General features: G+C 74.6%; 56 protein-coding genes (1 of these 56 cut by a window edge). 36 read left to right on the top strand and 20 right to left on the bottom strand.

Features of this window, described 5'->3' with window-relative positions:
* Positions 1-1,684 carry the 3' portion of a hypothetical protein gene (locus ACIBK9_RS15100; protein ID WP_397158457.1) on the top strand. 386 nt of this gene lie to the left of the window's left edge, so 1,684 of the gene's 2,070 nt are visible here — the last part of the coding sequence; its start codon lies beyond the left edge, outside the window; the stop codon is at positions 1,682-1,684.
* Positions 1,685-1,699: 15 nt separating this feature from the next.
* Here ACIBK9_RS15100 and ACIBK9_RS15095 read toward each other — a convergent pair whose 3' ends face one another.
* From ACIBK9_RS15095 to ACIBK9_RS15085, 3 genes are all read right to left on the bottom strand, one after another.
* On the bottom strand, positions 1,700-3,115 hold the full coding sequence (locus ACIBK9_RS15095) for an amino acid permease (protein ID WP_397158455.1): 1,416 nt from the start codon (positions 3,113-3,115) through the stop codon (positions 1,700-1,702).
* Between the two features lie 89 nt (positions 3,116-3,204).
* Positions 3,205-6,408: an OmpL47-type beta-barrel domain-containing protein gene (locus ACIBK9_RS15090; RefSeq protein ID WP_397158453.1), complete on the bottom strand. Its 3,204-nt coding sequence runs from the start codon at positions 6,406-6,408 to the stop codon at positions 3,205-3,207.
* Positions 6,409-6,874: 466 nt separating this feature from the next.
* A complete protein-coding gene (locus ACIBK9_RS15085) occupies positions 6,875-7,300 on the bottom strand; it encodes a hypothetical protein (protein WP_397158451.1) in 426 nt (141 codons plus the stop codon).
* 159 nt (positions 7,301-7,459) lie between these two features.
* Here ACIBK9_RS15085 and ACIBK9_RS15080 point away from each other — a divergent pair, with 159 nt between their 5' ends.
* The 6 genes from ACIBK9_RS15080 (at position 7,460) to ACIBK9_RS15055 (ending at position 12,817) form a co-directional block, all read left to right on the top strand.
* On the top strand, positions 7,460-8,122 hold the full coding sequence (locus tag ACIBK9_RS15080; RefSeq protein WP_397158449.1) for a DUF998 domain-containing protein: 663 nt from the start codon (positions 7,460-7,462) through the stop codon (positions 8,120-8,122).
* A 40-nt stretch (positions 8,123-8,162) separates the two neighbouring features.
* Positions 8,163-8,534: a YciI family protein gene (locus ACIBK9_RS15075; protein WP_397158447.1), complete on the top strand. Its 372-nt coding sequence runs from the start codon at positions 8,163-8,165 to the stop codon at positions 8,532-8,534.
* Positions 8,531-9,769, top strand: coding sequence for an RNA polymerase sigma factor (locus tag ACIBK9_RS15070; protein ID WP_397158445.1), 1,239 nt, complete (start codon positions 8,531-8,533; stop codon positions 9,767-9,769). The genes ACIBK9_RS15075 and ACIBK9_RS15070 overlap by 4 nt, the downstream gene beginning before the upstream one ends.
* Positions 9,770-9,882: 113 nt before the next feature.
* The gene (locus ACIBK9_RS15065; RefSeq protein ID WP_397158443.1) at positions 9,883-11,007 is read left to right on the top strand and encodes a winged helix DNA-binding domain-containing protein; all 1,125 of its coding nucleotides are present in this window, start codon (positions 9,883-9,885) and stop codon (positions 11,005-11,007) included.
* A 56-nt stretch (positions 11,008-11,063) separates the two neighbouring features.
* Positions 11,064-11,690: a transcriptional regulator gene (locus ACIBK9_RS15060; RefSeq protein ID WP_397158441.1), complete on the top strand. Its 627-nt coding sequence runs from the start codon at positions 11,064-11,066 to the stop codon at positions 11,688-11,690.
* A complete protein-coding gene (locus ACIBK9_RS15055; RefSeq protein WP_397158439.1) occupies positions 11,687-12,817 on the top strand; it encodes an aminotransferase class I/II-fold pyridoxal phosphate-dependent enzyme in 1,131 nt (376 codons plus the stop codon). Before ACIBK9_RS15060 ends, ACIBK9_RS15055 begins: the two co-directional genes overlap by 4 nt.
* Here the strand turns inward: ACIBK9_RS15055 and ACIBK9_RS15050 are convergent.
* The 4 genes from ACIBK9_RS15050 to ACIBK9_RS15035 all read right to left on the bottom strand — a co-directional run bounded on the left by ACIBK9_RS15050 (position 12,804) and on the right by ACIBK9_RS15035 (position 15,364).
* A complete protein-coding gene (locus tag ACIBK9_RS15050; RefSeq protein ID WP_397158437.1) occupies positions 12,804-13,613 on the bottom strand; it encodes a TetR/AcrR family transcriptional regulator C-terminal domain-containing protein in 810 nt (269 codons plus the stop codon). The genes ACIBK9_RS15055 and ACIBK9_RS15050 overlap by 14 nt on opposite strands.
* Positions 13,614-13,737: 124 nt before the next feature.
* Positions 13,738-14,091, bottom strand: coding sequence for a hypothetical protein (locus ACIBK9_RS15045; protein ID WP_397158435.1), 354 nt, complete (start codon positions 14,089-14,091; stop codon positions 13,738-13,740).
* 210 nt (positions 14,092-14,301) lie between these two features.
* Entirely contained in the window at positions 14,302-14,937 is a 636-nt protein-coding gene (locus tag ACIBK9_RS15040; RefSeq protein ID WP_397158433.1) for a GNAT family N-acetyltransferase, read from the bottom strand.
* Between the two features lie 37 nt (positions 14,938-14,974).
* Positions 14,975-15,364 carry a MerR family transcriptional regulator gene (locus tag ACIBK9_RS15035; protein ID WP_397158431.1) on the bottom strand — a complete coding sequence of 130 codons (390 nt, stop codon included), beginning with the start codon at positions 15,362-15,364 and terminating at the stop codon, positions 14,975-14,977.
* A gap of 55 nt (positions 15,365-15,419) precedes the next feature.
* Here ACIBK9_RS15035 and ACIBK9_RS15030 point away from each other — a divergent pair, with 55 nt between their 5' ends.
* Positions 15,420-16,709 (top strand): MFS transporter, encoded by a 1,290-nt coding sequence (locus ACIBK9_RS15030; protein ID WP_397158429.1) that lies wholly within the window; start codon positions 15,420-15,422, stop codon positions 16,707-16,709.
* Here ACIBK9_RS15030 and ACIBK9_RS15025 read toward each other — a convergent pair.
* Positions 16,633-18,069: an LLM class flavin-dependent oxidoreductase gene (locus ACIBK9_RS15025; RefSeq protein WP_397158427.1), complete on the bottom strand. Its 1,437-nt coding sequence runs from the start codon at positions 18,067-18,069 to the stop codon at positions 16,633-16,635. The genes ACIBK9_RS15030 and ACIBK9_RS15025 overlap by 77 nt on opposite strands.
* A 91-nt stretch (positions 18,070-18,160) precedes the next feature.
* Between ACIBK9_RS15025 and ACIBK9_RS15020 the strand changes: the two genes are divergently transcribed.
* The gene (locus ACIBK9_RS15020; protein ID WP_397158425.1) at positions 18,161-18,631 is read left to right on the top strand and encodes a MarR family winged helix-turn-helix transcriptional regulator; all 471 of its coding nucleotides are present in this window, start codon (positions 18,161-18,163) and stop codon (positions 18,629-18,631) included.
* Positions 18,632-18,653: 22 nt separating this feature from the next.
* On the opposite strand, the gene ACIBK9_RS15015 is transcribed toward ACIBK9_RS15020, so the two are convergent.
* Both ACIBK9_RS15015 and ACIBK9_RS15010 read right to left on the bottom strand, forming a co-directional pair.
* Positions 18,654-19,499 carry an alpha/beta fold hydrolase gene (locus ACIBK9_RS15015; protein ID WP_397158423.1) on the bottom strand — a complete coding sequence of 282 codons (846 nt, stop codon included), beginning with the start codon at positions 19,497-19,499 and terminating at the stop codon, positions 18,654-18,656.
* Positions 19,500-19,558: 59 nt separating this feature from the next.
* Complete coding sequence (locus ACIBK9_RS15010; protein ID WP_397158421.1) at positions 19,559-20,518, bottom strand: DsbA family protein; 960 nt, start codon at positions 20,516-20,518, stop codon at positions 19,559-19,561.
* Between the two features lie 57 nt (positions 20,519-20,575).
* Between ACIBK9_RS15010 and ACIBK9_RS15005 the strand changes: the two genes are divergently transcribed.
* The 6 genes from ACIBK9_RS15005 (at position 20,576) to ACIBK9_RS14980 (ending at position 25,815) form a co-directional block, all read left to right on the top strand.
* Complete coding sequence (locus ACIBK9_RS15005; RefSeq protein WP_397158419.1) at positions 20,576-21,139, top strand: TetR/AcrR family transcriptional regulator; 564 nt, start codon at positions 20,576-20,578, stop codon at positions 21,137-21,139.
* 195 nt (positions 21,140-21,334) lie between these two features.
* A complete protein-coding gene (locus tag ACIBK9_RS15000) occupies positions 21,335-22,309 on the top strand; it encodes a small ribosomal subunit Rsm22 family protein (RefSeq protein ID WP_397158417.1) in 975 nt (324 codons plus the stop codon).
* A 26-nt stretch (positions 22,310-22,335) separates the two neighbouring features.
* Positions 22,336-23,103 carry a GNAT family N-acetyltransferase gene (locus ACIBK9_RS14995; RefSeq protein ID WP_397158415.1) on the top strand — a complete coding sequence of 256 codons (768 nt, stop codon included), beginning with the start codon at positions 22,336-22,338 and terminating at the stop codon, positions 23,101-23,103.
* Positions 23,104-23,147: 44 nt separating this feature from the next.
* Positions 23,148-24,020 (top strand): pentapeptide repeat-containing protein, encoded by an 873-nt coding sequence (locus ACIBK9_RS14990; protein ID WP_397158413.1) that lies wholly within the window; start codon positions 23,148-23,150, stop codon positions 24,018-24,020.
* 23 nt (positions 24,021-24,043) lie between these two features.
* The gene (locus tag ACIBK9_RS14985) at positions 24,044-24,523 is read left to right on the top strand and encodes an RrF2 family transcriptional regulator (protein WP_397158411.1); all 480 of its coding nucleotides are present in this window, start codon (positions 24,044-24,046) and stop codon (positions 24,521-24,523) included.
* Between the two features lie 44 nt (positions 24,524-24,567).
* Positions 24,568-25,815 carry an MFS transporter gene (locus tag ACIBK9_RS14980; protein ID WP_397158409.1) on the top strand — a complete coding sequence of 416 codons (1,248 nt, stop codon included), beginning with the start codon at positions 24,568-24,570 and terminating at the stop codon, positions 25,813-25,815.
* A gap of 78 nt (positions 25,816-25,893) precedes the next feature.
* Here ACIBK9_RS14980 and ACIBK9_RS14975 read toward each other — a convergent pair whose 3' ends face one another.
* Positions 25,894-26,391 (bottom strand): MarR family winged helix-turn-helix transcriptional regulator, encoded by a 498-nt coding sequence (locus ACIBK9_RS14975; RefSeq protein WP_387674047.1) that lies wholly within the window; start codon positions 26,389-26,391, stop codon positions 25,894-25,896.
* A 76-nt stretch (positions 26,392-26,467) separates the two neighbouring features.
* Here ACIBK9_RS14975 and ACIBK9_RS14970 point away from each other — a divergent pair, with 76 nt between their 5' ends.
* Together ACIBK9_RS14970 and ACIBK9_RS14965 are read left to right on the top strand one after the other, a co-directional pair.
* A complete protein-coding gene (locus tag ACIBK9_RS14970) occupies positions 26,468-27,379 on the top strand; it encodes an EamA family transporter (protein WP_357981480.1) in 912 nt (303 codons plus the stop codon).
* Positions 27,380-27,416: 37 nt separating this feature from the next.
* Positions 27,417-28,280 carry an SMP-30/gluconolactonase/LRE family protein gene (locus ACIBK9_RS14965; protein ID WP_397158406.1) on the top strand — a complete coding sequence of 288 codons (864 nt, stop codon included), beginning with the start codon at positions 27,417-27,419 and terminating at the stop codon, positions 28,278-28,280.
* Between the two features lie 16 nt (positions 28,281-28,296).
* Here the strand turns inward: ACIBK9_RS14965 and ACIBK9_RS14960 are convergent, their stop codons facing one another.
* Complete coding sequence (locus ACIBK9_RS14960) at positions 28,297-28,785, bottom strand: DinB family protein (protein WP_397158404.1); 489 nt, start codon at positions 28,783-28,785, stop codon at positions 28,297-28,299.
* 67 nt (positions 28,786-28,852) lie between these two features.
* On the opposite strand from ACIBK9_RS14960, the gene ACIBK9_RS14955 reads away from it, so the two are divergent.
* From ACIBK9_RS14955 to egtE, 8 genes are all read left to right on the top strand, one after another.
* On the top strand, positions 28,853-29,251 hold the full coding sequence (locus tag ACIBK9_RS14955) for a VOC family protein (RefSeq protein ID WP_387674040.1): 399 nt from the start codon (positions 28,853-28,855) through the stop codon (positions 29,249-29,251).
* Between the two features lie 116 nt (positions 29,252-29,367).
* Positions 29,368-30,075: a sigma-70 family RNA polymerase sigma factor gene (locus ACIBK9_RS14950; protein WP_358299560.1), complete on the top strand. Its 708-nt coding sequence runs from the start codon at positions 29,368-29,370 to the stop codon at positions 30,073-30,075.
* Between the two features lie 40 nt (positions 30,076-30,115).
* Complete coding sequence (locus tag ACIBK9_RS14945) at positions 30,116-30,361, top strand: zf-HC2 domain-containing protein (RefSeq protein ID WP_358299563.1); 246 nt, start codon at positions 30,116-30,118, stop codon at positions 30,359-30,361.
* Positions 30,362-30,459: 98 nt separating this feature from the next.
* Positions 30,460-31,725, top strand: a complete 1,266-nt coding sequence (gene egtA / locus ACIBK9_RS14940; RefSeq protein ID WP_397158401.1) for an ergothioneine biosynthesis glutamate--cysteine ligase EgtA — start codon at positions 30,460-30,462, stop codon at positions 31,723-31,725.
* On the top strand, positions 31,722-33,017 hold the full coding sequence (gene egtB / locus ACIBK9_RS14935; RefSeq protein WP_397158399.1) for an ergothioneine biosynthesis protein EgtB: 1,296 nt from the start codon (positions 31,722-31,724) through the stop codon (positions 33,015-33,017). The genes egtA and egtB overlap by 4 nt, the downstream gene beginning before the upstream one ends.
* Positions 33,018-33,728, top strand: coding sequence for an ergothioneine biosynthesis protein EgtC (gene egtC / locus ACIBK9_RS14930; protein ID WP_387674025.1), 711 nt, complete (start codon positions 33,018-33,020; stop codon positions 33,726-33,728). It abuts the gene before it with no gap.
* 17 nt (positions 33,729-33,745) lie between these two features.
* On the top strand, positions 33,746-34,726 hold the full coding sequence (gene egtD / locus ACIBK9_RS14925; protein ID WP_397158397.1) for an L-histidine N(alpha)-methyltransferase: 981 nt from the start codon (positions 33,746-33,748) through the stop codon (positions 34,724-34,726).
* A complete protein-coding gene (gene egtE, locus ACIBK9_RS14920) occupies positions 34,723-35,859 on the top strand; it encodes an ergothioneine biosynthesis PLP-dependent enzyme EgtE (RefSeq protein WP_397158395.1) in 1,137 nt (378 codons plus the stop codon). Before egtD ends, egtE begins: the two co-directional genes overlap by 4 nt.
* A gap of 27 nt (positions 35,860-35,886) precedes the next feature.
* Here the strand turns inward: egtE and ACIBK9_RS14915 are convergent, their stop codons facing one another.
* From ACIBK9_RS14915 to ACIBK9_RS14905, 3 genes are read right to left on the bottom strand one after another with little or no spacing between them, the layout of a single operon-like run.
* Positions 35,887-37,134, bottom strand: coding sequence for a cytochrome P450 (locus tag ACIBK9_RS14915; RefSeq protein WP_397158394.1), 1,248 nt, complete (start codon positions 37,132-37,134; stop codon positions 35,887-35,889).
* Positions 37,135-37,150: 16 nt separating this feature from the next.
* Positions 37,151-38,527: an NAD(P)/FAD-dependent oxidoreductase gene (locus ACIBK9_RS14910; RefSeq protein WP_397158392.1), complete on the bottom strand. Its 1,377-nt coding sequence runs from the start codon at positions 38,525-38,527 to the stop codon at positions 37,151-37,153.
* On the bottom strand, positions 38,520-38,720 hold the full coding sequence (locus tag ACIBK9_RS14905) for a ferredoxin (RefSeq protein ID WP_352355003.1): 201 nt from the start codon (positions 38,718-38,720) through the stop codon (positions 38,520-38,522). Before ACIBK9_RS14905 ends, ACIBK9_RS14910 begins: the two co-directional genes overlap by 8 nt.
* 131 nt (positions 38,721-38,851) lie before the next feature.
* Here ACIBK9_RS14905 and ACIBK9_RS14900 point away from each other — a divergent pair, with 131 nt between their 5' ends.
* The 9 genes from ACIBK9_RS14900 (at position 38,852) to ACIBK9_RS14860 (ending at position 45,632) form a co-directional block, all read left to right on the top strand.
* Complete coding sequence (locus ACIBK9_RS14900) at positions 38,852-39,424, top strand: TetR/AcrR family transcriptional regulator (RefSeq protein ID WP_397158987.1); 573 nt, start codon at positions 38,852-38,854, stop codon at positions 39,422-39,424.
* Positions 39,421-40,782 (top strand): DHA2 family efflux MFS transporter permease subunit, encoded by a 1,362-nt coding sequence (locus ACIBK9_RS14895; protein ID WP_397158390.1) that lies wholly within the window; start codon positions 39,421-39,423, stop codon positions 40,780-40,782. Before ACIBK9_RS14900 ends, ACIBK9_RS14895 begins: the two co-directional genes overlap by 4 nt.
* Positions 40,779-41,285, top strand: a complete 507-nt coding sequence (locus ACIBK9_RS14890) for an FBP domain-containing protein (protein ID WP_352354999.1) — start codon at positions 40,779-40,781, stop codon at positions 41,283-41,285. The genes ACIBK9_RS14895 and ACIBK9_RS14890 overlap by 4 nt, the downstream gene beginning before the upstream one ends.
* Positions 41,286-41,392: 107 nt before the next feature.
* Positions 41,393-41,782 carry a hypothetical protein gene (locus ACIBK9_RS14885; RefSeq protein ID WP_387674007.1) on the top strand — a complete coding sequence of 130 codons (390 nt, stop codon included), beginning with the start codon at positions 41,393-41,395 and terminating at the stop codon, positions 41,780-41,782.
* 71 nt (positions 41,783-41,853) lie between these two features.
* Positions 41,854-42,408 (top strand): toxin-antitoxin system HicB family antitoxin, encoded by a 555-nt coding sequence (locus ACIBK9_RS14880; protein WP_397158388.1) that lies wholly within the window; start codon positions 41,854-41,856, stop codon positions 42,406-42,408.
* Positions 42,409-42,413: 5 nt separating this feature from the next.
* A complete protein-coding gene (locus tag ACIBK9_RS14875) occupies positions 42,414-43,346 on the top strand; it encodes a DUF4097 family beta strand repeat-containing protein (protein ID WP_397158386.1) in 933 nt (310 codons plus the stop codon).
* A 17-nt stretch (positions 43,347-43,363) separates the two neighbouring features.
* Entirely contained in the window at positions 43,364-44,329 is a 966-nt protein-coding gene (locus tag ACIBK9_RS14870; RefSeq protein WP_358299598.1) for an ATP-binding cassette domain-containing protein, read from the top strand.
* Positions 44,326-45,129 carry an ABC transporter permease gene (locus tag ACIBK9_RS14865; protein ID WP_397158384.1) on the top strand — a complete coding sequence of 268 codons (804 nt, stop codon included), beginning with the start codon at positions 44,326-44,328 and terminating at the stop codon, positions 45,127-45,129. Before ACIBK9_RS14870 ends, ACIBK9_RS14865 begins: the two co-directional genes overlap by 4 nt.
* On the top strand, positions 45,126-45,632 hold the full coding sequence (locus ACIBK9_RS14860; protein ID WP_397158382.1) for a DUF1707 domain-containing protein: 507 nt from the start codon (positions 45,126-45,128) through the stop codon (positions 45,630-45,632). The genes ACIBK9_RS14865 and ACIBK9_RS14860 overlap by 4 nt, the downstream gene beginning before the upstream one ends.
* Before the next feature lie 15 nt (positions 45,633-45,647).
* Here the strand turns inward: ACIBK9_RS14860 and ACIBK9_RS14855 are convergent, their stop codons facing one another.
* Positions 45,648-47,744, bottom strand: coding sequence for a prolyl oligopeptidase family serine peptidase (locus ACIBK9_RS14855; protein ID WP_397158380.1), 2,097 nt, complete (start codon positions 47,742-47,744; stop codon positions 45,648-45,650).
* 402 nt (positions 47,745-48,146) lie between these two features.
* On the opposite strand from ACIBK9_RS14855, the gene ACIBK9_RS14850 reads away from it, so the two are divergent.
* On the top strand, positions 48,147-48,938 hold the full coding sequence (locus tag ACIBK9_RS14850; protein ID WP_397158378.1) for a putative protein N(5)-glutamine methyltransferase: 792 nt from the start codon (positions 48,147-48,149) through the stop codon (positions 48,936-48,938).
* A gap of 111 nt (positions 48,939-49,049) precedes the next feature.
* On the opposite strand, the gene ACIBK9_RS14845 is transcribed toward ACIBK9_RS14850, so the two are convergent.
* The 3 genes from ACIBK9_RS14845 to ACIBK9_RS14835 form a co-directional block, all read right to left on the bottom strand.
* The gene (locus ACIBK9_RS14845) at positions 49,050-49,394 is read right to left on the bottom strand and encodes a WGxxGxxG family protein (RefSeq protein ID WP_397158376.1); all 345 of its coding nucleotides are present in this window, start codon (positions 49,392-49,394) and stop codon (positions 49,050-49,052) included.
* Positions 49,395-49,578: 184 nt separating this feature from the next.
* Complete coding sequence (locus ACIBK9_RS14840; RefSeq protein WP_358299616.1) at positions 49,579-50,949, bottom strand: diaminopimelate decarboxylase; 1,371 nt, start codon at positions 50,947-50,949, stop codon at positions 49,579-49,581.
* Positions 50,950-51,099: 150 nt separating this feature from the next.
* Positions 51,100-52,710, bottom strand: coding sequence for a PucR family transcriptional regulator (locus ACIBK9_RS14835; RefSeq protein ID WP_397158374.1), 1,611 nt, complete (start codon positions 52,708-52,710; stop codon positions 51,100-51,102).
* A gap of 45 nt (positions 52,711-52,755) precedes the next feature.
* On the opposite strand from ACIBK9_RS14835, the gene ACIBK9_RS14830 reads away from it, so the two are divergent.
* Complete coding sequence (locus tag ACIBK9_RS14830; protein ID WP_397158373.1) at positions 52,756-53,289, top strand: hypothetical protein; 534 nt, start codon at positions 52,756-52,758, stop codon at positions 53,287-53,289.
* A 73-nt stretch (positions 53,290-53,362) separates the two neighbouring features.
* Here ACIBK9_RS14830 and ACIBK9_RS14825 read toward each other — a convergent pair whose 3' ends face one another.
* Positions 53,363-54,127 carry a PP2C family protein-serine/threonine phosphatase gene (locus ACIBK9_RS14825; RefSeq protein ID WP_397158371.1) on the bottom strand — a complete coding sequence of 255 codons (765 nt, stop codon included), beginning with the start codon at positions 54,125-54,127 and terminating at the stop codon, positions 53,363-53,365.
* Between the last annotated feature and the right edge of the window lie 190 nt (positions 54,128-54,317).

The following is a 54,317-nucleotide window of genomic DNA, read 5'->3' as shown; positions in this document are numbered from 1 at the left end:
GCGCCGCCCGGCCACGATGGAGCTCCTTCTCGACGACGACGCCCACGACCCTGCCCACGTCGGCGCTCACGACCCCGCCCACGACCCCGCCCACGACCCCGCCCACGACCCCGCCCACGACCCCGCCCATGACGGCGTCCATGGCGGCGGCATCGGCCGGCGGGTCGGCGATCGTGACCGTCTGCTGCTGCTGGCCGACCTGGCCGACACGCTCGCCCGTCTGCACACGATGGACATCGTCGTCGGCGGCCTGTCGCCCGAGCACCTGCTGTTCGCCGCTGAGGGCTCCCCGGAGTGCTTCCTCATCGGCTGCGACGCGATGCGGCTCGCCGGGGCGGCGGCGTTACCCCAGGTGGAGACGTCCGGGTGGGAGATCTCCGCCGACGAGCCCGAGGGCACGCCGCAGGGTGACGCCTACAGGTTCGCGCTGCTGGCCGTACGGCTCCTGGCCCGCGACCGGACCTCAACGGACCCCGGCAGGCTGGCCGCGGTCGCCCCCGCGGCGGCCGACCTCGCGGCGGCGGCGCTCCACGGGCCCGCGGACGAGCTGCCGCGTCCGGAGCGGTGGGCGCAGGAGCTGCGGCAGGCCGCCTCGTCGGCCACGACCGCGCCCACCCACGCACCGCCGCCACCTCCGCTCCTGCCACCACCTCCGCCGTCACCTCCACTGGCGCCATCGCCATCACCCCCGCCGACGTCACCTTCGCTGCTGCCACCGGCACCGCCGCAGGGACCACCGCTCCTGCAACCGCCCTCACCCTCACTCCTGTCACCGCCGCCGCAGGGGCCACCGCCGCAGGGGCCTTCGAGGCCGCCTTTTCCCGGGGCCGGGGGGCCGCGCCCGTCCGGCGGTGGGCTCAGTACGGGGATGAAGGTCGGTCTGGGGGCCGGCGTGGGAGTGGTCGGTGTGGTGCTCGCCGTGGCGGCCGCGGTGTTCGTGGTCTCGGTGGTGAAGGATCTCGGCCCGGAGCGCGGGGACAGCAGGCTGACCGCGGCGTCCTCCGGCTCGCCGGACGCGGTCGTCCCCACGCCGTCGCCGTCCTCGGCCACCCCGTGGCCCAGCGAACAGCCCACCGAGACGCCCACCGAGACGCCCACGCTCGAACCGCCCACCGAGGAGCCGTTCGACCCGGGTGATCTCGACCGCCAGGACACCGACCCGATCCCGCTCACGCCGAGCGCCCTGCTTCCCAGCTCCTTCACCACGGCCAAGGGCGTGCGCTACACGCTCCGGTCGAGCGGCGTGGACAAGTGCCCGGACGCCTACCACGCGGCCAACGTCCGCTCGGCCCTGCGCAAGGCGCGCTGCTCCAAGATGGTCAAGGGCTCGTACGTGAACCCCGGGGCCCCCGGGAACAAGCGCATCATGGTCTCGGTGTGGGTCGTGCCGCTGAAGAACGACGGCCGGGCCGACACCGCGTACGCGCGGCTCGACGACGCCTACGCCGACGCCTGGGGGATCGTCTGCCCCAGGAAGGGCCCCGGCTCCGGGCTGTGCCACTCGACGAGCTGGAGCAGGGCCCAGACCTGGGGATGGGTCGGGTACACCCACCGCTACCTGCTGCACACCATGGCCCTGTACACCAACCGCGCCAACTCCACCAGCACCCGGCCGTGGCTCAAGGACGCCTCCAAGGCCGCGTACAAGGCGATCGGCCCCAAGGTCTACCAGGACACGAACTGAATCCGCCGCCGGACGTCAGTCGCGGCGGTTCAGCGCCGAGTGGCGGCGCCCGTAGGCGAAGTAGATCACCAGCCCGATCAGGAACCACACGACGAACCTGAGCCAGGTCAGCGGCTCCAGGAACGTGATCAGCCAGAGGGAGAAGAGCACCCCGATCGCCGGCACCACCGGCATGCCCGGCATGCGGAAGCCGCGCGGCAAGTCGGGACGCCGGTAGCGGAGCACGATCACCGCCGCGCAGACCACCACGAAGGCCAGCAGGATGCCGATGTTGGTCAGCTCCGCCGCCTCCCTGATCGGCAGGAACCCGGCGATGAGCGCGGAGCCGGCGCCGACGATCCAGGTCACCCTGGACGGCACGTGCCGTACGGGGTGAAGCTTGGCGAACCAGGAGGGCAGCAGCCCGTCCCGGCTCATCGCGAACCACACGCGGGTGACGCCCAGCATGAACGTGAACATGACGGTCAGGATGCCGACGATGGCGCCGACCGCGATGACGCTGGCCAGCCCGGACAGCCCGACGGAGGCGAACGCCGAGGAGAAGCCGCTCTCGGGGTCGATGTCCTGGTAGTTCTGCATGCCGGTGAGCACGAGGCAGGCCAGCACGTACAGGACCATCGAGATGGCCAGGGAGTAGAGGATGGCCTTGGGCATGTGCCGCTGGGCGTCCTTCGACTCCTCGGCCGCCGTGCTCATGGCGTCGTAGCCGAAGACGGCGAAGAACACGGTCGCCGCGCCGGTCACCGCCCCGCCGAACCCGTAGGGGAAGAACGGCGTGTAGTTGGCGGTGTTGACGTAGAAGAAGCCGACCACGATCACCAGCAGCACCACCGCGACCTTGATCGCGACGACGAACGTCTCGAACCGGGCGGCCGACCGCATGCCGAGGTTGAGCAGGAACGCGATGAACAGGCACAGGATCGCCGCGAACAGGTCCACGACGTGTCCGGGCCCGGTGCCCGGCGCGCCGAGCATCCAGGCGGGCAGGTCGATGCCGAACTGGCCGAGGAGGAAGCCGAAGTAGCCCGAGATGCCGATCGCCACGACCGCGACGATGGCGGTGTACTCCAGCAGCAGGTCCCAGCCGATGAACCAGCCGACGATCTCGCCGAGCACCGCGTAGCCGTACGTGTACGCCGATCCGGCCTTCGGGATCATGCCGGTGAACTCCGCGTAGGAGAACGCGGCGGCGGCGCTGGCGATGCCGGCGATCAGGAAGGAGATCACCACGGCGGGCCCGGCGGTCTGGTTGGCGACGGCGCCGGCCAGCGCGAAGATGCCGGCGCCGATGATGCCGCCCACCCCGATCGCGGTGAGCTGCCAGAGCCCGAGCACGCGGTTGAGCTCGCCCTCGTGCTCGGTGGCGATCTGTTCTACCGGTTTGCGGCGGAATATCCCGGACCCGCCGCCGAAGCCTCGCGCAGACGTCATGGCGGGGTCCTGCCCTGACAGGAAGCCCGCCATGCGCATGACGGCGGAAGTCGGACGAACCGGCTCGAAGGAGCCGGTCCGTCCGCTTGCTAACCGGCGCGTCCCACGGTGACCTGGGCGCGGGTCTCGGTGGCGTTGCCCGCGCGGTCCACCGCCCGGTACGTGATCGTGTAGACCCGGTCCTGGCCGCCGTCCCGCTCGGCGCGCAGGGCGAAGGACGTGTCGGCGGTGCCGGTGGCGGCCTCGCGCACGTCGTCCCGGGCGTTGCCCTGGGAGCTGGTGATCGAGACCAGGGTGACGGTGACGGGCCCGGCGTCGGACGCCTTCAGCGCCACCTCCACCGGCACCAGCCTGCGGTTCGGCGGCCACAGCCGGGCGGGGTCCGGCGTGACGGTCAGGGCAGGGGCCGTCGCGTCGATCCGGACGGTGACCGACTTCGGCTCCTCGACGTTGCCGGCCTGGTCGGCGCTGCGGAAGGCCAGCGCGCTCTCCCCTTCGCGGTCCACCCGGACGGGGGCCGTGTAGAGCTGCCATGAGCCGTCGCCGAGCCGGTACTCGGTGCGCGCCACGCCGGAGCCCGCGTCGGCGGCGGTCAGGACCACGTCCACGGGCCCGTCCGACCAGCCGGCGGGCACCCCGGACGCGGTGGTCACCGGCGGCTCGCCGTCCTCGTTCGCGGGGGCGGAGTGGATCTTGAAGCCGTCCACGATGAAGTACGAGCCGTCCTTCTTGACGCCCTTGAGCGTGTGCGGGCCGGGCGCCAGGCCGGTCCTGGTGTAGACGACCTTCTGGTACTCGCGGGTCGGGTTGCTGTTGTCGATGGTGGCGTCGAGCTTGCCGTCCAGGTAGAGGTCGACCTTGCCCTCGTCGGAGTTGACCTGGGCGATGTACTCCACGCCGGTGCCGTGGAAGGCCAGCTCGAAGGAGTCGCCGTCGGTCTGGGTGGCGTGCAGGTCGTCGAGGGTCGAGCCGCCGCCGCCGCGCCGGTCGTTCTTCCAGTCCCAGCCCTCGCCGGTGTAGGTGACGCCGGAGACGTTGTCGATGGTCTCCACCCCGTACGCCTTGGTCAGGCTCAGCTCGGTCAGCGCCTGCGCGCGCCAGACCTTCAGCGGCACCGGACGCCCGGCGGGCGTGCGGTTGTAGACCTTCCAGAAGCTGTCGCGGCCGGTGACCTTGGTCCCGGCGATCTCCCTGATCACGTCGCCGGTGCGCAGGCCCTGCCCGTGGGCGTGGGACCCGGCCGGGACGGCGGCCAGGAACAGGCCGTCGTAGTCGGTGAGCCCGACCGAGGACTTCACCTCGTCGCTGTGGACCTCGGTGGCCGTCGCGCCCATGAGCGGCTCGGCCAGGTTGCCGATCGTCATGCCGGTCTCGGGCTCACGCCAGGTGAGCGGCGGCGGCGTGGGCGAGCCGGGCTTGCCGAACCCGGTCATCGGGAACGGCTGGAAGCCCAGCGCGAGGGCGGGGGAGCCGGCCTTGAGCGTGTAGTCGAGCTTGGCCGGGTCGGCGTACGGGCTCTGCCCCTCGAACAGCGGGTCGGCGACCACCGAGCGGGTGTCCAGCCCGCGGGCCCGCCAGGCGGCGGTGATGTCGGCGACCGGCTTGCCGTTGTTCCAGAACAGGTTGTCGTCGTAGACGGTCCCGGAGGTGGACGGGTCGCTCTGGATGAAGTCGTAGGGGTCGTCGGTGACGAAGATGTTCTTCTCGACGACGTCGCCGTTGCTCGCGTAGGAGACGTGGAAGTGGCCGCCGCCGTTGACGAAGATGTTGCCGCGCACGGTCCTGAAGAAGCCCTCGCGCAGCTTCACCCCGCCGTTGAGCAGCAGGTTCCCGGTGACCTCGTAGTTGGAGGAGCCGTCGTCGAGGTCGACGTCCCAGTGGGAGGAGTGCCGGATCCGGTTGTGCCGGATCTTCGTCGTCTCCATCGCGTCGAGCTTGGCGTACGCCTTCTTCTGGGCGTCCCCGGCGGTCAGCGGCCAGAAGCGGTCGCGGCCCCAGCTGTTGATCGGCCCGTGGTCGGAGGTCTCCTTCACGCAGTCGAAGATGTCGTTGTCCTCGATGACGTGGCCGCCCCACGTGCCGTCGTTGATGTCGACGCAGGCGCGCGGGCCGTCGTGCACGGTGTTGCCGGACACCGTCACCCGGCGGCTCATCGAGATCTGCACGCCCGAGCTCTGCTTCTCGAACCGGCCGTTGCGGGTCATGTGGTTGCCGCTGATGGTGATGTCGCGCGGGTAGTCCTCGGTCTTCGGGCCCGGCGTGGTGTCGGTGATCGTGCGCCGCATGTCGTTCCAGGTGGACGGCTCGCGGACGGCCGCCGGAGAGCCGATGACCGCGACGTCGCTGGCCCCCGACTCGCGGAACTCGCCGCCGGAGACGACGTTGCCTTCGGCGTACCCGTCCATGAAGACGGCGTTGCCGCCGACCTGGTCGAACCGGGCGTCGCGGATGGCGACCCGCTGGGTGTCGCGCAGGTAGACCGCGCCGGCGCGGACGATGGCCCAGTCGCCGAGCTGCAGTTTCTCGTACGGGCGGCTGAACAGCGTGCGATGGGTCTGGGTGAAGGTGAACCCGGTGAAGGTGAGGTCGCGCACCGGCGCGGAGGGCGAGTCGCCGACCACCCGCACGAGCTCCTCGCGCTCGGCGGTCTCGACGCGGGCCCTGGCCGGGTCGAGACCCGCGGGCGGCTGGAGGTAGAGGCGGCCGGCGTCCTTGTCGTAGAACCACTCGCCGGGGGCGTCCAGCTCCTCCAGGACGTTCTCGACCATGCGCTTCTGCGGATGCAGGCCGTCGCCCCGGTTGTTGTCGCCGACCCACTTCAGGATCGGGACGCCGCCGTCGCCGACGCCGGTCACCCTGAAGGAGTTCCCGCCCCATTCGCCCTGGTGCAGCCCGCGGACCAGCGCGGTCGTGGGGTTCTTCCAGCGGGCCACCCGTTCGGGCGAGATCGCGTCGGCGGCGTACCCGTCGAGCACGGCCTCCTTGGGATCGACGTTGGGGTAGCGGGCCAGGACCTGCCGGGTGCCGTCGAGGAAGAGCTCGTCGAAGTCGAGGCCCGCGCCGATGTCGGCCACCAGGGTCGCGCCCTGGTACGGGGTCCAGGCGGGGGTCAGCCGGCGTCCGCCGCTGAGCACGACCTGCTCGCCGGCGGCCGCCTCGTAGACGGCCCCGGAGTCGGCGGGGGTGAAGGTGAGGGGCTCGGCGAGGTGGTAGACGCCGCCGCGGACCCGTACCCGGGGCGGCTCGGGCGCGGTGGGCAGGACCGCGCGCACCGCGCACCGCGCGCTGGGCACGCTCGATCGTACGGAACGGCGCCGCCTCGGTGCCGGCGGCGCTGTCGTCGCCGTCGGGGGAGACGTGGAAGACGGTGCCGGCCGCCTGGGCGGAGGCGGGGGAGAGAGCGGTCAGTCCGGTCGCGGCGAGAGTCGCCGCGAGGAGCAGCCGCCAGGGCTTGCCATGGCGCACAAGGGCCTCCAGTCGGGGGATGGCCCTCATTGTGACCAAGCCCTCAGACGAAGGCGATCACGCCAAGGTCACGTTTCATCCGACCAATCCACTTCAGAAGGCTCGTAGTGCGCCAAAAATCACGTTTTATCCGCTAGATGATCGGATCTCTCCGTCGTACCTGAGCAGGTCGCCGGGGCGTCCGAGGCGCTGGCCGCGCCAGCGCCCGCGATGGCCGACGAGCAGCCACGCCGGCGGAAGGCGGCGGGCCGTTCAGGACGGCTCGCCGCCACCGTGGGTTTCCCCGGCCGGGCGTCAGACTCGCGTCGAGGTGGAGGCGTACCCGCCGCCGCCGGGGTAGACCCACTCGCCGGTGAGCGTGGTGCCCTCGGCGTCGAAGGTGCCCGCGTAGTAGGCCGGGCCGCCCTTGGCCCCGGCCCAGATGGTCAGCCGGTCGCCGTCCAGCTCGTAGACGTAGTCGAAGGTGTTGCCCGCCGAGTCGTAGTAGCGGGACACCACGTCCGCCCCGGCCGGCTCGCCGAACGGGCGCAGGTTGCCGATCACCTCGATGCCGGTGACCGGCTCGCCGAACTGGGCGAGCTCGACGTGCTGGACGAGGAAGAACCGGCCGGGCAGCCACTCGTAGCGCACGGTCCCCTCGGCGCCGCCGGTGACCTTCCAGGTGCCGACCAGCCGGTCCAGGGCCTTCAGCTCGGGGCTGGGCTGCGGGGTCTCGATCATGTCGTCCTCCTCTGCGGGTTGTCTCACCGGTACCTCGGAGCCCCCTGCCGGGCTTTGACACGAGATCGCTGTGACGTGAATCACCCTCGATCGGCGTCAAGAAGGCCGGTCCGGGTCCGAGGTAGCGAGCGGGAAACCCACCGACAAAGGAGGACGTTCATGACCACCACCACCGCCACCGGCGTCCCCGTCCGCAGGAGCGCCCGGACGTCCGGACGCCTGCTGCTGGCCGGGGCGCTGGCCGGGCCGATCTTCTTCGCCTCGGCCACCACGCAGATGCTCACCCGTGAGGGCTTCGACCTCACCCGGCACCCCATCAGCCAGCTGTCCACCGGCGACCTGGGGTGGATCCAGATCCTCACCTTCGTCCTCGCCGGGACGGGGGCGCTGGCGCTGGCCGTCGGCATCAGGCGCACGCTCACCGAAGGGATCGGGCGGCGGGCGCTGCCGATCCTGGTGGGCGTGTTCGGCGCGGGGCTGGTGGCGGCCGGGGTCTTCACCATGGACCCCGAGAAGGGCTTCCCGGCGGGGACCCCTGAGGGGCCGGTCGCGCAGGTGTCCTGGCACGGCGTCGCGCACTCGGCCGCCGCCGCCGTGGCCTTCACCGCGCTGGCCGTCGCGGCCGTCGTGATGAGCGTCCGGTGCGCCCGCCGCCGGCCGGCGCCGCCCGCCGTGCCGGGCGCCGTGCTGAGCGCCGTCGCCGCGCTGGTGCTCCTCGTGCCGATGTCGCCCGACCGCATGAGCGTCCAGATCGCCGTGAACGGCCTGGTCGCCTTCACCTGGACGACCGTCCTCGCGGTGTCGCTGCGGCGCGCCGTCTGAGGCGAACGTAGAATCGGCTGCCACGATCGAGGGATTCACCATGAAATACCTGCTGCTCGGCTACACCCCGGCCGCCGCGTGGGACGCCGCCACCGCCGATGTCCCCTCCGAGGAGGCGCTGGCCGCCTTCGCGACCTACCAGAAGCTGGAGCAGGAGCTGATCGCCTCCGGCGAGTTCGTCGGCAGCGAGGGCCTGGGACACCCGGCGGTCAGCACCACCGTCCACCGCGACGGTGACGAGGTGGTCGCCACCGACGGTCCCTTCGCCGAGCTCAAGGAGGTCCTGGCCAGCTTCGCCGTGATCGACGTGACCGGCAAGGAGCGGGCCGTCGAGATCGCCGCGCGCATCGTCGAGGCGCTCGGCGAACCGATCGAGATCCGCCCGATCATGGGTGCGGACTTCGGGGCGTGAACCGCGAGCTGGAGCACCTGCTGCGCACGGAGGCGCCGCAGGTGCTCGGCGCGCTGGTCCGCCGCTTCGGCCGGTTCGACATCGCCGAGGACGCGGTGCAGGAGGCGCTGCTGACCGCCGGGCGTACCTGGCCGGTCGAGGGCGTGCCGGAGAACCCACGCAGCTGGCTGATCCGCGTCGGATACCGGCGCATGGTGGACCTGCTCCGCTCCGACCAGGCCCGCCACCGCCGCGAGCTGCGGGCCGGCGTGGCCGACCTGGCCATGCGGGAACCCGGGCGCCGGGCGAACCCCGCGGCCGAGAGCGACGACAGCCTGACCCTGCTGCTGCTGTGCTGCCATCCCGCGCTCGACCCCACCTCCCAGGTGGCGCTCACGCTGCGCGCGGTCGGCGGCCTGACCACCGCCGAGATCGCGCACGCCCACGGCACGACCGAGCCCACCATGGGCGCCCGGATCAGCCGCGCCAAACAACGGCTGGCCCGCGCCGGAGCCCGCTTCACACCGCCCACCGACGCCGACCGCGACAGCCGCATGAGCGCTGTGATGCGGGTGCTCTATCTGATCTTCAACGAGGGCTACACCGCCACCGCCGGCGACCGGCTCGCTCGGGTCGACCTGACCCGCGAGGCCATCCGGCTGACCCGCATGCTGCACGCCACGCTCGGCGACGACGCCGAGGTGACCGGCCTGCTGGCGCTGATGCTGCTCACCGAGTCCAGGCGCGCGGCCCGTACGGACGGCGGCGACCTGGTCCCCCTGGACGAGCAGGACCGCACCCGGTGGGACCGCGACGCGATCGACGAGGGCACCGCGCTCATCGACGGCGTCTGGAACCGCGGCCGGACGGGCCCCTACCAGCTCCAGGCCGCGATCGCCGCCGTGCACTCCGCGGCCGCCGCGCCCGACCGGACCGACTGGGCCCAGATCGCCATGCTGTACCTGTGGCTGGAACGGCTCACCCCCACCGCGCCGGTCCAGCTCAGCCGGGTGGTGGCGGTGGCCCACGCCTACGGACCGGCCCGCGGCCTGGCGCTCCTGGACGACCTCAACCGCCGCCACCACCTGGACCGGCACCCGCTCACCAGGCAACGGGAGCACGCCGTCCGCGCCCACCTGCTCCAGATGACCGGCGACACCACGCGGGCCGCCGCGCTCTACCGGCAGGCCGCCGGCCTGACGGCGAACCAGGTCGAGCAGCGCTACCTGCTCGGCAAGGCCGGCGATCTCAGCTGACCGGCCCCGGTACCGACGCCATGGGCGGATCGCCGGGGTGACACCCGCCGTAGCGGAACGAACCTTTCCGCCTGTCCCTCTACGGTGAGGGCGAACGCACCGAGGAGGAATTCGTGATCGAACTGTCGTGGCCGCAGGTCAGCGCGCGCCGTCTGGAGCGGGCGCACCTGGCCGCTCCCGCCGCCGACAAGGGCCAGGCCGCCGTCGTGGCCGCCATGTGCGGGGCGCACGCCCAGGTCATGTCGGCGGCCGAGCTCTCGATCGGCCTGCGGCTCGACGGCGTCACCCGCGCCCACGTACGCGAGGCGTTGTGGGACGAGGGGACCCTGGTCAAGACGCACGGGCCGCGCGGAACCGTGCACCTGCTGCCGGCGGACGACCTGCCCATGTGGCTGGGCGCCCTGTCGTCGCTGCCCCCGGGGCCCGGCGGGGCCGAGGGGGTCCGGCTGACGGCGGAGCAGACCGACCAGGTCGTCCAGGCCGTCCGCGACGTGCTGGCCGGGGCCGACATGACGATCGACGAGCTGAGCGACGCGGTCGTGGCGGCCACCGGGCCGTGGGCGGGCGACCTGGTCATGCCCGCGTTCCAGGGCATGTGGCCGCGCTGGCGGCAGGCGATGCACACCGCGGCGCACCGCGGGGCGTTCGTGTTCGGGCCGGTCAGAGGGCGCAAGGTCACCTATCGCGCCGCGCCGGCCGCGCCCGTGCCGCCGGACGCTCGGGCGGGCCTGGTCAGGGCCTATCTGGCCGCGTACGGGCCGGCCACTCCGGCGCAGTTCGCCCAGTGGGTCGGCGCGACGGTGCGGTGGGCGGCCGAGGCGTTCGCGACGGTGGAGACCGAGGAGGTGTCGTTCGACGGGCGTCCGGCCCGGGTGCTGGCGGGGGACACGACGGTGCCGGACGGGCCGCCGCGCGGCGTGCGCCTGCTGCCGTACTTCGACGCCTACCTGATCGCGGGCCGGCCGCGCGAGCTGCTCTACCCCGGCCCGGCCTGGCAGCGGGCGTTGTCCGGCGGGCAGGCGGGCACCTTCCCCGTGCTGCTGGTGGACGGCGAGGTGCGCGGGGTCTGGCACCAGCGGCGCTCCGGCAGCCGGATCGACGTCACGGTCGAACTGCTGTCCGGCCTGACCGCCGCCCAGCGCGGCGAGCTCGACGAGCAGGTGGAACGGGTGGGGGAGATCCTGGAGGGCAGGCCGCGCCTGACCCTCGGCCCGGTCACGGTGGGCGCGCACGCCTGAGTTCGGGGAACGCACCTGGCTGGACAAAGCGTCCGAATTGGACATAACATCCGGGCGTGACGAACACGGATGAGCGCGTGCGGCTGTGGTCGCCGGTGTGCGAGGCGGTGGCCGCGCTGCTGGCCCCGTACGCCGAGGTGGTCCTGCACGACGTCCGCGGCGACCGGGTCCTGGGCGTGTGGAACCCGATGTCCGGGCGCGGCCCCGGCGCCCCGTCGCTGCTCGGCGAGCTCGACCGGCTCGACCCCTCGCCCAACGGCGTCTACGGGCCCTACGAGAAGCTGCTGGCCGACGGGCGGCGGCTGTCGTCGGTGAGCGCCGTGCTGCGCGACCCCGGCGGCGAGCCGTCCGCCGTGCTCTGCGTGAACCTCGACCGCACCCCGCTGGAGCAGGCCGCGGCGCTGCTGGCCGCGTTCGCCGCGCCGTCGGCGCCGCGTCCGGAGGCGCTGTTCGAGCAGGACTGGACCGAGCGCGTGCAGCAGATCGTCGGCGCCTACGTCCGCGAGCACGGCCGGCCGGTGGAGCGGCTGACCCGCGAGGATCGCCTCGCCGTGCTGGCCGAGCTGGACCAGGCCGGGGTCTTCACCGTCCGGCGGGCGCCGTCCGTCGTCGCGGGGGCGTTGCGGACGTCCCGCTCCACCCTCTACGCCCTGCTCGCCGAGCTCAGGAGGAGCCGACCGTGACCCCGCTTCCCGACTTCCGGCTGGAGGTCTACTTCTCCCGCTGGGAGTTCACCGCCCGCCACCACCTGGCCGCCTCCGACGCGCAGACCATGACCATGGCCGAGTTGCTCGCCCTGGCCGGCGACGACGACAGGCACGCCTGGGAGACGCTGTCCCTCGGCTACACCGAGACCTTCGGCGACCCGGGGCTGCGTCAGGCCGTCGCGGACACCTACGAGCGCGTCGGCGCGGACGACGTGGTCGTCTTCGCGGGCGCCCAGGAAGCCCTGTACCTGGCCATGCAGGTGCTGCTCGGCCCCGGCGACCACGCCGTGGTGGTCACGCCGTGCTACCAGTCCGCCGAGACGGTGCCGATGGCGTTGTGCGAGGTCACCGGCGTCGCGCTCGACCCGGCCCGCGACTGGGCGCTCGACCTCGACGCCGTGGAGGCCGCGATCCGGCCGAACACCCGCGTGGTGTCGGTCAACTTCCCCAACAACCCGACGGGCAAGGTCATCGGCGCGGCCGACCTCGCCCGGCTGGCCGCGCTGTGCGAGGAGCGCGGCATCCACCTGTTCAGCGACGAGGTCTACCGCGGCCTGGAGCTCGACCCCGCCCGTACGCTGCCGCAGGCCGCCGACCTGTCACCGGGGGCGCTCTCGCTGAACGTCACCTCCAAGTCCCTCGGCATGCCAGGCCTGCGCATCGGCTGGATCGCCTGCCGCGACCGCGAGCTGCGCGCCCGCCTCGAACGCGCCAAGCACTACACGACCATCTGCAACTCCGCGCCCAGCGAGCTCCTCGCCCGCATCGCGATCAAGGCACGGGACCGCATCCTGGAGCGCAACCGCGGGATCATCGCCGCCAACCTGCCGCGCTTCGAGGCGTTCTTCGGCGAGTTCGGCGACCTGTTCGAGTGGCGGGCGCCCGACGGCGGCTGCGTCACCTTCCCCCGCTACCTGGGGCCGGACGGCGTCGAGGCGTTCTGCGCCGAGCTGGTCGAACAGGCCGGCGTGCTGCTGCTGCCCGCGGGCGTCTACCGCTCGGAGCTCACGTCCACGCCGGACGACCGGTTCCGCCTCGGCGTGGGCCGCGCCGACCCCGGGCCGGGCCTGGAAGCCTGGGCGTCCTTCCTCAAGGGGCGCTGACCGGCCCGGCGTGCGGGCCGGTCCGCTCGACGGCGGCCTGCACGCCGTCGAGCAGCACGGTGAGCCCGACCGTGAACGCCTCGTTCACCTGGTGTTCCAGGTACGGCTCGCCCTCGCCGGGGACGCTGCCCTCGCTCTCGATCCAGGCCACCATGGGGAAGCGGGCCGCGAAGCCCGGCGCGACCTCCTCCAGCAGCTGGGAACGGGTGTGCCACCACTCCTCGTCCGACACGCCGGTGGCCGACGGGGCCTGCCGGGACTCGGCGACCGTCCGGGCCGCGCCGCGGACGAAGTCGAACAGCAGCGACACCACGCCGCGCAGCGCGGGCGGGCGCAGGCCGGTCTCGCGCAGGATCGCGACCAGGCTCTCCAGCAGCGCGAACTCGTTGGGGCCCAGCACCGGACGGGCCTGCGACACCTGGAGCACCCAGGGATGGCGCTGGTAGAAGTGCCACAGGTGCCCGGCCCACGCGGTGACCGCCGCCCGCCAGCCCCCGGCCAGGTCGTGGGCGGTGGGCAGCTCGCCCAGGGCCTTGTCGTACATGAGGTCCACCAGCTCGCCCTTGCTGGGGACGTAGGTGTAGAGGGCCATGCCCGTGCGGCCGAGCCGTTCGCCGACCTTGCGCATGGACAGCGCGGCCATGCCCTCGGCGTCGGCGACGGCGATGGCGGCGTCGACGATCAGGTCCACGCTCAGGCCCGGCTTGGGACCGGGACGCGACTCGCCCGGCTCCTCGGTCCGCCACAACAACGCCATCGAACGGCGCGCGTCCCCCTGCCCGGCGAAGACGACCACAGTACGACTCTCCTCTGCCCGATCTCTTTACGGCAGAAGATATCAGCGCTCCGAGTGGTAGGGCGGGGGCGTGCGTCGATCCCGGCGCCCCGCGGGGGCGCCGGGATCGAGGTGGGTGAGGGCGTCAGCCCCCGACGCCGACCCCCGCGCCGGGGCCGTAGCCGTGGCCGATCCAGTTGCCGTTGCCGCTGCCCGGCCAGTTGTGACGGCCGTGGTCGTGCTTCCAGCCCCAGCCGTCGTCATCGTCGTCGTGCCCGTGCTCGTCGCCCTTGCAGGCGTCGGCGTCACGGGTGCCGGCGAACCGGCCGTACTTCGTGACGTGGTGGTACGTGGAGTCGTCGTTCGTTCCGAGGCTGCAGTTGTCCGGGTGCCAGTGCCTCTCGTCGGACCAGGCGTCCGCGGCGGCCACGCCGGCCATGCTGAACACCGCGGCCGCGACGAGCAGTGCACCGCCGGCGGCGATGAGGTTACCTCTCATGAGCTCCCCCTGTAATCACGAAGTGACATCGGCCATCACTATACGTAGCGATCTTGGACGCCCTCCGCAGCGCCACACCCGGTTTCCCCCAACAGCGGGCCCCCTACCAGCAAACTCCCGGACACCGGCAACCCCGGCCTGGCAAGGGCGCACGGGCCTTCCGCACGGCGTTCCGGCACGAGCGCACGCCGGGCGCGCGACGCCTCCGAGTCAGCCGTTCTCCGGAACGAGCAGCACCTCGGCCCCCATCGGCAGATAGCCCGCGGCCAGGAAGGCCCGTACGCTCGCGGCGTTGCCCGGCGCGATCTGCGCCCACAGCGGGCCGGGCGTCAGGTGCCTGGCCGCCGCGGCCAGCGACCTGCCGAGCCCGCGCCCGCGGTGCTCGGGCTCCACCTCGACGGCCGCCTCCCAGCGGCCCGCCACGCCGCGGCCCAGCGTGACCAGGCCGGCGCCGTCGGCGGTGACCCACACGCGCACGGCGTCCCGGTAGCGGCGGGCCCGGACGACGCGCGGATGGTCGCCGGCGGTGAGCTCCTCCAGCGGGAGCGGGGGCGGCCCGGGGGCGGGGGCGGCCAGCGCGAGCAGGTCGAGGTTGCCGGTCCGCCTGCCGGTCGCGGCCTCCATCGCCGTCAGGAACGCCGGCATGAGCGGCGCCGACAGGTCGCCGGCGGGCAGCAGGGCGTGCACCCGAGCCGGATCGACGTCGGCGAAGACCACCGTGTGGGCGGTGAAGGCGATGATCCCCGCGTCGCGCTCCGACGGCTGGGGGAGGACGGTCACGCTGCCGTCGGGGGCGGGCGGGCGGCCCGCCGCCGCGTCCGAGAGAAGGTCGGCCAAGGTCTCCATGCCCACATTCCAGCAGACCGGATTCGCAGCGGAACGATCAGCCCGAGGGCGCGCCCCCGTCCGCCGCGGACCGTACGGCGGCCAGGTAGGCGTGGATGGCGTCCCGGTTGCGGGACAGGCAGTCGATGCGCTGCTGGATGCGGCCCGCCTCCGCCCGCAGCAGCTCGGCCAGTTCGGGCGTCAGGCACTCCGGATGCAGGTGGATCTCGTCGGGCTTGTTGAGGAACGGCAGGATGCGGCGGATGATCTCCGTGGTGAGCCCGGAGTCGAGCAGGCCGCGGATCTGCTGGACCCGGTACACCGCCGACTCGGGATAGTCCCGGTAGCCGTTGACGGCGCGGTCGGGGTGCAGCAGGTCCTGCTCCTCGTAGTAACGCAGCATGCGCGTCGGCACGCCCGTACGCTGGGACAACTGTCCGATCTTCATGCTTCCCTCGGAGGATTTGCCTTCACACTGATGTGAAGGTTTCAGCATAGGCGGCATGTCTCCTGCGAAACTCCCGTGGGCGGGGCTGCTCGCGCTGTTCACGGCGGCGTTCACGGCCGTCATGACCGAACTCCTCCCGGCGGGCCTGCTGCCGCAGCTCTCCGCCGCCCTCGGCGTGCCGGAGGGGACGGCCGGGTTCCTCGTGACCGCCTACGCGGTCGCCTCCTTCCTGGCCGCGATCCCGCTCACCGCGTTGCTGCGCGGGCTGCCCAGGCGGCAGGTGCTGGTGGCCGCGCTGCTCGGGTTCGCGCTGCTCAACGCGGTCACGGCGGTGTCGTCGTGGTACGCGGTGACGTTCGCGGCGCGGGTCGGCGCGGGGGCGATGGGCGGCATCCTGTGGGCCATGCTCGTCGGGTACGCCGCCCGCATGGTCCCCGCCGAGCGCCGCGGCAGGGCCATCGCGATCGTCTCGGCCGGGATCACGGTGGCACTGTGCGCGGGCATCCCGGCCGGGACGCAGCTCGCGGCGGCCGTCGGATGGCGGGCGGCGTTCGGGTCGCTGTCGGCGGTGGCGGTGGTCCTGGTGGGCTGGGTCCTGTGGAAGGTGCCACCCTTCCCCGGGGAGCCGGCGGCGCGGCGGGTGCCGTTGCGGCGGGTCGCGGTCGTGCCCGGCGTCAGGACCGTGTTGTCGGTGACGGCGCTGGTGCTGCTGGGGCACCAGGCGATGTACACGTACCTGGCGCTGTTCGCCGAGCAGGCCGGGTTCGGCAGGCCGGGGACCGTGCTGCTGGTGTTCGGCGTGGCCACGGTGGCGGGCATCTGGGTGGTCGGCGCGGTGATCGACAGGCGCCCGCGGGCGACCCTGCTGGCGGTGCTGGCCGCGGTGGCCGCGTCCATGACGGCCCTCGGTCTGTACGCCGGGTCCGCCGGGGTGCTGCTGGGCGCGGTCGCGTTGTGGGGCGCGGCGTTCGGGGGAGCGCCGACGCTGCTGCAGACCGCGCTGGTCATCGCCTCGGGGCCGGAGAACGCCGACGTGGCCACGTCGATGCAGACCACCGTCTACAACGCGGGCATCGCGGCCGGGTCGCTCACCGGCGGGCTGGTGCTGGAGGGCGCGGGGGCGGGCGCGCTGCCGTGGACCGCGCTCCCGGTGGCGCTCGCCGCCCTCGCGGTCGTGGCCGCCGCCCGCCGGCACGCCTTCCCGGCCCCTGGCGGCACGGCCCCCGGTGACCCTGTCGCCGGAAGCAGGGCCGCTGGAACAGGCGACGCTAGAAGCCGTGCCTCGACAGCGGCGGCACCAGCTCCCGCTCCTCGTACGACAGGTGGGACAGCAGCGCGTCGCTGAGCAGGTCGACGGCGGCGCGCAGGTCGCCCAGCCCGCCGGGCTCGCCGACGAAGGCGACCAGCGTCCGGTCCACCCGTTCGATGATCTTGTGGATCGCCTCGTGCTCCTCCTGCAGCCGGTCCAGGACGGGCGCGAGCCCCGGCTCGGCGCGGCGCAGCTTCGGGAAGACCATGCTGTCCTCCCCGGTGTGGTGCATGGTGACGAGCCTGCAGTACGACTCGCAGTACGCCCCCAGCGTCCAGTTGTTCTGCCGCATCGTCATGGTCGCGATCTGCGAACGGGCCGCGCCCGCGTCGATCGTGCCCGCGGCCACCTGCTCGACGAGGTCGCGCAGCTGGGCCAGCTCGGCGCGCAGGTGGTCGTGCACGTCCACGAGGTGCTGCCCGGCGGCCTGCTCCGCCGGGGTGTACCGGCGGCCGGGGTCGGGGTCGGGCGCGGTGGGCCTGGTGGCCTCGTCCCAGACCTGGATCGCGGCGCGGGTCCCGGCGTGGTTGGCCGGTTCCGGCGACTGTCCGCGTCCGGCGGCGACCAGCTCCCGTACGGCCGGGGCGGTCTCGGCGGCGAAGCGCTCGATCTCGCGCGGATCGCCGGACATGAGGATGAAGACGCTCACCCCGTGGACGAGCGCGAGCTCGGCGAGCTGCGCGGCGGGCAGCGGACCGCCCAGGTTGAGCAGCCGCCGCACGTCGGACGGCGACCGCCCGGCCTCCAGCGCGGCCTCGTCGATGACGGCGTTGCCCTCGCCCAGGGCGGCGACGTCCTGGAAGCGGGGGAGCGAGGGCAGCCAGCCGTCGGCCAGCCGCCCGGTGAGCCGGAGCATGCGCGGCTTGTACGCCCCGAGCCAGATCCCGATGTCGTGGGCCGGTCGCGGGCCGCGCTTGAGCCCGTCCACCCGGTAGTGCTCGCCGCGGTGGTGGATGCCGCCGCGCGTGCCGGTGTCCCAGACCGCGCGGATGATCCCGATGCCCTCCTCCAGCGCGGCCACGGCCTCGGACGGGGTGTGCCGGGGGCCGCCCATGGCCTCGATGGCGTCCCAGTAGCCGCCCGCGCCGAGCGCCAGCTCGAACCGCCCGTGGCTGAGCAGGTCGAGACTGGCCGCCGCCTGGGCGAGCACGGCCGGCGGGCGCAGCGGCAGCGGGTGCACGTTGCCGGCCAGCCGGATGCGCTCGGTGCGCGCGGCGACGAAGCTGAGCAGCGTCCAGGTGTCGAGGAGGGCGGGCTGGTAGGGGTGGTCCTGGAAGGTCACCAGGTCCAGCCCGGCGCGCTCGGCGAGCTGGGCGAGGGCCACGACCTCGTCCGCCTGCCCGGCGGCCGGGACGAGGTTGGCGCTGAACTGCAGGTCGTGACCGTAGTCGGGCATGAGGCTCACCCATTGGTTTGTTGTACGAACTGTTGGTGTCGCGAAGTAAATTTAGTTCGTACCGCCAACTACTGTCAATTACACTGGTCGCATGGTCGCCACCGAAGCCCCGGGTCTGAGCCTCACCGAGGCGCTCGTCCGCCTGGCGCACCTGGTCGAGCAGGTCTACGGCGAGGTCAGCAGGGAGCACGACCTGACCCCGCAGCAGGCCCAGCTCCTGTGCCTGCTGGTCGGCGGGCCCATCGGGATGACCGGCCTGACCCGAGCGCTGCACCTGGAGAAGTCGAGCCTGACCGGGCTCGTCGACCGCGCCGAGAAACGCGGGCTGGTGGCCCGGGTGCGCGACGCGCGTGACCGCCGCGCCTGCCTGATCGAGCTGACCCCGGCGGGCGCGGAGATCGCGGTGCGCGCCCACGACGGGGTGGCGGCCCGCCTGGAGACGCTGGCCGCCGGCCTGCCCGCGAGCCACCGCGACCTGCTGGCCGCGGCCATCGGGGAGATCCTAACCGAGGACACCGCCCGCACCGGCCGCACCTGGGGCCGCCTGGAGCCCGGCCGCTGAACGGCCGCTGGTCAGGGGAGCGTCAGGGGGTAGGGAAGACCTCCGCCAAGAACGACGTCAACGCCGCCGTCACCTCTTCGGGGCGTTCGAGGGGCGCCAGGTGGCCGGTCTCGGGCAGGTCGAGGCGGCGCGCGCCCGGAATGCCCGCTGCCAGGATGTCCGACACCTCCTGGATGCCCGGCACGTCCGACAAGCCGTTGATCACCAGCGTGGGCGCGGCGACCTCGCGCAGCCGCCCCGCGGCCGGCGGGGACAGGAACCGCTCCGACGACCTGGGCCCGGTCCAGGACCGCTGGAACACCAGGGCACACATCTCCACCGCCGCCTCCCACACCGCGCCGGGCAGCGCGTCGCGGCTGCGGCCGGGCCCGGCGACCTGCCAGGCCGTGTGCGCCTCCGCCATCGCCCGCACGTCACCCGGATCGACGCCGGTCGCCCCGCCCTCGCGGTAGCGGGCCAGCCGGTCGGCGGGCACCGAGGTGTGCACGCGTTCGCGGGCCTGCGCCAGCATCTCCGGCGGCCACTGATGTCCGGCCAGGCCGGAGCCGACCAACGCCAGGGCCGCCACCCGGCCGGGCGCGGCCAGGGCGGCCTCCATGGCGTACGCGCCGCCCATCGAGCAGCCGACCAGCGCCGCCCGCCCGACCTCCAGCGTGTCCATCAGCTCCAGCAGGTCTTCGTGGTGGCACACCTCGCCCTCGGCGTCGCCGGACCCGCCGTGGCCGCGCCGGTCGTAGCGGATCACCCGATGACGCCGCGACAGCGCCGCGAACTGGTGCTCCCACATGCGCCGATCGGCCACCCCGGCATGGACCAGCACGACGGCGTCGCCCGACGCGGGCCCGGCCTGGTCATAGGCGATCGTCATCCCCGCAACCTACTCCCGCGGGGGTGCGGGAGAAGGTCGCGTTCGCCACGGGCTCAGCGTCAGGCGTAGTCGGGGGTCATGACGGCGGCCAGGGTCAGGTGCGGGGCGGCCTCCTCCGGGCGGCCCTGGCGGTGCAGGGTACGGCCGAGGAGGTGGCGGGCGTAGGAGTCGTCGGGCGCCTCGGCGACCAGGCTCTCCAGGGTCGTACGCGCCCGGCCGAGCTGGGCCGAGGCGAAGTACGCGCGGGCCGCCAGCAGCCGCACCCCGCGATCCGTGCCGTGCTCGTCGAGCAGCGGGCGCAGCAGCGTGAGCGCGCCGAGCGGGTCGCGCTGGTCGAGCAGCGACTCCGCGTGGCGCAGGCGCTCCACCTCGGCGGGCAGCCGCCGGACCGGGTGAGCGGCGGCGTCGGCCAGGAAGTCCCTGATCACGTCCGGCGGCTGGGCCCCGGCCAGGGCGCGGCCGCCCGCCACGATGGTCGGCGACGTGCGCACGCCCTTGGCCTTGCCCGTGAGCAGCAGCTCGCGCACCAGGCCGGCGCCCCGGCCGTCCCACGGCACGCCGGTCTCGGCGGCGATCGCCGACAACACGGCCGGGTCGCCGATGTCGAGGGTCTCGACGAAGTGGGCCGACAGGACCCGGCCGACCACGGCGGACTGCAGCGCCGCGCCGCCCGTCTCGTACGCCACGGCGATCAGCCGGTGCGCCTCCAGCGTGTTGGGCCGCCAGGCCGCGCCCCACTGCTGCCCGAGCCCCTCGTCGGCGGCGATGCCGGCCACCCGCAGCCGGTTGTCGGCCGGGGACAGGCCGGGCGAGCAGACCTGGAGCGCCTCCTCGACCATGGGGTCGTTCAGCACCTCGGCCAGCGGCTCGGCCTTCGCCGGCGCCGACGGATCGATCTGGAACGGCCGCCAGACCACCTCGACCGGCTCGCCCTCCCAGGAGGCGAGGGCCTTCTCCAGCCGCCGCTTCCCGATGTGGGCCCATCCGCAGACCATGTCCGCCCAGACTTCGATTCGCATGTCGGGCAATCTATGCGACAACTGTCGATTAGTCAACATGTGTCGTATAGTGGCGGCGTGAACCCGGATGATCCGCGGGCGCGGCGTACCCGCGCCCGTCTCAAGGCCGCCGTGCTGGACCTGGCCGCCCGGCAGGAACTGGGCAGCATCACCATGTCGGCGCTGGCCCAGCACGCCGAGGTCAACCGCGCCACGATCTACCTGCACTATCCGGACGTCGACGCGCTGGTCACCGACGCCATGGAGGACGCCGTCACCGCCGTGGCGCGGGCGGCCGCCCTGTGCCCGCTCGACGCCCCCCGCGACCGGCCGCCGGTCCCGCTGGCGGAGCTGTTCGACCACGTGGCCGCCAACGCCACCCTGTACGAGCGCATGCTGGGCGGCCAGGGCAGCGCCCGCTTCGCCGCCCGGATGCGCGAGCGGCTCACCGAGGAGCTGACCGGCCGCTTCGCCACCGGCAGCCGCCCGGCGGGGTTCGAGGACGTGCCCGCCGACGTGCACGCCGCCTTCCTGGCCGGGGCGCTCATCGGCGTGATCACCCACTGGGTGTGCGGCGGCCGCCGCGACGCCGCCGCGGCCCAGTCGTTCTGGCGCCTGTTCCGGCCCCCCGTCCCCGGCTGAGCTCCGCCGCCGCCGCGCGCCGCCCTCCGGAAACCGGTGCGGGGGGCTCCGGGCCCTGAGCTCCGCCGCCGCCGCGCGCCGCCCGCTTGGTACGCTGCGTCGCGACATCGCCGGACAGGTCAGAGGCGTCGTTCCTCGCCTGGCAGCGGTCGCCCGCCCCGTCCCCGACCCCGACCCGACCGCCAGGACCACACGATGACCATGCTTCCCGACGAGCTCAGGACCGCCCTGGACTCGGCCCTGGCCCGCTTCGCGCCGCACGACCTGTCCCGCGCGACGGAACAGCTCACCGAGCGTTACCGCACCGGCCCGTCCGCCGCCGCGCCGCACCTGCGCACCCCGGCCGACATCGCGGCCTACGCCGCCTACCGCATGCCCGCCACGTACGCCGCCGCGGGCACGGCCATGCGCATGGCCGCCGCGATGACCCCGGGCTTCGCGCCGCGGACGCAGCTCGACGTGGGCGGCGGCACCGGCGCGGCGGTCTGGGCGGCCGGGCCGGTCTGGCCCTCGCTGGAGCGGGTCACCGTCGTCGAGCACGACCCGCAGATCATCGAGCTCGGCCGGCGGCTGGCCAGGACCGCGCCCGTCCGCGACGTCACCTGGCGGCGCGCCTCGATCGACCCGGGGCTCGACCGGCCCGCCGCCGACCTGGTCACCATGTCGTACGCCCTGAACGAGCTGCCCGCGCAGCGGCACGCCGACGTCGTGCGCTGGCTGGCCGCGGACGCGACGATGGTGATCGTCATCGAGCCCGGCACCCCCGCCGGGTACGCCAACATCGTCACCGCCCGGGAGACGCTGACCGGGTGCGGCCTGACCGTCGTCGCCCCCTGCCCGCACGACGGCCCCTGCCCGATCCGGCCGGGCCACGACTGGTGTCACTTCTCCGTCCGCCTGCCGCGCACCACCCTGCACCGCCGCGTCAAGTCGGGCACCCTCGGCTTCGAGGACGAGAAGTTCTCCTACGTGGCCGCCGTGCGGGGGGAGTGGCCGCGGGCGGCGGCACGCGTCCTGCGCCATCCGCAGAAGCGCAAGGGCCTGGTGTCGCTGCGCCTGTGCACCGCCGAGGAGGGCCTGCGCGACGTGGTCGTCTCCAAGCGGCAGGGCGAGCTGTACCGGCTGGCCCGCGACGTCGACTGGGGCGACGACTGGCCGGCCGCCGAGTGACCCGGCCGGGCGGTAGGGTCGGCGGAATGGATCATGATGAGGTGCTGGCGCTGTTCGACCGGCAGATGCGGCGGGAGGCGCGCCCCGACGGGCCGGACGTCAGGGTCGAGCGGGACGCCGACGTCGTCCGTCAGGTCGGCCCGCCGCACGCGTGGAACGGCGTCCTGTGGTCCGGCCTCGACGAGGGCGGCGCCGACACGGCCGTCGCCCGCCAGGTGCGCTTCTTCGGCGACCTCGGCCTGGGCTTCGAGTGGAAGCTGTACGCCCACGACCGGCCCGCCGACCTGGCCGACCGGCTCCTGGCCGCCGGGTTCGCCGCCGAACCGGCCGAGACCGTGATGGTGGCCCGGGTCGCCGACCTCGACACCGAGGTGCGGCCGCCCGACGGCGTAAGCCTGGTGCCGGTCACCGACGCGGCGGGCGTGCGGGCGCTGGTCGAGGTGCACGAGCTGGCCTTCGGCGCCGACGGCAGCCGGCTGCGCGACCACCTGCTGGCCCGCCTGTCCGACGACACCGTCGTCCCCGTCCTCGCGGTGGCGGACGGGCGGGCGGTCAGCGCGGCCCGGCTCGACCTGTCCCCGGGCACGAGCTTCGCCGGGTTGTGGGGCGGCGGCACCGTGCCGGGCTGGCGGGGGCGCGGGCTCTACCGGGCGCTGGTCGCCTGGCGGGCCCGGCGGGCCGCCGCGCGCGGCTACGACTACCTCCAGGTCGACGCCTCCGACCAGAGCCGGCCGATCCTGCTCGGGCTCGGGTTCGTCCCGCTGACCACGACCACGCCGTACGTGCGGGACTGACCTCGCCGGTACCCTGGGCACACCCCGTCGTGACAAGGAGAGCGTTGCCCGAGAGGACCCCGCGCGAGCTCGGCCTGCTGGCCGACTGCGAGAGCTGTTTCGGCCTGTGCTGCGTGGCCCTGCCGTTCGCCGCCTCCGCCGACTTCGCCGTCGCCAAGGACGCCGGCCGCCCCTGCGTCAACCTGCGCGACGACTTCCGTTGCGGCATCCACGCCCAGCTCCGGGAGCGCGGCTTCCCCGGCTGCACCGTCTTCGACTGCTTCGGCGCCGGGCAGAAGGTCTCCCAGGTCACCTTCGAGGGCCGCGACTGGCGTGCCGCGCCTGAGACGTCCGGGCAGGTGTTCGCCGTGTTCCCGGTCATGCGGCAGCTCCACGAGCTGTTGTGGTACCTCGCCGAGGCGCTGACCCTCGACGCCGCCGCGGAGATCGCCCCCGAGCTGCGGGCGGCGTACGAGGAGACCGAGCGCCTGACCCGCGAGAGCCCCGGCGTCCTGCAGCGGCTCGACGTGGCCGCCCACCGGGGTGAGGTCAACACGCTGCTGCTGCGTACGAGCGAGCTGGTCAGGGCCGGTCGGCGGGGCAGGGAGCACCGCGGCGCCGACCTGATCGGCGCCAACCTCAAGGGCGCCGACCTGCGCGCGGCGAACCTGCGCGGCGCCTACCTCATCGGCGCGAACCTGCGCGGGGCCGACCTGCGGCTGGCCGACCTGATCGGCGCCGACCTGCGGGGCGCCGACCTGTCCGGAGCCGACCTCACGGGCTGCGTCTTCCTCACCCAGGCCCAGGTCAACGCCGCCAAGGGCACCCCCGCCACGAAACTGCCCGCCGCGCTGACTCGTCCCGCCCACTGGACGGCCGCCGCCGGGCCGGAGCCGCGCGCCCGGCGCGGCAGGCAGGGCCGCCGCGGCCGACCTTAAAGGGACATGTAGTATCCCCTTTCATGCGCATGGGTGAAGGCGTCGAGTGGGGGCTCCACTGCTGTCTGGTGCTGGCGTGGCTGGAGGACGAGGCCCCGCTGCCCACCGGGCGGCTGGCGGCGCTGTTCGAGCTGCCGCCCGTCTACCTCAAGAAGCGGCTCCAGGCGCTGGTCCGCGCGGGCATCCTGTCCTCGGTGTCGGGCGCGCAGGGCGGGTTCAGGCTGGCCAGGCCGCCCGCCCGGATCACGCTCATGGACGTCGTCGCCGCGGTCGAGGGCCCCGACGAGGCGTTCAGGTGCACCGAGATCCGGCAGCGCGGCGCGGGGGCCGAGGCGCCCGCCCGCGAGTTCGCGCACCCGTGCGGGGTCGCGGCGGCCATGCGCAGGGCCGAGCTCGCCTGGCGGCGCGAGCTGGCCGCCCAGACGGTCGCCGACCTCATGGACGCGGCTCCGGCCAACGCCCCCGACCGCGCGCGCCGCCACTACGAACGCCTTCGCGGCTGAACTCGACCCCGCCCGCGGGGCGCACACTTGGAAGGAGAATCGGGATGTTCAATGTCCCGAATAAGACGGAGTCCCGGGGCCTCGCCCCGACGCTGGTGCTGGCGCTCGGGACGTTCGCCGTGGGCACGGACGCGTTCGTGGTGGCCGGGTTCCTGCCGGACCTGGCCGCGTCGCTGGAGGTCACCGAGGGGACGGCCGGGCAGTCGGTGACGGTGTTCGCCGTCGCGTACGCGCTGTCGTCGCCCGTGCTGGCCACCGTCGCCGCGCGGGTCCCGCGGCGGGCGCTGCTGGTGACGGCGCTGGTCGTGCTCGGGCTGGCCAACCTGGGGTCGGCGCTGGCGCCGTCGTTCCCCGTGCTGGTGGTCAGCCGGGTGCTGGCGGCGGCCGGGGCGGCGGCGTACACGCCGGGCGCGGGCGCGGTGGCGGCCGTCCTGGTGCGGCCCGAGCTGCGGGCGCGGGCGCTGGCCGTGGTGGTGGGCGGGCTGACGGTCGCGACGGCGCTCGGCGTGCCGCTCGGCGACCTGGCCGGCGAACGGCTCGGCTGGCGGTACGCGCTGGGGGCGGTGGCCGTGGCCTGCCTAGCGGTCGCCGCCGGGGTGTACGCGATCATGCCGGTGCTGCCGGGCGCGCCCCGGGTGCCGCTGCGCGCCCGGCTGGAGGTGCTGCGGCGGCCGGCGGTGACGGCCATCCTGCCGCTGACCGTGCTCGGGATGGCGGGCAGCTACACGGTGTACGCCTACAGCGTGCCCGCCCTGCGCGCGGTGGGCGTGGAGGGGACGGCGGGCATGCTGTTCCTGTACGGGCTCGGCGCCGTCCTCGGCAACCTGGCCGCCGGGTACGCCACCGACCGGTGGGGCGCGCACCGGGTGTTGCCGGTCGCGTACCTGGTCATGGCCGTCAGCCTGGGGCTGCTCGCCTGGATGGCCGCGGCCGGCCCGGCGGGTGGCCCTGCGGTCGGCGCGGCGGCCGGTACTGCGGTCGGCACTGCGGCCGGACCTGCGGTCGGCACTGTGGCGCTGGTCGGTGTGCTGGTGCTGGCGTGGGGTGCGAGCAGCTGGTGTCAGACGCCGCCGCAGCAGCACCGGCTCATCGCCGCCGCGCCCGGGGAGGCGCCGCTGGTGGTCTCGCTCAACTCCTCGGCGATCTACGCGGGGATCGGCGCGGGCACGCTGCTCGGCGGCCTCACGCTGCCGTCGGGCGCGGCCCTCACGTACGCGACCGGCGCGGCGCTGGCGGCCGCCGCCCTGCTGTTCGCCCTGGCCACCAGATCCGCGGGCGGCGCCCCCGAGTGACCGGCGTGACCCGCGTGGCACGGCGGCGCGGCGCCGCGGCCGGTAGGACGACCCGCGCCGAGTGGTGGCGCGGGGGCGTCAGGAAGTGTGGTCGCCGAGGGATTCGAGCAGGTCGCGCAGGGTGGCGGCCAGCTCGTCGCGCCGCTGCCCGGTGAGCGCCGCCAACATCCGCTGCTCGGTCGCCAGATGGTCGGGCAGCGCGCGGTCGATCAGCGCGAGCCCCTCGGCGGTGAGCGTCACGTGCACGCCGCGCCCGTCGGAGTCGCTGGGCGTGCGTCGCACCAGCCCCCGCGACTCCAGCCGGTCGAGCCGCTGGGTGACGGCCCCGGAGGTGACCATGGAGGCGCGCATCAGGGCGGCGGGGGTCAGGCGGTGGGGCGGTTCGCTGCGCCGCAACGTGGCCAGCACGTCGAACGAGGCCCGGTCGAGCCCGTGCCCGGCGAACGTACGGCCCAGCTCGGCCTCGATGAGCCGGGACAGCCGCGACAGCCGCCCGATCACCGCCATGGGGGAGACGTCCAGGTCAGGGCGCTGCGCGTGCCACTGCCTGAGGATGTAGTCGACCTGGTCAGCCACCCTCGCAGCCTACAAGTGTCTTAGCGGTGAGGAAAATCACCTGGCCGGAACGTCGGGGTTCGGTTAATTTGTCTTAGTGCTAAGTAATCGAACGGGAACCGTTCTGCTGACCGCCCTCACCCCCGCCATCTGGGGGACCACCTATCTGATCACGACCGAACTGCTGCCGCCCGGCCGGCCCTTGCTGGCCGCGTTGATCCGCGCCCTGCCGGCGGGGCTGATCCTGATCGCGATCACCCGCCGGCTGCCCCAGGGGAACTGGTGGTGGCGTGCGCTGGTGCTCGGCGCGCTCAACATCGGATTGTTCTTCGCGTTGTTGTTCGTGGGCGCCTACCGGTTGCCCGGAGGGGTGGCCGCCACCGTGGGGGCCATCCAGCCGCTGCTGGTCGCGTTGTTGTCGGCGGGGCTGCTGGGGGAGCGGCTGACCTGGCGCGTCGCGCTCGCCGCGGCGGCGGGCGTGGCCGGGGTGAGCCTGCTGGTGCTGCGCGCCGACGCCCGGCTCGACCTGCTGGGCGTGGCCGCCGCGCTGGGCGGCGCGGTGGTGATGGCGGTCGGGGTCGTGCTCAGCAAGCGCTGGAAGTCGCCCGCGCCGCTGCTGGCCACCACCGGATGGCAGCTCACGGCCGGCGGCCTGCTGCTCGCCCCGGTGACGTTCCTCGTCGAGGGGCCGCCGCCCGCCCACCTGACCGGCGAGAACCTCGCGGGGTACGCCTACCTCGCGATCATCGGCTCGGCCCTGGCCTACACCCTGTGGTTCCGGGGCATCCGCGAGCTGTCGGCCACCAAGGTCACCTTCCTCGGGCTGCTCAGCCCCGTCGTCGCCACCGCGCTCGGCTGGCTGGTGCTCGGGCAGCGGCTCACCCTCGCGCAGGTCGCCGGCGCCGTCATCGTGCTCGCCGCCCTCCTCGTGGCGCAGCTCCAGCCCGTACGGCACCGCGCCGCGCCGGAGCCGCTGGAGGCCCCCGTGCCCGCGGGCGGGAAACGATGATCGCGTCCGACGCTAGGATCGGGCCGAGGAGGCCGGTATGAGCGTGCAGGCGTACCCCGTGACCGGGCCGGTGGCCGAGCACGGCGAGGGGCCCGTGTGGTCCGCCCGCTGGGGCGGGCTGCGGTGGGTGGACATGCTGGCCGGCGACGTGCTCGCCCTCGACGACTCCGGCGGCGTGCGGCGGCGGCACGTCGGCCCGGTCGCCGCGGCCCTGCGCCCGCGCGTGACCGGCGGTTACGTGGTAGCCGGCGAACGCGAGCTGCTGCTGGCCGACTCCGACGACCTCGACGCGCCGCTGCGCCCGCTCGGCCAGGCGTGGAGCGACCCCGGCGTGCGCATGAACGACGGCGGCTGCGACCCCGAGGGCCGCTTCTACATCGGCAGCATGCCCTACGACGAGACCCCCGGAGCCGGCTCCCTCTACGTGGCCGGGCCGGACGGCGCGCTCAGCCCGGTGATCAGCGGCGTCACCGTCTCCAACGGCCTCGACTTCAGCCCCGACGGCGGCCTCGCCTACTACGCCGACACCGCCACCGGCCGGGTGGACGTCCTCGACCACGACCCGGCGGGCGGGCTCACCGGGCGCAGGCCGTTCGTGACGATCGACCCCGCCCAGGGCGCGCCCGACGGGCTGACGGTCGACGCCGAGGGCGGGGTGTGGGTGGCGCTCTGGCAGGGGTTCGCCGTGCACCGGTACACCCCCGGCGGGCGGCTCGACGCCGTGGTGGAGCTGCCGGTCGGCAAGGTCACCGCGGTCACGTTCGGCGGCCCCGGCCTCGACCGGCTGTACGTCACCACGTCGAGGCTCGGGGTGGACGCCCGGGAGCAGCCCGAGGCGGGCGCCCTGTTCGCGGCCGACCCCGGCGTGCGCGGCCGCCCGGTGCTGCCCACCACCCTGTGACGGGAGCGAAAGACGATCAGCGGGGGTGGTCGCCGGTGGCGCCGTCGATCAGCTCGCGCAGGATGTCCATGTGGCCCGCGTGCCGCACGGTGTCCTCGATCATGTGGATGAGCACCCAGCGCAGGGTCACCCGGCGGCCCGCCCACGAGGTGCCGGGCTCGTCGAGGGGGAGGTCGGAGATCGCCTTGTCGGCGGCGGCGCGGGCCCGGCCGTAGAAGGCGACGATCTGCTCGGTGGTCTCCCGCTCGCCGATCGCGAAGTCGTCCTCGGGGGCGAACCACAGCGGCTCGGCCTCGCGGCCGAACGTCGAGCAGAACCAGCCGTACTCGACGGCGGCCAGGTGTTTGACGATGCCGAGCAGCGACGTGCCGGACGGTGTCATCGGCCGCCTGACCTGCTCCTCGCCCAGGCCCTGCAGCTTCCACACGATGACGTCGCGGTGCCGGTCGAGGCTGGCGTGCAGGCTCTCCTTCTCGCCACCGGACGGCGGCACTCCTGTTCCCATGCCCGCGACCGTAACAGCCGGGACCGACACGTTGCCGTCGCCCGCCGGGGGCCGCGATACTCCCTGCATGATCGGTCATATCGGCATCAACGTCCCCGACATGCGGGCGGCCAAGGAATACTACGACGCCCTGCTGCCGTACCTCGGTTTCAAGGAGTTCTTCAGCAGCGAGGAGGAGATCGGCTACATGCCGGCGGACGACAAGCCGGGCACGTACCTGTTCCTCTACCCCGCGCAGGAGGCCGGCGACTACTCGCGGCACCGCACCGGGCTCCAGCATCTGGCGTTCTCGCTGCGCAGCCGGTCCGCGGTCGCCGAGGCGCACGCGCGGGCGGTGGAGCTCGGCTCGGAGGTGCTGCACGAGCCCAGGGAGTTCCCCGAGTACCCGCCGCCCTACCACGCCGCGTTCTGGCTCGACCCGCACGGCGTCATGCTGGAGGCCGTCTGCCACTACGACCGCGACTGACCTGCGGCGATCCCGGTTCCGCGCGGCTGGACGGCCTCCGCCGGGGAAGGTTCCCCATGGGTGCCGCCGTACGACGTGCGGGCGTGGACCGGTGTGCGATCTTCAGGTGCGAGGGGGTGAGGGCTAGCCTGGAGCATGACGTCCCGCACGGGCCCGGCGGCAGGCCGGGCGTGGACGACGCGCGGCCCGATGTCATGATGTCCCCGACGCTCGACCGGGAGGAAACGATCGTGGGGCCTTTCGCGGGCGGTGGGCTGCCCCCGGACGACGTCGTCGTCGCGGCGCTGCGGGCCGGGGACGAGTCGATGTTCGCCGCGCTCCTCGACACCTGGTCGCGGGGGATGTTGCGGGCGGCCAGGTCCTACGTGTCCACCGACGACTCGGCCGAGGAGGTCGTGCAGGACACGTGGCTGGCGGTGATCGGCGCCATCGACGCCTTCGAGGGGCGCTCCTCGGTCAAGACGTGGGTCTACCGCATCCTGGTCAACACCGCCAAGAAACGCGGCCTGCGCGAGAGCCGCACGCTGCCGTGGAGCGCGTTCGAGCCGCCCGCCGAGCCGGCCCAGAAGGTGGACGGCCCGACGCCGGAGGGCGCGGTGCTCGCCTCGGAGGCGCGCGGTCTCATCGGCGAGGCGCTGGCCGGGCTGCCGCCCCGGCAGCGGATCGTCATCACCCTGCGTGACCTGGAGGGATGCACGTCCGAGGAGGTTTGCGAGATCCTGGAGATCTCGGCCGCCAACCAACGGGTGCTCCTGCACCGGGCAAGGGCCACGGTCCGCGACCGGCTCGAAGGCTACTACCAGTCCGTGAAGCGGTCAGAATAGGTTAAACGGTTCAACGCTCAGAGGTGAGGCGGTCAACGTCGTGAAGCGGTTCACGTGCGACGAGCTGGTAGAACTCATCACCGCCTACCTTGACGGCGCTCTTGACCGGCCCGAACGCGAGGGGTTCGAGGCGCACGCGGCGGCCTGCGCCGACTGCGCGCGGCAGCTCGACCAGTTCCGCGAGACCGTCCGGGCCCTGCGCGAGCTCCCGCCGGAGCGCAAGTTGTCCGACGGCACGCGCGACCGCCTGATGTCCGCCTTCAGAGCCCGCCGCCACCGGGGTTGACGGCCCCTTTTCTGCACCAAGAGCCGCAAAGGGGGCAAATCTCGGCAGATCATCAGATTTCCGTGTAACGCTGGCGGGTCTCGCGGGTCTGTAAGCACATGCGCCACGCGATGACCGGCCCGGCGGCCGGCGGGTCCGGCGCCTCGGGAGCGGCCGGCGAGCCGCTCCGGGGCGTGCCGGAGGTGGAGGAGTTCGCACGCCGGTGCTTCGCCCCCGCCCCGGGCGACCGGGTGGGGGCCGAGCTGGAGTTCCTGATCTTCGACCGGGCGGATCCGGCGCGGCAGGTGCCGATGGACCGGGTGAAGCGGGTCGTCCCGGCGCTGGCCGGCGGGAGCCGGGTGACGTACGAGCCGGGCGGCCAGATCGAGCTGTCGGGCCCGGCCGGGCCGCCCGCCGAGGCCATCGGACGGCTGGCCGCCGACGTGGCCGCCGTCCGCGCGGCGCTCGGGCGGGCCGGGCTGGTGCTGGGCGGCGTGGGGCTCGACCCGCTGCGCCCGGCCCGGCGGCAGCTCCGCCAGCCGCGCTACGACGCCATGGCCGAGTTCCTGGGCCGCCCGTACGGGCCGCTGATGATGTGCTCGACCGCGTCCGTCCAGGTCAACGTGGACCTGGGGGAGCGGCCGGCGGTCCGGTGGGAGCGCGCCAGGCTGCTCGGGCCCGTCCTGACCGCGGCCTTCAGCAACTCGCCGCTGAGCCGCGGACGCCCCTGCGGCTGGATGTCGGGCCGCCAGGCCGTCTGGGAGAACCTCGACCCGACCCGCACCGCCCCCGTCGACGGCTCCGGCGACCCGGCGGCGGCCTGGGCGGCGTACCTGCTCGACGCCCGGCTCATGCTCGTCCGCGAGGACGAGCGCCGCTACCGCGCGGTCGGCGACGGCTCGACCTTCCGCGACTGGCTCGACGGCGCGGGCCAGCGCCCGCCCACCCCCGACGACCTGGCCTACCACGCCACCACGCTGTTCCCGCCGGTCCGGCCGCGCGGCTGGCTGGAGATCCGCTACCTCGACGCCCAGCACCCGGACGACTGGCCGGTGTGCGTCGCCGTCACCCACGCGCTGATCACCGACGACCGCGCCGCCGACGCCGCCCTGTCGGCCGCCGAGCCCGTCGCGGGCCTGGCCGAGGTGGCCGCCAGGTGCGGCCTGACCGACCCGCGGCTCGCCCGCGCCGCCGAGGCGGCCTTCCGCGCCGCCGTCGAGGCGCTGCCCCGGCTCGGCGCGCCCGCCGATCTGGTCGACGGCGTGTCCGGCTTCGCCGCCCGGTACGTGAGCGCGGGCCGCTCCCCGGCGGCCGACCTGATGGACCTGATGACGGACCCGGTACGGCGCCTGCCGGCCTGGCTGAGCGGAGAAGGACGGGCATGAACGACATCAAGGAACGCATCGCCGCCGAGCTGACCGCGGTGCGCGACCGTTCGCTGACCTACACCGAGGCCGAGGACGACCTCCTGCTGCGCCAGCACTCCCCGCTGATGTCGCCGCTGGTGTGGGACCTCGCGCACGTCGGCAACTACGAGGAGCTGTGGGTGCTGCGCGAGGCCGCCGGCATCACGCCGCTGCGCCCCGAGATCGACGACATCTACGACGCCTTCAAGCACCCCCGCAAGGACCGTCCCACCCTGCCGATCCTCGGCCCCGAGGAGGCCAGGAAGTACATCGGCGGCGTGCGCGGCCGGGTGCTCGACGTGCTGGACGCGATCGACCTGGAGGCCGCCGCGCCGCTGCACCGCGACGGGTTCGTGTTCGGCCTGGTCATCCAGCACGAGCACCAGCACGACGAGACGATGCTGGCCACCTGGCAGCTGTCCCGGCAGCCCGGCCTGGTCCGCGACGGCGACCTGCCGCCGGGCCGCGCCACCGGCCCCGCCGAGGTGTACGTCCCCGCCGGCCCCTTCCAGATGGGCACCGGCACCCTGCCCTGGGCCTACGACAACGAGCGCCCCGCCCACCGGGTGGACCTGCCCGCCTACTGGATCGACCGGCTGCCCGTCGGCAACGCCGCCTACGCGGCGTTCGTCGAGTCCGGCGGCTACGACGACCCGCGCTGGTGGCACCCGGACGGCTGGCGCTGGCGGCAGGAGAGCGGGGCCACCGCGCCGCTGTTCTGGACCCGGGAGGGCGACGCGTGGTGGCGCACCCGCTTCGGCCGCGCCGAGCCCGTCCCGATGGACGAGCCGGTCCAGCACGTGAGCTGGTACGAGGCCGACGCCTACGCCCGCTGGGCGGGCCGGCGGCTGCCCAGCGAGGCCGAGTGGGAGAAGGCGTGCGGCTGGGACCCGGACGCCGGGCGGGCCCGCAAGTACCCGTGGGGCGACGAGGATCCCCGTCCCGACCTGGCCAACCTCGGTCACCGGGCGGCCCGGCCGGCCCCGCTGGGGGCCTACCCCGCCGGGGCGAGCGCGTACGGGGCCGAGCAGATGGTCGGCGACGTGTGGGAGTGGACCGGGTCGTGGTTCCAGCCCTATCCCGGGTTCCGCAGTTTCCCGTACAGGGAGTACAGCGAGGTCTTCTTCGGGCAGGAGTACCGGGTGCTGCGCGGCGGCTCGTGGGCGGCCGACCCGGCGGCGGTGCGGACGACGTTCCGCAACTGGGACTACCCGGTCCGGCGGCAGATCTTCACCGGCTTCCGCTGCGCCCGCGACGCCGAGCGGGCCTAGATGTGCCGGCACGCCGCCTGGCTGGGCGCCCCGCGCCCGCTGACCACGCTGATCCACGAGCCGCCGCACGGCCTGCTCGCCCAGTCGTACGCGCCCCGGCGGCAGCGCCACGGCACGGTCAACGCCGACGGCTACGGCATGGCCTGGTACGACCCGGCCAGGCCGGAGCCGGTGCGCTACCGCCGCGCCATCCCCATCTGGGCCGACGCCAACCTGCCCGCGCTCGCCGAGATCGCCCGCTCCGGCTGCCTGATCGCGGCCGTGCGGTGCGCCACGACCGGGATGCCGGTGGAGGAGAGCGCCACCGCGCCGTTCGCCGGGGGCGGCTGGCTGCTCAGCCACAACGGCCGGGTCGAGCGCGACGCGGTCATGGACCTGGCCGACGACCTGCCCGAGAGCCCCTGCGACTCGGCCTGGCTGGCCGCCGCCGTGTTCGCCCGCGGCAGCGCCGGGCTCGGCCTGGCCGCGGCGCTGGCCGACGTCGTCGTGCGGGCGGGGGAGAAGGACCCCGCCGCCCGCCTGAACCTGCTCGCCTGCGACGGCACGGCGCTCGCCGCGACCGTCTGGGGCGACACCCTCTTCTTCCGCGCCGACCGGGACGGCGTGTACGTGGCCAGCGAGCCGCTCGACGACCGGCCGGGCTGGCAGGCGGCGCCCGACCGCAGCCTGCTCACCGCCACGCCGGACGACGTACGCGTCCAGCCGTTGTGACCTTTCAGGAGGATCTCGTGCCCGTCACCCAGCCGACCGTCCATGTGATCAACCATCTTGACCCCGGCTACCTGCGCCAGGCGCTCGAACACGACGTCAGGACCGGGCTGACGGCCACGCCCAAGTGGCTGCCGCCCAAGTGGTTCTACGACGAGGCGGGCAGCGACCTGTTCTCGCGCATCACCCGGTTGCCCGAGTACTACCCGACCCGCCGCGAGCTGACGATCCTGCGCGCGCGGGCGGCCGAGATCGCCGCCGCGAGCGGCGCCGACACGCTGGTCGAGCTGGGGTCGGGCACGAGCGAGAAGACCGTGGTCCTGCTGGACGCGCTCACCGCGGCGGGCACGCTGCGCGCCTACACGCCGGTGGACGTGGACGCCGTCACCCTGGAGGCGGCCGCGCGCCGGCTGGGCGGCCGTCATCCCGGGCTGGAGGTGCGGCCGGTGTGCGCCGACTTCGAGCGGCACCTGCGGCTGCTGCCGCGCTCGGGCAGGCGCATGGTGGCCTTCCTCGGCGGCACGATCGGCAATCTCGAACCGGCCGCCCGCGAGGTGTTCCTGAAGGAGGTGCGCGCCACCCTGCGGCCCAGCGACACGTTCCTGCTCGGCGCCGACCTGGTGAAGGACACCGGGCGGCTAATCGCGGCCTACGACGACGCCGCCGGGGTGACGGCCGCGTTCAACCGGAACGTCCTGCGCGTGGTGAACCGGGAGCTGGCGGCCGGGTTCGAGCCGGAGGCGTTCGAGCACGTCGCCCTGTACGACCAGCGCAACGACTGGATCGAGATGCGGCTGCGGGCCACCCGGGACATGCGGGTGCGGGTCGGCGCGCTCGGCCTGACCGTGGACTTCGCCGCGGGCGAGGAGATGCGGACCGAGATCAGCGCCAAGTTCCGGCTGGAGCCGCTGGGGGAGGAGCTGGCCGCGGCCGGGTTCACCGTCCTGCGGTCGTGGACCGACCCCGCCGGCGACTTCGGGCTGCTGCTGGCCGGGGCGTGATCGCCGCACGCTGGCGGGCCGCCCGCTCGGCCGCGCCGCCCGGACACCTGGACGCGGCCGGCTGCAACGTGCCCAGCGACCGGACGCTGGCCGCGACGGTCGAGCACCTGCGGCGCGAACGCGAGCTCGGCGGGTACGCCGCCGTGCCGGGACTGACCGCGCCCAGGGCCGCGCTGGCCGCCCTGACCGGCGCGGACGCGGCCGACGTCGCCTTCCTGGAGAGCGGCACGGCCGCGATGGCGGCGCTGCTCGGCGGCTGGCGGCTGCCGCCGGGCGCCCGGGTCGGCTTCACCCGCTCGGAGTACGGCAGCACGCTCATGCTGCTGCGCCGCCTGGCCGCCGAACGCGGCTGGACCCTCGCCGAGCTGCCCGCCGACGACGACGCCCGCCTCGACCTCGACGCCCTGTCCGCCGCCCTGCGCCGCGGCCTGGACCTGGTCACCCTGCCGCACCTGCCCTCCCACCGGGGCACCGCGCAGCCGGTCGGCGAGATCGGCCGCCTGTGCCGGGAGGCCGGCGTGCCCCTGGTCCTGGACGTGTGCCAGTCCCTCGGCCACCTGGACGTCACCGGCGCGCGGGCCACCGCCTACGTCGGCACCTCCCGCAAGTGGCTGGCCGGGCCGCGCGGCGTCGGCTTCCTGATCGTGCCCGGCCTCACCGAGGACATGGACGCGGCGGCCCCCGCGCTCGGCGGCCACGTCTGGCTGGAGGACCCGGCGCGCAGCGGGCCGCTGCCCGGCGCCGCGCGCTACGAGAGCGCCGAGTCGGCGGTCGCGGCGCGGATCGGCCTCGGCGTCGCCGTCCTGGAGCACCACGCGCTGGGGCCGGACGCGGTCCGCGCCCACCTCGCCGAGCTGGGCGCGGCGGCCCGGCGCACGCTCGACGGCAGGGGCGGCTGGCGGGTGGTGGAGCCGTACGACGAGCCGACGGCCATCGTCACCCTGCGCCCGCCCGGCGGCGCGGACCCCACCAGGACGGCCGCGGCGGCGGCCGGGGCGGGCCTGCTGGTGGGCGTCGCGCCGGTCGCCCGCGCCCCGCTCGACCTGCGGGAACCGGTGCTACGCGTCTCGCCGCCCCCCGGAACCCGGCAGGAGACCCTGGACGCCCTGGCCCGCGTCCTCGACGGCCATTAGAGCGGGCGGGTGTCAGAGCGGGCGGCGTCAGAGCAGGCGGTCGAAGCCGACCAGCAGGTGCGCGGGCCCGCGCAGCGACGCGCTGTGCCGGTACGGCGGCGGGCCGGCGGCCAGTTCCGGCCCGACCAGCCTGCTCACCAGCGCGCCCAGCGCGACCCGCGCCTCGATCCGGGCCAGCGGCGCCCCCACGCAGTAGTGCACGCCCCCGCCGAACCCCAGATGCTGGTTGTCCCGCCGCGCCGGGTCGAAGCGGTCGGCGCCGGGGAAGCGGGCCGGGTCACGGCTGCCCGAGGCCAGCAGCAGCGCCACGTCCGCGCCCTGGGGGACGGTGACCCCGGCGATCTCGATGTCGGCCAGCGTCGTGCGGGTGCGGAACTGCACCGGCGGGTCGTAGCGCAGCACCTCCTCGACGGCCGGCACGATCAGCCCGGGGTCGGCGCGCAGCCGCGCCAGCGCCTCCGGGTTGCGCAGGAACGTCAGCATGCCGTTGGTGATCAGGTTGACGGTGGTCTCGTGGCCGGCGATGAGCAGCAGGGCCATCGTCGCGATGATCTCCGGGGCGTCCATGCGCTCGGTCTCGCCGTCGGTGAGCAGCGCCGACAGCAGGTCGTCCGACGGGTGGGCGTGCCGCTCGCCGGCCAGCTCGACCAGGTACGCGCGCAGCTCCGGCGCGGCGGTCTCGGCCTGCCGCACCTCCTCGGCCGACAGCCCCTCGGGCGGGTCCAGCGTGCGGGCCAGCGCCGAGGCCCAGCCGTGGAAGCGCGGCTCGTCCTCCTTGGGCACGCCGAGCAGGTCGCAGATCACCGTGACCGGCAGCGGGTAGGCCAGGTCGTCCACCACGTCCAGGGAGTCGTGGCCGGCGCGCCGGTCGAGCAGTTCGGCCACCAGCGACACCACGTGCTCCCCGAGCCGGTTGACGCGCTCCGGGGTGAAGTGCCGCATGACGATCCGCCGCAGCCGGTCGTGGTCGGGCGGGTCGAGGAAGATGAACGCCGGTTTGCGGGACTCCTGACCGTTCTGGGCGTCCTGTCCGGCCATCAGCCTGCCGGAGGCGCCGAACGAGCCGGAGCCGCTCCTGCTCTTGCGCTCGTCGGAGCTGATCCGCGGGTCGTGCAGCAGCGAGACGATCTCGGCGTACGTGCTCACCGCGTACAGGTCGTCCCCCTGGCGGGAGACGGGCGTCTCGCGCAGCCGGGCGTACAGCGGGTACGGGTCCGGGCGGCTCGCCTCGTCCAGGACCTGCGCGAACAGGCTCTGCGTCACCTGGTGGGCCATGGTCGTCCTCCGGCTCTCATTCCAGCGGCGGCGCGGTCAGCGGCGAGCGGGGGTCGCGCTCGCGCGGCACCTCGCGCGCGGTCGGGCCCTGCCCGGTCACCGCGGCCGTCGGGCTGTGCGTGGACTGGCCGTCCACGGCCAGGCCGGCGGGCACCGGGAGCAGCGTGCGCGGCCCGTCGGCGGCCCGCAGGTCGGGCGGGAAGGGCGCGGCCGCCTCGATGAGGCCGGCGTAGGCGGGCAGCGAGCGCGGGGCGTCCACCGCGACCGCCGCCACGCACCGGCCCTGGCGGCCGAAACAGGCCACGAAGCGGCGCTCGGCCACCGAGCCCTGCGTGACCACCACCTCGTCGGCGATCGTCGGCAGCCCGACGGACTTGATGCTGACGCCGAACTGGTAGGACCAGAACGCCGGCAGCCCCCGGTGCGGGCGCGGCCGGTCGGCGACCATGTTGTGCGCGGCGGTGGCCGCCTGGCGCACCGCGTTGTCCCAGTGCTCCACGGCCAGCAGCAGGCCGTCGAAGTGCGGGTGCGGCCAGCGCGCCACGTCGCCGGCCACGAACACGTCGGAGGTGACGATCGCGTCGGCGTCGAAGGCCCGGCAGGCGGCGTCGCACACCACCCCGCGCGCGTCGGCCGCCAGGCCCGCCCCGTCCAGCCATTCGGTGTTGCGGACGGCCCCGAGCGCCACCACCGCGACCTCGACCGGCAGGACGTCGCCGTCGGACAGGTGCGCCGCGCGCAACCGGCCCTCCGCGTCGCCCTCCAGCGCCATCACCGTGGTGTTGACCCGCAGGTCCACGCCGTGCTCGCGGTGCAGCCGGGCGGCCACGCTGCCGGCCGCCGCGCCCAGGGCGCCGGCCAGCGGGGCCGGGCCGCGTTCTGCGACCGTCACGGGCAGGCCCATCTCGCGGCACACGGAGGCGATCTCCGAGCCGGTGAACCCGCCGCCGATGACCAGCACCCGGCTCGGCCCGGCGGCGAGCGCGGCCCGCAGGCTCGCCGCGTCGTCGCGTCCGCGCAGGGTGAACACGCCGGTCAGGGCCGCCTCGGCGGGCTCGGGCCAGGGGCGCGCCCGGGTGCCGGTGGCGATCAGCACCCGGTCGAAGCCGATCTCGCGCCCGCCGGCCAGGCGTACCTGCCGGGTGCGCAGGTCCAGGCCGATGGCGGGCTCGCCGAGCAGCCGGCGCGCCCGCAGGTCCCGCGCCGTGACGAGCGCGGTGTGCGCGGGCGAGGCGCGTCCGGCCAGCACCTGCTTGGACAGCGGCGGCCGGTCGTAGGGCTCGTACGGCTCGTCGCCGATCAGGGTCAGCTCCCCGGTGAAGCCCTCGGCGCGCAGTGTCTCGGCGGCCCGCAGGCCGGCCAGCGAGGCGCCGACGATCACCGCGCTACGCATGGTCGTCCGGCGAGCAGGTGATCGCCTGCACCGGGCAGGCCGCGGCGGCCTCGCGCACCTGCTCGCGCAGCGCGTCGGCCGGGGCGTAGTCGTACTCGAGGGACTCGGCGCCGTGGAACCGGAAGACCGCCGGCGCCGCGAACACGCACTGGCCGTAGCTCAGGCAGCGGTTCAGATCGACGAGCACTCTCATGTCCGCCACGTTACGAACGGCTGCTCCAGCCACGTTCCAACCTGATCCCAAGTTTTCCTGATTTGCGAAACCTAGGACTCCTAGGATAAAACCTAGGAAGGTTAGGTTTCCTGCTGCGGAGGTGGATCATGATGGCTCGGGCCGGTCTGACGGCGGACCGCGTGACGGAGGCGGCCGGGGAGCTGGCCGACGAGGCCGGGTTCGACAACCTGACGGTCTCGGCCCTGGCGCGCCGCTTCGGCGTCGCGGACGCCAGCCTCTACTCCCACGTCAGGAACCTCCAGGACCTGCGCGTCCGGGTGGCGCTGCGCGCGGCCCGCATCCAGGCCGACGCCCTGACCGTCGCGGTGGCCGGCAAGGCGGGCAAGGACGCGCTGGCCGCCTTCGCCGCCGCCTACCGCGACTTCGCGCTCGCCCACCCGGGCCTGTACGAGGCCACCCAGCTCCGGCTCGACCCCGAGATCGTCGCCGGGTGCGCCGACGTCCAGCGCATCTTCACCACCACCAACGCGGTCGTGGCCGCCTACGGGCTGCCCGAGCCGGCCCACACCGACGCCATCCGGCTGCTGCGCAGCACCTTCCACGGCTTCACCAACCTGGAGGCCCGCGGCGGCTTCCAGGCGTCCCGCGACGTCCGCAGCTCGTGGGACGCGATCATCGACGCGCTCGACAGCGCACTGAGACATTGGCAGGTTTCCCTATGACCGGAACGACCGCGGCCCGGCCCGGCCTCGACCGGCGGCTGCTGACGGTCGCCGGGGTGCTCACCCTCGGCGCCTTCACCGCCCTGCTCGACGGCACGGTGGTCGGCGTCGCCACGCACACCCTGGCCCGCGCCTTCTCCGCCGACCTGGCGGCCACCCAATGGGTGACGACGGCCTACCTGCTCGCCCTGGCCGCGGTCATCCCGGCAACGGGGTGGGCGGCCCAGCGGTTCGGCGCCGGGACGGCCTGGACCGCCTCGCTCGCCGTGTTCCTGGCCGGCTCGATCCTGTGCGGGTCGGCCTGGTCGCTCGGCAGCCTCATCGCCTTCCGCGTCGTGCAGGGGGCCGGGGCGGGCATGCTCTTCCCGCTCAGCCGGATCATCGTCGTCGAGGTGGCCGGGCGCGAGCGGCTCGGCCGGATGATGGCGCTGATGGCCGTGCCCGCCGTGTTCGCGCCCGTCCTCGGGCCGGTCGTCGGCGGCGTGCTGCTGGAGACGCTGTCGTGGCGGTGGGTGTTCCTGGTCAACGTCCCGTTCGTGGCGGCCGGGGTCGTCCTGTCGGCTCTGTACGTGCGCACCGCCCGGCCCGAAGGCCCGGCCGAACGCCTCGACGTGGCCGGCCTGCTCGGCGTGAGCGGCGGCCTGACCCTGCTGCTGCACGGGCTGAGCGGGGCCGGTGAGCTCGTGGCCGCGCTGACCGCGGCCGCCGGCGCGTTACTGCTGGCCGCCTGCCTGTGGCGGGCCGCCCGCACCTCCGGGCCGCGGATCGTCGAGCCCGGCCTGTTCCGCGACCGGGCCTTCGCCGCCTCCGCCGCGCTGGCCTTCCTGGCCAACTTCTCCCTGTTCGCCGCCGTGTTCCTGGTGCCGCTGTTCGTCCAGACGGCCGAGGGGTCCGGAGCGCTCGGCGCCGGGCTGGTGCTCGCGCCACAGGGGCTCGGCATGCTCGTCGCGGTGCTGGCGGCCGGCCGGCTGATCGACCTGAACGGCAACCCGCGCCGGATCGTCGTCACGGGCCTGGTCCTGCTGGCGGCCGGCACGCTGCCGTTCGCGCTGGCCGATCCCGGCACGGGCACGGCGCTGCTGCCGGTGGCGCTGTTCGTCCGCGGGGTGGGGGCCGCGCTCGCGGTCGCACCCACCATGATCACCCTCTACCACTCGCTGCCGCCGGCCAAGGTGCCCGCCGCGACCACCGCCAACGCCATCGGCCAGCAGGTCGGCGCGGCGGCCGGCACCGCCTGCGTGGCCGTGCTGCTCCAGCACGGCGGCTACCGGCCCGCCTTCTGGGTCACGCTGGCCGCCGTCGCGCTCTGCCTCCTGCCCGCCCTGTTCCTCCCGTCCTCGAAAGCAGGCACGTCATGAACCCCGTCACCGAGAACGAGATCCGCTCGTCCTTCGTCAACTGCTCCAAGGGCGAGGCCCGCCGGCTCGCCGTCCCGAGGGGGCTGCCCGAGCTGCCCTGGCCCGACCTCGACTTCCTGGGCTGGCGCGATCCGGGGGCGCCCGAGCGGGCGTACCTGGTGGCCGAACGCGGCGGCGCGCCGGTCGGCGTCGCGCTGCGGCTCGGCCAGGAGGTGCGCAGGAGCTTCACCAAGAGCACGCTCTGCTCGGTCTGCGTGACCCCGCACGCCGGGACCGGCGTCGCGCTGTTCACCGCGGCCCGGGTCGGCGCGGCGGGGCGGCAGGGCAACACGGTGGGCGCCTACATGTGCGCCGACCTGGCCTGCTCCCTGTACGTCCGGGGACGCAAGGAGACCGAGCTGGGCGTCCGGTTCGAGTCGCTGAGCGTGGCCGAACGCGTCGCCAGGACCACGGTCAACCTGGACGCCTTCCTCGACAAGATCCTGCACGACACCCTGGCGTGATCGGGGTGTGGAGGGGCGGCGTCCAGCTCGCGCCGCGGGGCGGGAAGGGTCCACCCGCGGCGCCGGCCGGCCGGTGAACTGTCGGGGCCGCCTGCGACACTCCCCGGATGCTGATACTGGAACTGTTGCGGCCGACGTTGCGCGCCGCCTGGGGGCCCGACACCTGCGACACCGCCGCGCGGGAGGAGTGGCGGGCCGACAACCCGGCCAGGGGGCAGTGCGGGATCACCGCGCTGGTGGTCCAGGACCTGCTCGGCGGAGACCTGATCCTGGCCGAGGTGCACGCCGACGGCGTCAAGGTCGGCCACCACTACTGGAACGTGCTGCCCGGCGGCACTGAGGTCGACTTCACCTCCGACCAGTTCCACCCGGGCGAGGTCATCGTGAATCCCCAGCTCCAGCACCGTCCCCCGGACGCGCCGCGCCGGTGCCGCGAGCAGTACGAGCTGCTGCGCCACCGCGTCGTCACCGCGCTGTCCGGGCCGCCGCCCGCCTGAGACGTCATGTGACGCCATAATGACGCCATAGCGCATTGCGATGACGTCACATCGCGTGTCATGATGGCGTCATGGACCTTGCCCCGTATGTCGATCAACTCCGGCGGGAGCTCATGCTCGCCGCCGGGACGGGCGGCGAGGAGGCCCGTGCGCTGGCCGAACGCTTCGCCGCCACTTTGGAGTCGGCCGCCCGGCTCGCCCTGCTGGAGGCCCTGTCGGCCGCCGCGGACGAGATCACCCAGGACCTCGCGCCCGGCTCGGTGGAGGTGCGCCTGCGCGGCCGCGACCCCGCCTTCGTCGTGACGTCACCGCCCGCCGCCCACCCGTTCCCGGACCAGGACGAACCGCCCGTCAGCGCCGGGCCGGGCGAGCGGCCGCCGACACCGCCGCCGCCCCCCGAGGCCGACGAGGGCGGCACGTCCCGCATCTCCCTCCGGGTGCCCGAGGCGCTCAAGCCGCGCATCGAGGAGGCGGCCGCGCGTGACGGGCTGTCCGTCAACGCCTGGCTGGTCCGCGCCGTCTCAGCGGCGCTCGACCCGGGCGACGCCACCCGCGACGCCACCCGCCGCGCCGCCCGGCGCCCGGCCCCGCAGACCGGCAACCGCTACAGCGGCTGGGTGCGCTGATGACCATGCCGACCGATGACAGGGAGATCGGAATGCCGGCCTTCGACACGCCCCGCCCCATCGTCGCCGTCCTCGACCTGGCGACCGCCGCCGTCCGCGTCGTCGCGGGCGACCGCGGCGAGACCGTGGTCGAGGTCCGCCCGAGCGACGAGCACAACGACGCCGACGTGCAGGCCGCCCGGCACGTCCAGGTCCATTACGCCGACGGCAGGCTCACGGTGGCCGCCGACAGGGAGCAGGGCGCGCCGACGCTCGGCTGGGGGCTCTCGCTCGGCAAGCTCGTCGAGTCGCCCGCCGACTGGGCGCGTTCGCTGCTGCTCGGCACGGGCTCGGTGGAGGTGACGGTCGAGCTGCCGGCCGGCTCCCGCCTCGACGCCAGGACGTCCGGCGGCCTGTCGTGCCGCGGGCGGCTCGGCGACGTCACGGCGACCACCACGTACGGCGACATCCGCGTCGAGGAGGCCGGCCGGCTGCGCCTGAAGAGCACCCACGGCACCGTCTCCGTCACCCGCGCCCGCGGGCACGCCGAGATCACCACGAACCACGGCGACATCCGCGTCGGCGAGATCGACGGCACCGCCGCCGTCAAGACCGCCCACGGCGACGTGCGCCTCGGCGAGGTCACCGGCGAGCTGCGGCTCAACAGCGCCCACGGCGACATCACCGTGGAGCGCCCGCTGGCCGGCGTCGTCGCCAAGACCGCCTACGCCGGCGTGGAGATCCGCGAGGTGGCGTCCGGCACGGTCGTCATGGAGACCACCGGCGGCGGCCTGGACGTCGGCGTCCCCGAGGGCATCTCCGCCTGGCTCGACGTCAGCTCCCGGTACGGCACCGTGAACGTCGCCCTCGACCCCGGCGACGACCCCGGCGACGCGGCGCGCACCGTCGAGATCCACGCCCACACCACGCACGGCGACATCGACATCCACCGTTCCTGACGACCGAGGAGACCGACATGCCAGACGCGATCGTGGTCGAGGGGCTGACCAAGAGGTTCGGCGACGTGGCCGCCCTCGACGGCGTCGACCTGACCGTCCCGGAGGGGACCGTCTTAGGACTGCTGGGCCCCAACGGCGCCGGCAAGACCACCACGGTGAGGATCCTCACCACGCTCCTGCGACCGGACGCCGGCCACGCCACGGTGGCCGGGTTCGACGTCGTCCGCGACGCCCGCCGGCTGCGCGCCCGCATCGGCGCGTCCGGCCAGTACGCCGCCGTGGACGACCACCTCACCGGCGCCGAGAACCTGGAGATGGTCGGCCGCCTCTACCACCTGGGCGCCCGGCGCAGCCGCGAGCGCGCCCGCGAGCTGCTGGACCGCTTCGACCTCGCCGACGCCGCCGACCGCCCGGTGCGCGGCTGGTCCGGCGGCATGCGCCGCCGCCTCGACCTGGCCGGCGCGCTGGTCGCCGACCCGCCCGTGCTGTTCCTGGACGAGCCCACCACCGGCCTCGACCCCCGCGCCAGGATCGCCCTGTGGGACGTCATCGCCGAGCTCGTCCGGGAGGGCACCACCGTCCTGCTCACCACCCAGTACCTGGAGGAGGCCGACCGGCTCGCCGACCGCATCGTGGTGGTCGACCACGGGCGGGTGATCGCCCGCGGCACGGCCGAGGAGCTGAAGGACCAGGTCGGCGGCGACCGCATCCAGCTCTCGGTGACCAGCGCGGCGAGCCTGGACCACGCCGCCCGCGCCCTGGCGCCGCTGGCCCTGGGCGAGATGCAGGTCGACGCCGCCGCCCTGCGCATGACGATCCCGGTGACCGGCGGCGCGGCCGCGCTGACCCGGGCGCTCGGCCACCTGGCCGCCGAGCGGATCGCCGTACGCGACGCCGGGCTGCGCCGGCCCACCCTCGACGACGTGTTCCTCACCCTCACCGGACGCCAGGCCGCCGACAAGACCGAGGAGACCGTTCGATGAACGCCTTCCAGCTGGCCGCCGCCGACGGCCTGACCATCGCCAGGCGCAACGCGCTCAAGATCCGCAGGGCCCCCGACCTGCTGGGCGGCGTGATCATGCTGCCCATCGTGTTCGTGGTGCTGTTCACCTACGTCTTCGGCAGCATGATCGAGCTGCCCGGCATGTCCTACGGCGAGTACCTGCTGCCCGGGATCTTCGTCATGACGATCGTCACCAGCGCGCAGATCACCGGCTACACGCTCACCCAGGACCTGCAGAAGGGCATCTTCGACCGGTTCCGCACCCTGCCGATGTCCCCGACGGCGGTGCTCGCCGGCCAGACCGTCAGCGACGTGATCATGAACGTCACCAGCATCGCCACCATGGCGCTCGTCGGCCTGCTGGTCGGCTGGCGCGTCCACAGCTCGCCGCCGGAGGCGGTGCTCGGGTTCGCGATGCTGCTGCTGTTCGCCTACGCCTTCTCCTGGGTGACGGCCACCGTCGCGCTGGCCCTGCGCACGCCCGAGGTGTTCAACAACCTCGCCACCCTCACCTCGTTGCCGCTGGTGTTCCTGTCCAACGCGTTCGCCGACAGCACGCGCCTGCCCGGCCCGCTGCGGCCGATCGCCGAGTGGAACCCGGTCTCGACGCTCGTCCAGGCCGCGCGTGAGCTGTTCGGCAACACCAGCGCCGCACTGCCCCAGCCCGCCGCCTGGCCGCTGCGGCACGCCGTGCCGGTGTCGCTGCTGTGGTCCGTGCTGCTCCTGGCCGTGTTCGTGCCGCTGGCCACGCGGCTGTACAACAGGGCCGTCAGCCGATGAACACCGTCTCGGGCGCGGACCGCGAGCGGGCGGTCGAGCTGGTCCAGCAGGCGTACGCGGACGGCCGGCTCGACCCCGGCGAGCTGGAGCGGCGGCTCGAACTGGCGCTCACCGCCACCTCCGCCCGCGAGCTGGCGCCGATCGTCGCCGACCTGCCGGACGAGGTGGTCCGGCTGGGCTCCACCGGCGGCGCCGTCACCCGGACCGGCGACTGGGAGGTCCCGCGCCGCCTGTGCGTCGACTCCAAGTACGGCCGGGTGCGGCTCGACCTGTCGCGGGCCCACGTGCCGTACGCGCGCGTCGACATCGAGCTGCTGCTGGCGTACGGCAGCGCCACGATCGTCCTGCCCGCGGGCGCCACCGCGAACGCCGACGGGGTGCGGTCCGAGTGGGGGCGGGTGACCTGCAAGGTCCCCGGCCGGCCCCGCCCCGGCCACCCGCACGTCCAGGTGACCGGCGACCTCCCCTACGGCCGCCTGCTCATCCGCCCGGCCCGCCGCTGACCGGGCCCCCGGCGGCTACCCGTTCAGGTGGCGGCGGAGGAAGTCGAGCTGGAGGAGGAGCAGGCCCTCGAAGACGTCCTCGTCCGAGGTGGGGGCGTGGGAGGCGCCGGACAGCGGCAGCACCTCGTGCGGGCGTCCCGCGGCCAGCAGCGCGGACGACAGGCGCAGCGTGCCCGCCGGGAACACGTTGTCGTCGGACAGGCCGTGGACGAGCTGCAGGGGGCGGGCCAGGGTGTGCGCCTCGACCAGGGTCGAGCAGGCTTCGTAGCGGTCGGGGTGGCGGTCCGGGTGGCCGAGGAAACGTTCCCGCCAGTGGGTGTCGTACAGACGCTGCTCGCTGGTGCCGGCGCCGGCGACGGCGGCGTGGAAGACGTCCGGACGCCGCAGCACCGCCAGGACGGCCAGCGTGCCCGCGAACGACCAGCCGCGCATCGCGACCCGGCGCAGGTCCAGCTCCGGGTGGCGGGCGGCGACCGCGTGCAGGGCGGCCACCTGGTCCGCCAGCACGGGGCCGAACATGTCGCCGTGCACCTCGCGCTCCCAGGAGGGGCCGCGGCCCGGCGTGCCGGCCCCGTCGGTGACCAGGACGGCGAACCCCTGCTCGGCGAACCACTGCGAGACGAACATCATCGGCGCCTGCTCGTCGGTGACCCGGCGTCCGGCCGGCCCCGCGTACGGGTCCAGCAGGACGGGCAGCGCCGGGTCGCCGGGGCGGTGCCAGGAGGGCAGGTGCAGGTGGCTGCGCAGCTCGCGCCCGGTGGTGACGAGCGACAGCCGGCGCAGCGCCAGCACCGGCCGCTGCGCCGCCGACGCCACCTCGACCCCGCTCCGCGCCGGGGACGCCGCCCCGGCCGCGGGGCGTTCCACGCGGACGCGCTCGCCCGGGTGCTCGGCGGTGCGGATGACGTGGACGAGGGTGCCCCCGCGCCGGGTCCCGCCGTGCACCCCGGGCGCGACGCTGAGCCGGTGGGCGCCCGCCGCCGGGGTGTGCAGCCACAGGTGGGTCTGCGCGGGGTCGTCGGAGGCGGTGAAGAGCACGTCCTCGCCGTCCACGCCGAGCACCGCCTCCAGGTGCAGGCCGGGCGGCGTGACCGGGACGCCGCCGACGGTGAGCCGCCGCGTGCCGTCCAGGTCGGCGTGGGCGACCAGCCGGCCGGAGCCGGTACGGGCGGGCGTGCCCGGGACGAGCTGCACCCAGTACGGATCGTGCTGCTCGGCCAGCAGCCGCGTCCGGCCGGAGTCCGGGTCGGCGGCCAGCACCCGGACCGTCCGCTGGTCCCTGCTCTGCACCGACAGGTACGGGCCGTGGGCGTCCCAGCCGGCGGCCGTCACGTACTCGAAGGCGGTCCGGTCCCAGGCGACCTCGACGCGCCCGCCGTCCACCCCGCCGTCCACCCTGCCGTCCACCCCGGCGATCCAGAGGGTGACGTCGGCGTTGGCGGTGCCGGCCGCCGGGTACCGCACGGCCCGGGGCGGGCGCGCGGGCTCGGCGGGGTCGCCGACGTGCCAGAGCGCGACGCCGGCCTCGTCCACCCGGGTCGTCAGCAGGCGGGCGCCGTCGGGGGACCACCAGTAGCCGCGGGATCGGCCCATCGAGGCGGACGCGGCGTACTCGGCCACGCCGAACCGCACGTCCGGCCCGTCGGGCTCGGCCACGGCGCGGTCGCCGGCGCCGTCCGCGCCGATCACCCGCAGCGCGCCGCCGGAGAGGTAGGCGACCAGCCGCCCGGCCGGGTCGGGCCGCGGGTCGCGGGCCGTGCCGGGCACCGGCAGCGTACGGGCCGCGCCGGTGGGGACGTCCACCGCCCACAGCGCGCCCGCCAGGGTGAACACCGCCAGGCCGGCCGCGTCGTCCGTGGCGTAGGAGCCGATCCCCTGGGTGCCGCCGCCGGTCAGCGCGGCGGGGTCGGCGAGCAGCCGCTCCTCGCCGGAGCCGGCGTCCAGGGCCCAGAGGCAGGTGACCGGGTCGTCGCCGGCGCGGCTGCGCAGGAACAGCACGACGGAGCCGTCCGCCGAGACGGTGAAGGCCGAGGGGGCGCCCAGGGTGAACCGCCGGGTGCGGGCGAACTGCCGGGGCAGGCTGATCTTGGTGTCGTCGTCGTGGTGCGGCATATGTGCCTGGTTCCTCTCACTGTGGTCCGGTTTTCGGGCACGACAAAAAGCGCACACCGTAGTGGTGTGCGCTTCGTTCGTGTCAGGTGATCGGCGGGACTTCTCGCGCGGCTCCCGCGGCCGCCTCCTGCTGGCCGGGACGATCTCCGCGGCCGAGCTCCCGGACATTTTACTACATGATCATCCGCGTGGCGGCGTGCGTGTGACCGGGGGAGATCCCCGGCGGCCGCCCGCGTCGGGCCGGATCGGCTCTGGTACTGTGACGGTCTCTGGCCGAGATCGTCCGTAGGAGGTGAGACCCATTACCGCTTCGTCAGGCTGGGGCTCCCTTCCGGCACACGTCCGGCCCGCCTGGGCCAGGTGACCGCGGGGAGCGCCCATCGGCATCCCGAAAGGCTCCCCATGTCCCCCTCCCCGATCCCCATGTCCGCCGTCGTCACCCGGCTGCGCGCCGCCGGCTGCGTCTTCGCCGAGGACGAGGCCGAGCTGCTGGTCTCCACCGCCCGTACCCCTGCCGAGCTGGCCGGGATGGTCGAGCGCCGGGCCGGCGGGCTGCCGCTTGAGCACGTCCTGGGCTGGGCGCGGTTCTGCGGCCTGCGCGTCGCCGTCGAGCCCGGCGTGTTCGTGCCGCGTCCGCGCACCGAGTTCCTCATCCGTCAGGCCGTCGCGCTGGCCCGCCGGGCCGGCCGCCCGCCCGTCGTGCTCGACCTGTGCTGCGGCACGGGCGCGATGGGCGCCGCGGTCGCGGCGGCGCTGGGGGAGAGGGCCGAGGTGCACGCGGCCGACCTCGACCCCGCCGCCGTGCGCTGCGCCCGGCTCAACCTGCCCGGCGGCCACGTCCACCAGGGCGACCTGTACGACGCCCTGCCCGGCTCGCTGCGCGGCCGCGTCGGCATCCTGATCGCCAGCCCGCCCTACGTGCCCACCGAGTCGGTCGGCCTGCTGCCGCCCGAGGCGCGCCTGCACGAGCCGCTGATGGCGCTCGACGGCGGCGGCGACGGGCTCGACGTGGTGCGGCGGGTGATCGCGGGGGCGTCCGGCTGGCTCGCGCCGGGCGGCCATCTGCTGGTGGAGACCAGCGAACGGCAGGCCGCGGCCACCGTCCGGGCCGCCATGGCCGCGGGGCTCCCGGCGCGAGCCACGGTCTCGGAGGAACTGGACGCCACCGCCGTCATCGCCACCCGCCCCGCCTGAGCCCCGTACCCACTCCAACCGGACCGCGGCGGGCTGAGCTGCGGCGGCGCTGCTGGGGGCGGGCAGCGCGGTGCCCGGCGCGCCGGAGCGTGCCGGGCACCGCCCGCGTCCTCACGGACGCTGCGGGCGGGTGGGGTTGGCGGTGGTCCCCGTCGTGGTTCCGGTGGTACCCGTGGTCCCGGTGGTACCTGTGGTCCCTGTCGGGCGGGTGGTCATGTGCTCAGCCGTCCCCACCGGGTTGCGGCCCTTGCGCAGGCCCGCCAGCCCCAGCAGTCCGAGCAGCCCCAGCAGGCCCCACAGACCGCCGTTGCCGCCGCCCTCGTCGTATTTGTTCTCGGTCGGTTGCGGGCTCGGCGTCGCCTGGCTCTGGACGACGGGCGTGTCCGCCACAGCGGTGGCGGCCGGGGCCAGCGCCAAGCAGAATGCCATCCCCAGGCCGGTGAGCGTCTTGCGCATGTGGGTTCCCCCGGATCCGGCGGCCCTCAAGGCGGAGAGCCGCCTGTCGCGCCTTCCGGGCGACGGCCCGGAAGGTTCCCCCGAAATGGAGCGAGAACTCCATACTCGCTGGTAGACCTACCCCCACCCGCGCAAACAATCCCCACAAACCAGGACATACCGCCATAGTTGGGACGGCAGGCGTTCAGGCGATGGCCGCCAGGAGGCCGGTCAGCGCGTCGGCCTGGGCCAGCCCGCTGGCCGCGGCGATCTCGTCCAGGGTCTGCGCCGGGCGCACCTCGCTCAGCCGGACGTCGCCGTCCGCCGTGACGGTGAAGCCGTGCACCGCCGGATAGGGCAGGCTGTTGTAGGCCCACGGGGTGGAGAAGTAGTAGGCGCCGGTGTCGTGCAGCACGACGATGTCGCCCTCGGCCAGCTCCGGCAGCTCCCTGGCGTGCGCGACCACGTCACCGGCGAAGCAGCACGGGCCCGCGACGTCCTGGGCGAGCAGGGGGCCGTCCTTGGGGTCGCCCGACGGGCCGTACGCGCCGACCCGCAGCGGCCAGGCGTCCGGCATGAGCACCGTGCGGGTGGCGACCTGCGCGCCCGCGTGGGTGATCGCCACCCGCCGCCCGCCCGCGTCCTTGGTGTACTCCACCAGCGCCGCGACGAAGCCGTTCTTGGCCAGCAGCGACCGGCCGAACTCGGTGACCAGCGCGTACCGGCCGTCGAACAGCCCGGGGACGGCCGCGCGCAGCGTGGCGACGTAGTCGGCGTAGGTGGGGGCCACCTCGTCGCCGTCGAAGTTCACCGGCAGGCCGCCGCCGATGTCGATGCTGGTGATCTGCCGGACCCCGAGCGTCGCGTTGATCTCCTCGGCCAGCCGGTAGGTCTCGGCGATGCCCGCCGCGATCAGCTCCAGCGGGCAGCCCTGGGAGCCGACGTGCGCGTGCAGGCGGGTCAGCCACGGCCGTTCGGCGAAGGCGCGGACGACGGCCTCGCGGGCCCCCGGGTCGCGCAGCGCGACGCCGAACTTGGAGGTGGCGGTCGCGGTGCTCATCGCGCCGATCGTGCCGGTGCCGACCTGCGGGTTCACTCGCAGCCCCAGCACCGAGGAGGAGTCCGGCGCGCGCAGCTCGTCAATGCGGCGCAGCTCGGCCAGGCTGTCGGCGTTGACCGCGACGCCCAGGGACAGGGCCTGGCGCAGCTCCTCGCGGGTCTTGGCGGGGGAGTCGAAGACGATCGTGCCCGGCGCGAACCCGGCGTCCAGCGCGATCCGCAGCTCGCCGGGGCTGGCCACCTCGCACCCCATGCCCGAGGCGGCCAGCAGCCGCAGGACGGGGATCAGCGACGCGGCCTTGGCGGCGAAGGTGTGCAGCACGTCCGGGACCTCGCCGAACGCCTCGTGCAACGCCCTGACCGAGTCCCGCACGCCGGCGGTGTCGACGAAGCCGGCGACGGGCTCGCCCGGGCCGAGCGCGCCGGCGCGTACGGCATGGCGCAGCACGTGGGCGGCGCGTTCGGCGGTGGTGCCGCGGGCCGGGGCGGGCGCGAGCGTGGCACTGCTCTGGATCACGTCCAAGGCTCCTGGATGCATCGGGAAAGAGGGAGTTTCGGAGGGGGGCCAGACGAGATTCGGCCATGACCGCAGGCCAAGTCTTCAGCCGGGCGGACAAAGCCCGCCTACGGCTTTGTCCACTCGGCCAAGAAAATCCGGAGCCCCAGGTCAGGCGGCCAGGCGCACGGCGAGCGTGAGCAGCAGCCGGGTGTCGGGGTCGTCGAGATCGACGCCGAAGCGCTCGCGGACGCGGCGCAGCCGGTAGCGCAGGGTGTTCGGATGCAGGACCAGCCGGCGGGCGGCGCGGCCGACGTCCCCGGCGGCGTCGAGGTAGGCGGCGATCGAGCGGACCAGCTCGCCGCCCGCCGCCAGGTCGGCGTGGACCAGGTCGTACACCGGGCCGCTGCCGCGTTCCCACACCGGGCGGACGGCGTCCAGGACGCGCAGCACGTCCAGGGCGGGGCCGAGGTCGGCCGCCAAGGCGTGGCGGGGGCCGGCGGCGCGGGCGCGCAGGACCCGTACGACCAGGTCGGCCTCCTCCCGCGAGGCCGCCGCGACCAGCGGCGAGGCGGCCACCGACCCCGCCCCCACCAGCACCGCGGCGGCGCCCGGCGTCGAGGCGGCCAGCCCGTCCAGCTCCCGGGCCAGCCCGAGCACGTCCCGCTCGTCGCCGCCGCGCACCGGCACCAGGGCCAGCACCCGGCCGGTCTCCCGCAGCACCCGCACCCCCGTCCGGTAGGAGGCGGCGTGCAGCGCGAGCACCTCCAGCACCCGTTCACCGGCCGGGCCCCGGGCCGCCGCGCCCTCGCCCGCCGCGTCGGGGCCGGTCTCGGCGATCACGACGGCGCAGCGCAGGTCGGGCGGCAGGCCCAGCGTCCAGGCGTGGGTGCTCATGTCGCCCTCGCCGCCCAGCAGCCCGCGCAGCGCGTGCTCCTCGCGCAGCCGCGCGCCGCTCTCCCGCAGCCGGTGCTGCACCAGGTACGGCACCGCCACCTCCGCGGCCCGGCTCAGCGCGCTGGCCGCGTTGGGCGACAGGCTGCGGCCGTCGGCGGCGGCCCAGATCGAGCCCAGCATCTCCCGCCCGCTCCGGATGGCGATGATCAGCCGCTCCGGGGTGTCGCCGTCGGCGGGCCGGTGGATCACCTCGCCGGAGGACCACAGGGTGCGCAGCAGGCCGCTGCGGCGCAGTTCGTCCACCCGCCAGTCGGGCACCCGGCCGCCCAGGATGGTGGAGCGGCGCAGCTCGTCGGCCTCCGGCCCGGTGGCCGAGTGCGCCAGCACGCGGAACTGGGTGTCCTCGATGGTGATCGAGCCGCCGGTGAACTCGGCGACCACCGACGCCAGCGCGGCCAGCCCGCCGCCCGCCGTGGCCTCGGCCATCCGGTCGCCGCGTCCCGCCTCGCCGTAGGCGGCGGCCGAGCGCAGCAGGGTCGCCACGTCGTCCCAGTCGGCCCACTCGGCGCGGGCCAGCAGGGCGATGCCGACCTGCTCGGCCGCGTCGAGTGCGTCGTCGGCCAGGTCCTCGCCCGCCCGCACGACCACCGCCGCGGCGCCGCGCCGCGCCGCCTCGCGGATGGAGGCGGTGGCCGCGCCGGTGGAGTGGAACAGCCCGGCCGCGAGCACGATCCGGCCCGCGTACGAGCGGGCGGGCCCCTCGTCGCCGATGATCATCCCGGACACGTGCACGTCCTGGCCCGACGGCGCGAGCAGCAGCCGCAGGACGCCGCCCTCGTCGAAGGCGAGCAGTTCGCGGAGGGTGATCTGCCCCCGTTTGTTCATGACGGGGAGCATACGCAGGTCACGACGCCTGGCAGGCTGGGGGCCATGCGATTCGGCGTACGCCAGTTCGAGCTGGCCCTGATGCACCGCATGCGCGACCTCAACCCGCGACGCGTGGAACAGGCGCTGGCCGACCTGGACGCCTCCCGCGCCGAGCTGCGCGCCGCCCACGCCCACTGGACCCGGCTGGCCCACGCCCCTCGGGCGCCCAAGGGCCGGGCCGCGCTGCGGATGGCGCTCGGCCCGCCCGCGTACGCCGGCGAGGCCCCGTTCGGCAGCCTGACCTGCGACGTGGCCCGCTGGCGGCTGCCGTCCTGGCCGGAGCTGGAGTTCGAGGCGCTGACCGGCCCCGGCGGCGAGGTGTGGAACCTGTGGTTCGTGCGGGCCGGCGGCGACCGGCGGCTGTCGGCCGCCGACCTGACCCCGTGGGGATGCGTCGTGGCCGACGTCGCCGCGAGCTTCCCGGTGAGCTTCCAGGGCGAGGGGTCGGCCCCGCACCACTGGGCGGTCGACTTCGCCTGCCAGGGCACGTCCCGCCGCGCCCTGTTCGTGTACGGCCTCCTCCAGCGCCTGGACTGACGCCCCGGCGCGCCCCCGTGCCACCCGGCCCCCGCCTTCGCGTCGGGTGGCACGTTCCAGAGGCGGCCGGAGGTCAGGCGGTGACGAAGTCGGCGACGACCATCGTGGCGTCGTCCTTGGGCGCCGCGGCGGCCACCTCGTCGTACAGCCGGTCCAGGCAGGCGGCCGGGGACGGGCCGACGGCCAGCAGCTCGGTCAGCCGGTGCTCGCCCAGCGCCTTCAGCACGCCGTCGGTGACGACGGCCACGCGGTCGCCCGGCCGCAGCGGCACGGTGCCGACCTCGGGGTTCAGCGTGGAGGCCAGCCCGATCCCGCGCAGCAGCGGCCCGTCGTCGAAGGAGTGCGACGTGGTGAGCCGGCGCGGCTTGCCGCCCTTGGCGCAATGCCAGATCGCGCCGTTGCCCACGTGGGCGAAGCGCAGGCACGGCGTCTCCCCGGGGACGAGCACCAGCAGGTCCATCGTCGTGACCAGCGCCGGCTTGGACGGCGTGCGCAACGCGGCCCGCCGGACGGCCCGGTGGGCGGCCTGGGTGCACTCGTCCATGTCCTCCTCGCGCCGGGCGGAGTGCTGCGGGCGGGCGGCGACCACGGCGCCCAGGGCCAGCGCGGCCGCCGTGTGCGCGACCTCCGTGCCGCCCTGCCCGTCGGCCAGCGCGATCAGCCGCTCCTGGACGACGTAGGCGTCGGAGGGGTGGCCGTGCGAGCCGTCGTACGTGCCGCCCGCGGTCACCAGCCGGGGCCGCGCCGCCGGCATGCCGGGTGGCCAGTCCCCCCGGCGGCCCCGGACCGCCATCACCGAGAGGCAGCCGAGCAGAATCGAGATCGAGAAAACAGTCATGATCGTCCCTCCCGTCGCGCGCGACGACACCTGCCCAGTACATCCCTCTTGCGCGGGATGCGACTGACGGCCGATCAGCCGTCGTGGGGGGGGGGGGGGGGCGGCGCGGGGCCGGCCCCCCCCCCCCCCCCCCCCCCCCCCCCCCCCCCCCCCCCCCCCCCGCGCGAGCACCACCACCGAAAGAAATTGG

Source organism: Nonomuraea sp. NPDC050227 (assembly GCF_044459705.1).
Lineage (GTDB): Bacteria > Actinomycetota > Actinomycetes > Streptosporangiales > Streptosporangiaceae > Nonomuraea.
Note: the sequence above shows the minus strand (reverse complement) of the source record. Positions and strands in the feature narration are given on the sequence as shown.

Excerpts from the sequence above, each read along its gene's own strand:
- ACIBK9_RS15095 (WP_397158455.1), bottom strand. The coding sequence starts at position 3,115 with ATGACGTCTGCGCGAGGCTTCGGCGGCGGGTCCGGGATATTCCGCCGC.
- ACIBK9_RS15085 (WP_397158451.1), bottom strand. The coding sequence starts at position 7,300 with ATGATCGAGACCCCGCAGCCCAGCCCCGAGCTGAAGGCCCTGGACCGG.
- ACIBK9_RS15080 (WP_397158449.1), top strand. The coding sequence starts at position 7,460 with ATGACCACCACCACCGCCACCGGCGTCCCCGTCCGCAGGAGCGCCCGG.
- ACIBK9_RS15075 (WP_397158447.1), top strand. The coding sequence starts at position 8,163 with ATGAAATACCTGCTGCTCGGCTACACCCCGGCCGCCGCGTGGGACGCC.
- ACIBK9_RS15045 (WP_397158435.1), bottom strand. The coding sequence starts at position 14,091 with ATGAGAGGTAACCTCATCGCCGCCGGCGGTGCACTGCTCGTCGCGGCC.
- ACIBK9_RS15040 (WP_397158433.1), bottom strand. The coding sequence starts at position 14,937 with ATGGAGACCTTGGCCGACCTTCTCTCGGACGCGGCGGCGGGCCGCCCG.
- ACIBK9_RS15035 (WP_397158431.1), bottom strand. The coding sequence starts at position 15,364 with ATGAAGATCGGACAGTTGTCCCAGCGTACGGGCGTGCCGACGCGCATG.
- ACIBK9_RS15030 (WP_397158429.1), top strand. The coding sequence starts at position 15,420 with ATGTCTCCTGCGAAACTCCCGTGGGCGGGGCTGCTCGCGCTGTTCACG.
- ACIBK9_RS15025 (WP_397158427.1), bottom strand. The coding sequence starts at position 18,069 with ATGCCCGACTACGGTCACGACCTGCAGTTCAGCGCCAACCTCGTCCCG.
- ACIBK9_RS15020 (WP_397158425.1), top strand. The coding sequence starts at position 18,161 with ATGGTCGCCACCGAAGCCCCGGGTCTGAGCCTCACCGAGGCGCTCGTC.
- ACIBK9_RS15015 (WP_397158423.1), bottom strand. The coding sequence starts at position 19,499 with ATGACGATCGCCTATGACCAGGCCGGGCCCGCGTCGGGCGACGCCGTC.
- ACIBK9_RS15010 (WP_397158421.1), bottom strand. The coding sequence starts at position 20,518 with ATGCGAATCGAAGTCTGGGCGGACATGGTCTGCGGATGGGCCCACATC.
- ACIBK9_RS15000 (WP_397158417.1), top strand. The coding sequence starts at position 21,335 with ATGACCATGCTTCCCGACGAGCTCAGGACCGCCCTGGACTCGGCCCTG.
- ACIBK9_RS14995 (WP_397158415.1), top strand. The coding sequence starts at position 22,336 with ATGGATCATGATGAGGTGCTGGCGCTGTTCGACCGGCAGATGCGGCGG.
- ACIBK9_RS14985 (WP_397158411.1), top strand. The coding sequence starts at position 24,044 with ATGCGCATGGGTGAAGGCGTCGAGTGGGGGCTCCACTGCTGTCTGGTG.
- ACIBK9_RS14980 (WP_397158409.1), top strand. The coding sequence starts at position 24,568 with ATGTTCAATGTCCCGAATAAGACGGAGTCCCGGGGCCTCGCCCCGACG.
- ACIBK9_RS14965 (WP_397158406.1), top strand. The coding sequence starts at position 27,417 with ATGAGCGTGCAGGCGTACCCCGTGACCGGGCCGGTGGCCGAGCACGGC.
- ACIBK9_RS14960 (WP_397158404.1), bottom strand. The coding sequence starts at position 28,785 with ATGGGAACAGGAGTGCCGCCGTCCGGTGGCGAGAAGGAGAGCCTGCAC.
- ACIBK9_RS14955 (WP_387674040.1), top strand. The coding sequence starts at position 28,853 with ATGATCGGTCATATCGGCATCAACGTCCCCGACATGCGGGCGGCCAAG.
- egtA (WP_397158401.1), top strand. The coding sequence starts at position 30,460 with ATGCGCCACGCGATGACCGGCCCGGCGGCCGGCGGGTCCGGCGCCTCG.
- egtB (WP_397158399.1), top strand. The coding sequence starts at position 31,722 with ATGAACGACATCAAGGAACGCATCGCCGCCGAGCTGACCGCGGTGCGC.
- egtC (WP_387674025.1), top strand. The coding sequence starts at position 33,018 with ATGTGCCGGCACGCCGCCTGGCTGGGCGCCCCGCGCCCGCTGACCACG.
- ACIBK9_RS14915 (WP_397158394.1), bottom strand. The coding sequence starts at position 37,134 with ATGGCCCACCAGGTGACGCAGAGCCTGTTCGCGCAGGTCCTGGACGAG.
- ACIBK9_RS14910 (WP_397158392.1), bottom strand. The coding sequence starts at position 38,527 with ATGCGTAGCGCGGTGATCGTCGGCGCCTCGCTGGCCGGCCTGCGGGCC.
- ACIBK9_RS14905 (WP_352355003.1), bottom strand. The coding sequence starts at position 38,720 with ATGAGAGTGCTCGTCGATCTGAACCGCTGCCTGAGCTACGGCCAGTGC.
- ACIBK9_RS14900 (WP_397158987.1), top strand. The coding sequence starts at position 38,852 with ATGGCTCGGGCCGGTCTGACGGCGGACCGCGTGACGGAGGCGGCCGGG.
- ACIBK9_RS14895 (WP_397158390.1), top strand. The coding sequence starts at position 39,421 with ATGACCGGAACGACCGCGGCCCGGCCCGGCCTCGACCGGCGGCTGCTG.
- ACIBK9_RS14890 (WP_352354999.1), top strand. The coding sequence starts at position 40,779 with ATGAACCCCGTCACCGAGAACGAGATCCGCTCGTCCTTCGTCAACTGC.
- ACIBK9_RS14885 (WP_387674007.1), top strand. The coding sequence starts at position 41,393 with ATGCTGATACTGGAACTGTTGCGGCCGACGTTGCGCGCCGCCTGGGGG.
- ACIBK9_RS14880 (WP_397158388.1), top strand. The coding sequence starts at position 41,854 with ATGGACCTTGCCCCGTATGTCGATCAACTCCGGCGGGAGCTCATGCTC.
- ACIBK9_RS14875 (WP_397158386.1), top strand. The coding sequence starts at position 42,414 with ATGCCGACCGATGACAGGGAGATCGGAATGCCGGCCTTCGACACGCCC.
- ACIBK9_RS14870 (WP_358299598.1), top strand. The coding sequence starts at position 43,364 with ATGCCAGACGCGATCGTGGTCGAGGGGCTGACCAAGAGGTTCGGCGAC.
- ACIBK9_RS14865 (WP_397158384.1), top strand. The coding sequence starts at position 44,326 with ATGAACGCCTTCCAGCTGGCCGCCGCCGACGGCCTGACCATCGCCAGG.
- ACIBK9_RS14860 (WP_397158382.1), top strand. The coding sequence starts at position 45,126 with ATGAACACCGTCTCGGGCGCGGACCGCGAGCGGGCGGTCGAGCTGGTC.
- ACIBK9_RS14855 (WP_397158380.1), bottom strand. The coding sequence starts at position 47,744 with ATGCCGCACCACGACGACGACACCAAGATCAGCCTGCCCCGGCAGTTC.
- ACIBK9_RS14850 (WP_397158378.1), top strand. The coding sequence starts at position 48,147 with ATGTCCCCCTCCCCGATCCCCATGTCCGCCGTCGTCACCCGGCTGCGC.
- ACIBK9_RS14845 (WP_397158376.1), bottom strand. The coding sequence starts at position 49,394 with ATGCGCAAGACGCTCACCGGCCTGGGGATGGCATTCTGCTTGGCGCTG.
- ACIBK9_RS14835 (WP_397158374.1), bottom strand. The coding sequence starts at position 52,710 with ATGAACAAACGGGGGCAGATCACCCTCCGCGAACTGCTCGCCTTCGAC.
- ACIBK9_RS14830 (WP_397158373.1), top strand. The coding sequence starts at position 52,756 with ATGCGATTCGGCGTACGCCAGTTCGAGCTGGCCCTGATGCACCGCATG.
- ACIBK9_RS14825 (WP_397158371.1), bottom strand. The coding sequence starts at position 54,127 with ATGACTGTTTTCTCGATCTCGATTCTGCTCGGCTGCCTCTCGGTGATG.